Origin of the sequence: Pseudoflavonifractor sp. HCP28S3_F10 (genome assembly GCF_052065415.1) — a bacterium.
GTDB lineage: Bacteria > Bacillota > Clostridia > Oscillospirales > Oscillospiraceae > Pseudoflavonifractor_A.
In genome coordinates this window covers 1-56,125 of record NZ_JBQHUB010000012.1, presented here as the reverse complement: position 1 = coordinate 56,125, position 56,125 = coordinate 1, and the positions used below count along the sequence as shown (strand labels likewise).

Below are 56,125 nucleotides of genomic sequence, written 5' to 3'. Positions count from 1 at the left end.
GCTCGGCCTGAGAGGCGGTCTCCACGCCCTCAGCGATGAGCCGTTTCCCCAGACCGTGAAAGAGCTGGATAAGGGTGCGTACCATAAGGCCGGCCTGGGGATCGTCTGGCAGGGGCGCGATCAGGCTGCGGTCCAGCTTGATGTACTCAAAGGGAAGACCCAGCACACAGGAGAGGTTGGAGTACCCGGTGCCGAAATCATCCATAAAGAACCGGACGCCGTAATCGGTCAGGGAGGAGACGATGGCCTCCGCCCGTTTGGTATCCTCCAGAAACACCTGCTCCGTGATCTCAATCTTCAGCCGGCCGGGCGGGACCTGAAAACGGTCCAGCGCGGCGCGGACCCGGTGAATCAGGCCGGGATCCCGGAACTGGCGGGGGGAGAGATTGATGGAAACGTACTGAAGGGGACCTGCCCGCCCGGCACCCAGGAAGCGGCAGACCTCCTCCAGAACGATCCAGCTCAGCTCGTCGATCAGGCCGGTCTCCTCCGCCAGGGGAATGAACTCGCCGGGGGAGATGGGGGCGCCGTCATAGTCGGTCAGGCGAAGAAGGGCTTCGGCCGAGCAGAAGTGGCGGCCGTGGAGGCAATAGACCGGCTGATACCAGATCTGGAACCGGCGCTGCCGGATGGAGCTCCGCATCAGGTCCACCAGGTGCTGCCGCCGCCGGAACCGGGCTTCCACATCGGGGTCAAAACGGACGAGAGGACGGTTTTCCTGCCGGGCCAGACGGGCGGCGTATTCCAGAAAGTCGATGAGCTGGGCGGGGGTCTGCCGGCTGCCGCCGGTGTATACGACGTCGGCCAGATTCACGGAAAGGGTAAGAGACAGTCCGCCCAGCTGCCAGGGCTCCCGGAACCGCCGCTCCAGGATATCCAGCCGCCGGCAGGCCTCACGTTCATCCTGAGCGGGGCCGAGCAGGACGAACTCCACATTGTTGAACCGGAAGGCGGTAAAGGAGGGAAAGACGCCATCCAGATACCGGGCCGTCTCATAGAGCAGTGCGTCTCCGGCAGGATAGCCGTATTTCTGGTTGACCTGGGCAAACTGGGCCAGCGAGATCAGAATGAGCTGGAGGGGCTGGCGGCCGCCGGAACGCAGTGTGAGCTCGCGAAAAAAAGACGCCCGGTTCCGGATGCCGGTCAAACTGTCCAGCTCTACGCTGCGGGTGTGGAAACTGATGAATACGATCAGGTTGGCCTGGGCCAGCAGAGTGCCGTTGAGCAGCAGTCCGGGATAGAGCCGCTGGAACACGGTCATAAGCACCAAAAGAGGGGGCAGTACGTGCATCACGCGGACCATGGGGCGGGAGACGCTGGACCGGTTGCGCAGATAGCAGAGCACCAGCATGACCAGCTCCACGCCCAGAATGCAGTAGCCCATGGCGTTGAGGGGCCCCCGGTGGTAGCCGCCGGCCTCGTCAAAGAAAAAGAGAACGCCGCTGCGCAGGTTCCAGAGAGTGAGCAGGGCAAACCCGGCGGTGAGGGCGATGATGGCAGCCAGCGCCCGGTGCAGGCAGCGCTTGTCATATACATGCTCCAGCAGCAATGCAAAGAGAAAGCCGGCGATCAGGGAGCATACGGAGACGCACAGCAGAAAATACAGGCTGTTGAGGAGCCAGCTCAGCCACAGCGGGAGCAGGTCCGGGACTGCGATGGCATAGACGCACAGAGCGTTGAGCAGGATGGAGCCGCCGGAGGCGCAGAGACAGAGAAGATAAAGGCTGCGGCGGTGCGTGGGGAAGCGACCGCGCTCATTGTAGTAGAGAAACAGGATCACAATGGTGATAAAAGAGAGGAATTCCGCCGTGAGAGACCACCGGATCATGGAAAAATCCCTTCTTTCTCAAAAATGACCGGACAAGTGGTTACAAAATTTTAATTTATAACACAATTATATCATACCATAACACTATGCGCAATTTATTTCAAACAAGAATCAAAGAAGGAAACGGCCTTCATTTTGACCATATTACGGCGGCCATCCTTCCCGTCCCCTGATCGAACGGCCGGACAATTCGGGAGATCCATAAAAACAGCAGCACACCTAAGCGCAGCACACAAGCGGAATGGTCTCCTTGTGCTGCCGCATATGATAACCCTGAAAAGCACGCGAAGGCGGCAATGAAGGAGGTTTCTGTTTTATGAAGGTCATTTGTGGTTTCCCTGCCCAGGGGCCCACGCTGCAGGAGCAGCTGATCCGTCTGCTGCGCGGGCGGAAGAGAGAGGACGAAAAAGAATGGACGGGCAGAAAATAGGCCTCTACCTCCGCCTGTCAAGGGATGACGAGCGGGCAGGTGAGTCCATGAGCATCGAAAACCAACGAAGCGGCCTGATGCAATACGTACACAGACGCGGCTGGCAGGCAGCTGAGATCTATTCGGACGACGGCTACTCCGGGACCAATTTCGACCGCCCGGGCTTCCGCAGACTGCTGGATGACATTGCCGCAGGAAAGATCGATACCGTCATTACCAAGGACCTGTCCCGGCTGGGCCGTGACCAGATCGGGACAGCCTATTATTACCAGATCTATTTTCCGCAGCACCAGGTGCGCTATATCTCTGTGGCTGAAGGGTTTGACACTGCGGAACCGGGCGCGGCCGGGGCGCTTTTTCCCTTCCTCACGGCGGCCAATGATTTCTACACGGCGGATATCTCCAGAAAGGTCCGCGCCGCCCTGACGACACGGAAGCGGGAGGGGAAATTCATCGGCGCCTCGCCGCCCCTGGGCTACCGGAAGGACCCGGAGGAGAAAGGGCACCTGATCGTGGAGCTGGAGGGGGCTGAGGTGGTCCGCCGGATCTTTCGGATGTATCTGGCCGGTGGCTCCGTCATGGGGGTGGCAAAGGCGCTGACCGAGCAGGGCGTACCCACGCCTTCCCAGCGTAAGGGCGGCGGTATCACAGGCAGCCGCTTTCCCGGCGTATGGAGCGATACCATGGTGCGGCGCATCCTGACCAACCCCACATACGCGGGACATCTGACCCAGAACCGGCGGGAAAAGGTCAACTACAAGCTCTCGCGGCGGGTCACGCTCCCCGAGGAAGCATGGATCATCATCCCCAATACCCACGAGCCGCTGGTCTCCCAGGATACCTTTGACCGGGTCCGGGAGATGCTGGCCGTACGGAGCTATACGCACAGCGGCCGGGGCGGTCACCTGCTGACCGGGCTGGCCTTTTGCGCCGACTGCGGCTCTCCCATGACCTACGTCAGGGAGAGCGAAACGAGGACCTGCATGGTCTGCCAAGGCTACCGGAAGGGAGGAAGGCTCCACCTGTGTACCGCCCACCGCATCCGGGAGGACGCCGTGATCGGAGCGATCCAAAGGGAACTCAGGGCGTTGGCCGGGCAGTTGGATGAAAGGGAAATCCAAAAGGCGCTCCAAAATGAGGACGCCGCGGATGGTGCGGAGCGGCGGCAGCGGGCTGCCCGGCAGAAGCTGGAACGGCTGAACGCAGTCCTGGAGCAGCTCTATCAGGACAGGGAAGCCGGAGTGCTGCTGGAGGGGGAGTTCCGGACACTGCTGGCACGGAACCGGGAGGAGCGTGCAGGATGGGAGGGGATATTGGAAGAGGCACGGCAGCACATGGAGCAGGAGAGTACACACAGGGACTTTGCAGAGCAGATCCATCAGTTCCTGACCTTTGACACCCTGGACCGGGCGGCTGTAACCTCCCTGCTGGCCCGTGTCCTCATCCACGCCGATCAGACCGTCGAATTGGAGTTCCGCTTTTGCAGGCCGGAGGGACAGGAAACTGTCTGACGGCCTGCTTTTTATGCGCTGTCAGTCCTCCGGAAGGAGGCAGACCTGACGCACCCCGTATCCGATCCCCACATCCGCCGGGGTGGACTTTGAGGCGGCGCGCCGCCTGGGGGTGCGTGCCATCTGGGCCCTCTCCCTGCCGGGAAAGACCGCGCCGGTGACCGCAGGCCGTGCCATCCGCACCGCCATCTATAATATCCTCAATGAATTGGGAGTGTGAGTATGGAAGCATGTAATATCGGCTTTGCCTTCTGCGGCTCTTTTTGTACTTACAGCCGGGCCATGGAGGCCCTGGAAGAGGTGGCACGAAGATATGAGCACGTGATCCCCATCGTCTCGGAGCGGAGCGCCGCCACCGATACCCGCTTTGGCAACGCCCATGACTTTATGCGGGAGATGGAGCGCATCTGCGACCGCCGGGTCATCGATTCCATTGTCAAGGCTGAGCCCATCGGCCCCCAGAAACTGCTGGATGTGCTGGTGATCTGCCCCTGCACCGGAAATACACTGGCCAAGCTGGCCTCGGGCATCACCGACTCCTCAGTGACCATGGCGGCCAAGGCCCACCTGCGCAACGGGCGGCCCGTGGTGGTGGCGCTGTCCACCAACGACGGTCTGGCGGCCTCCGCCAGGCACATCGGGACGCTGCTGGAAAAGAAAAACGTCTACTTCGTGCCCTTCCGGCAGGACGATCCGGAACGCAAACCTACCTCGCTGATGGCCGATTTCAGCCGGGTGCCGGCGGCCATCGAGGCGGCCCGCCGGGGAGAACAGCTCCAGCCGGTGCTGCTGGGGAGCTGACAGGGAGAGGAGTCCCCGCGCCGTGAGTGTGGGGACTCCTTCCACTTGCTATTTTCAGACGGGCGTGGTAGGATATCACCGGGAAAATCGCGAAAAGAGTGCGACCCAAAGGAGAAGGATGGACCGATGATCGATTTTCGTGAACCGACGCTGGCGGACAAGCCGTGGGTGGACGGACTGCTGGCACAGGCGGATTATAAGGGATGTGAATATAATTTCACCAATCTGTATACCTGGCGGAAGGCCTTCCATTACCGGATCGCCCGGGTGGAGGGCTTCCTGGCGGTCCATCTGTGCGGCGCCCTGGGGTGCAGCTGCCTCTATCCCGCCGGAGCCGGGGATGTGCGGCCGGTGATCCGGGAACTGGCCCGGGACGCCGGGGCACGGGGGGAGACATTGCGCCTGGTGTGCCTGACGCCACGGCAGATGGACGAGCTGGAGGGGCTCTTCCCGGGCCGCTTCGCCTTTCAGCCTGACCGGGACGGGTACGATTATCTCTACGACATCCACCGGCTGGCCGACCTGCCGGGCAAGAAGATGCACAATAAGCGAAACCACATCAGCGCTCTGGAACGGGAATTCCCGGACTGGCGCTATGAGGAGCTGACCCCCGCGCTGCTGCCCGAGTGCCTGGAGATGGACCGGGAGTGGTACCGCCGCAGCCGGGAGCGGGAGGGCAGGCAGGAGGAAGCGGATCTGGGCAATGAGGGCATAGCCCTGCGGGAGGCGATGGAGCACTTTGAGGCGCTGGGACTGGAGGGCGGACTGATCCGCATCTGCGGCGAGGTAGTGGCCTTCACCATGGGCGACCGGCTGAATTCCACGATTTACGATGTGCATTTTGAGAAAGCCTACAATGAGCTGCGGGGGGCCTATCCCCTCATCAACCGGGAGTTTGCCCGGCGGGTCCGGGAGAAGTACCCTGAAATTTGCTGTCTGAATCGGGAAGACGATATGGGTGTCCCCGGTCTGCGGAAGGCAAAAGAGTCCTATTATCCCGACGAAATGGTTGAAAAACACAGTGCAATTCTTCAAAATGGACCTGAATTGCAATATATTAGCGAGCTAATGCAATAAAACGGTAGCGCAGGAAAGAACGAATAATCCACAAAATGTCTCTTGACTGCGGACATTATTTACGGTAAAATATACAAACCATTAATATACCCTCGGTAGACAGGGGTCGATACGGCTTTATGGTGTCCGAAAAGGCCGCCGGCGCGGCCGCCGGGCGGTGCGTCGTCCCTTATTTGCCGGGGGTAAGTATGTGAATGGCCCAAAAAGAAAGTCATAGGAAGTGAGATCATGGCGAAATATGTGGTAAAGCGCGTCCTGATGGCGCTGCTGACCATCCTTCTGGTGGCGTGCATCACCTTTTTCCTGATGCATGCGATCCCCGGCAACCCCTGGCTCAGCGACAAGTCTCCCTCTCCGGAGGTCATCGCGGCCCTCAACGCCAAGCATGGACTGGACAAGCCCCTCCATATCCAGCTGGGCATATACCTGAAGAACCTTCTGCATCTGGACATGGGCACCTCCATCAAGATGCAGAAGAACTATCCCGTCATCAATATCATTAAGGAGATGTTCCCGGTCTCGGCCAAGATCGGTATCATTGCCCTGCTCTGGGCGGTGGCTGTGGGCGTCCCATTGGGGTGTATCGCGGCCTATAACCGTGGCAAGCCGGTGGACAGCGCCCTGCGTATCGTCTGCACGGTGGGTATCTCCATGCCCTCCTTCGTGACGGCCACGCTGCTGCTCTTTACCCTGTGCGGCGGCCTGGCCCAGGTGTTCCCCACCATGTTCGACGGGTCGTGGCAGAGTTATGTGCTGCCCTGCTTCTCCCTGGGCTTTTATCCCATGTGTTATATCTCCCGACAGAGCCGGGCGGCCATGCTGGACGCCATCAACCAGGAGTACATCAAGACGGCCCGGGCCAAGGGCCTCAAGACCAATAAGATCATCTTCAAGCATGCTCTGCGCAACGCCCTGATCCCGGTCATCACTTATCTGGGCCCCCAGGTGGCCTTCACCCTGTCCGGCGGCTTCGTGGTGGAGAAGGTGTTCAACATCCCCGGCCTGGGCCGCTACTTTGTCCAGGCCATCCCCAACCGGGACTATCCGGTGATTATGGGCACCACCATCTTCCTGGCCACCTTCATCGTTCTGATGAACCTGGTGGTGGACCTGCTGTATAAGCTGGTGGATCCCCGCATCAACCTGGCGAAGGGAGGCAAGTAAGGATCATGGCAGACAAGTACAAGCATATGGGCTCGCTCCAGATCAACGACGAATATATCATGGGACTGGGCGACGCTGACTTTGCCCCCGCCGGCAGGGAGGAAAAGGCCAACTTCATTGCCGAGCGCAAGAGCATCTCCTACTGGGCCGACGCCTGGCGCCGCCTGCGCAAAAACACGGTGGCCATGGTGGCCGCCGCGGTGCTGATCCTTATTTTCCTGTTCGCCTTCGTGGGTCCCGTCATCGTGCCCTACAGCTATGACGAGTTCAACGCCGGCGCCGAGAACCTGCATCCCTGGCACTATTCGCTGGAGGATCAGGCCCGCCTGGCCGAGGCCACCCAGACCCTGGATCCGGATGAGGCGGTGGAGCAGGCCCGGGCCGAGGCCGAAAAGGCCGGCAAGAAGCTCACCCCCATTGAAGAGGCCAAGATCCGCGCCAAGGCCAAGGCCTCCGGCCAGATCACCGATGAGGAGGGCAACGTCCTCTCCGGTGACGAGCTCAACGCCTATATGATCAAGAAGCTGGGCATCAAGGCCAAGCTGGGCGGCTACTCCAACAAGGAGCTGGAGCGTATGGCCAACGGCGAGAAGGTCTTTCCCCATCTTTTCGGCACCGACCGCAACGGCCGTGACCTGATGGTGCGCACCATGGTGGGCACCCGGGTGTCCATGATCGTGGGCGTGTTCGCCGCGCTGCTGGTGCTGGTCATCGGCGCCGTGTACGGCTCCATCTCCGGCTACTGCGGCGGCAAGGTGGACGCGGTGATGCAGCGTATCGTGGAGGTCATCTATTCCATCCCCGAAGTGCTGGTCATCCTGCTCATCTCCATGGTCATGAATGAGACTCTCAAGGGTTTCGTCAACGCCAACCGCGGCAATGTGCTGGCCGAACTGGTCAACCTGCTGGGCTCCAACCTGATCGGCATGTTCATCGCCTTCGGCCTGCTGTACTGGGTCACCATGAGCCGCATCATCCGCGGCCAGATCATCCAGCTCAAGGAGCAGGAGTATGTCACCGCCGCCCGTGCCCTGGGCGCTTCCGGCGGACGGATCATCAAGCGTCACCTGCTGCCCAACTGCATGGGCCAGATCGTGGTCACCACCTGCCTGCAGATCCCCTCGGCCATCTTCCTGGAGTCCTTCCTGTCCTTCCTGGGCGTGGGCGTCTCCGCCCCCCTGGCCAGCCTTGGCTCCATGGCCTCCGACGCGCTGGGCGGCCTGTATACCTATCCGTACCGCCTGTTCTTCCCCGCCATCATCCTCAGCGTAATGATCCTGTCCTTCAACCTGTTTGGCGACGGCCTGCGCGACGCGCTGGATCCCCGCCTGAAAAAGTAAGAAAGGAGGAGACGATATCATGGCAAATAATGAGAACATTGTGAACAATGAGCCGGAGAAGCGGAGCGGCAAGCTCCTGGAAGTCAAGGACCTCCATGTCTCCTTCTTCACCCCCGCCGGTGAGGTCAAGGCCGTGGGCGGCATCAGCTATGACCTGAACTACGGCGAGGTCATGGGCATCGTGGGCGAGTCCGGCTCGGGCAAGAGCGTGGAGGCATACTCCATCATCGGCCTGCTCCAGTCTCCCGGCAAGGTCATCGGCGGCTCCATCACCTTCGAGGGCCAGGATGTGCTGGCCTTCTCCAAGGAGGAGATGACCGCCTTCCGCGGCAACAAGGTCTCCATGATCTTCCAGAACCCCATGACCTGCCTCAACCCGGTCTACACCATCGGCAACCAGCTTATCGAGGCCCTGCGGGCCCACGACAAGAAGATCACCAAGGAACAGGCCGCAAAGCGGGCCATGGAGATGCTGGAGCTGGTGGGCATCAACAACGTGCAGAAGCGGATGAAGCAGTATCCCCATGAGTTCTCCGGCGGCATGCGCCAGCGCGTGATGATCGCCATGGGTCTCATCTGCCATCCCCAGCTGCTCATTGCCGACGAGCCTACCACCGCCCTGGACGTGACCATTCAGGCCCAGATCCTGGAGCTGATGAAAGACCTGCAGAAAAAGACCCACATGGGCATCATCTTCATTACCCACAACCTGGGCGTGGTGGCCGAGATCTGCGACAAAGTCAGCGTCATGTACGCCGGCAAGATGGTGGAGCAGGGCAAGGTGGACGATATTTTCTACCATCCCGCGCACCCCTATACCCTGGGCCTGCTGCGTTCCATGCCCCGGGTGGACGCCGAGAGCCACGAGCGCCTGATCCCCATCGAGGGTACGCCTGTGGATATGCTCAACCCGCCGGAGGGATGTCCTTTCGCGCCCCGGTGCGAGAACTGCATGAAGATCTGCCTCCAGAAAATGCCGCCCTATGTGGAGCTGGGCGAGGGCCATCGCTCCGCCTGCTGGCTGCGGGTACAGGAGCAGCTGAAGAACAAGGGAGAGGAGGGAGCGAACAATGGCTGAGAAGGAGATCCTGCTGGAAGTACAGAACCTGAAGAAGTACTTCCACGTCAAGGGGACCAAGGGACCCGGCGTCCAGGCCGTGGAGAACGTGTCCCTCTATATCGAAAAGGGCGAGACCCTGGGCCTGGTGGGCGAGTCCGGCTGCGGCAAGACCACCCTGGGCCGCACCATCCTCCGGCTCCATGAGCCCACCTCCGGTAAGATTATCTACGGGGGCGAAACCATCTTCGAGGGGGAGGACCCCTGGCAGCGCAAGACCGTTGAGGTCAAGGAGAAGGACGGTTCCACCGTGGAGAAGGAGGAGATGGTCCATGTCAGCGTGCCCAAGCCCCGGGCGGTGAATATGCTGCCCTACCGCCGGAAGATGCAGATCATCTTTCAGGACCCCTCCGCCAGCCTGGACCCCCGCATGACGGTGGGCGAGATCATCGGCGAGGCGCTGGACATCCACAAGCTTTACTCCAGCAAGGCCGAGCGCACCGAGCGCATCAAGGAACTGCTGAGCATGGTGGGACTCAACACCGAGCACGCCAACCGCTATCCACACGAGTTCTCCGGCGGCCAGCAGCAGCGCGTGGGCATTGCCCGTGCCCTGGCGGTCAAGCCCGAGTTCATCGTGTGCGACGAGCCCATCTCCGCCCTGGACGTGTCCATCCAGTCCCAGGTGGTCAACATGCTGGAGGACATGCAGAGCGATATGGGCCTGACGTACCTGTTTATCGCCCATGACCTGAGCGTGGTGCGCCACATTTCCAACCGCATCGGCGTCATGTATCTGGGCAGCCTGGTGGAGCTGGCCGAGAGCTATGAGCTCAACCGGCACCCCCTCCACCCCTACACCCAGACCCTGCTCTCCGCCGTGCCCGTGCCTGACCCCGAGATCAGCCGCGGCCGGAAGCGCATCGTGCTCCAGGGCGATATCCCTTCGCCCATGAATCCGCCCTCCGGCTGCCGGTTCCACACCCGCTGTCCGTATGCCACGGAGCAGTGCAGCCGGTGCGCACCCGAGTTCCGCGAGGTGGAGACCGGCCACTGGGTGGCCTGCCATCTGGTGGACAAGCTCGGATGATTTAGCACAGCAGTGCAAAAAAGAAAGAAAAAGGCGGGCAATATTCCGGTTTTTCCAATAAATTGTTCTCTGATTTCAGTTAACAATTTTGAAACAATTACTTTACAGTATTGCCGTCACATGATATAATCAACTATACTTCAGCTTCAGGAGCCCCATGGGGCTCCTGGCTGTCCTGCACTGCAGGACAGCTGAGCGTCCTGTGTATCGCGCTGAGACCAGCGTGGAGATACAAAGAATTTTATTGGAGGTACAGCAAATGAAGAAGAGCAAGCTTCTGGCTCTGGCTCTGGCTGGCGCCATGATGGCGACCCTGCTCGCCGGCTGCGGCAACACCAATGCGTCCCAGCCTTCCGCGCCCCAGGGCAGCAGCGCGCCCGAGGCCAGCACCCCCGCTGCCAGCGAAGGGTTCAACCTCTCCCTGTGCATCGCGTCCGAGCCTCAGACCATCGACCCCACCCTGAACAGCTCCGTTGACGGCGCCATCATGGTCCAGCACATGTTCGAGGGCCTGATGAAGTGGGGCGACACCGGTACCAACGTGGCCGGCAACGTCAACGCCGCCGAGCTGGTCAATGGCCAGGCCGAGTCCTATGAGAAGACGGACAACGGCGATGGCACCGTCACCTACACCTTCAAGCTGCGCAGCGACATCAAGTGGTCCGACGGCAAGGACGTCACCGCCGGCGACTTTGAGTATGCCTGGAAGCGCCTGGTTGACCCCAAGACCGCCTCTGACTATGAGAACATGGCCGGCATGATCGCGGGCTATCAGGACATTCACGACGGCAACGCCGAACCCGACACCCTGGCTGTCAAGGCCGTGGACGACAAGACCCTGGAGGTCACCCTGTCCTACGACTGCCCCTATTTCCTGGAGGTCACCGCTTTCCCCGCCCTGCTGCCCATCCGTGAGGATATGATCGCTGCCGCCGGCGACGAGTGGACCTTCGATCCCGCCACCTACATCGGCAACGGCGCCTACAAGATGGTGGAGTGGAAGCACAACTCCCAGATCGTCATGGAGAAGAACCCCGAGTACTATGACTATGACAAGCTGGGTCCCGACACCATCACCTTCAAGCTGATGGACGACCAGAACGCCATGCTGGCCGCCTATAACTCCGGCGAGCTGCAGTTCATCAACGACATGCCCGTGGACGAGATCCCCACTCTGCTTGCCGACGGCAAGATGGAGATCGTGGACTACATCGGCACCTACTATGTCTGCTACCAGACCCAGAAGGCTCCCTTCGACGACTGGCGTGTCCGCAAGGCCTTCACCCTGGCCATCGACTCCAAGTACATCGTGGAGAAGGTGACCCAGACCGGTCAGGTCCCCGCCACCGGCTTTGTGCCCGCCGGCGTGTATGACGTCGAGGGCGCCACCGGCGACGACTTCCGCACCGTGGGCGGCGACTACTGGAACGCTCCCGTGGACGACGCCACCTACCAGGCCAACCTGAAGGAGGCCAACCGCCTGCTGGACGAGGCCGGCTATGAGGACCGCTCCACCTTCCCCGTGGTGACCTACCTCTACAACACCTCCGACAACCACAAGGCCGTGGGCGAGGCCCTGCAGTCTCAGTGGAAGAACGGCCTGGGCGTTGAGGTCAAGCTGGAGAACCAGGACTGGTCCGTGTTCCTGCAGACCCGTAAGGACGGCGACTACCAGATCGCCCGCAACGGCTGGATCGCTGACTACAACGATCCCATGTCCTTCCTGGATATGTGGCTGACCGGCGGCGGCAACAACGACGCCCAGTATGTCAATGCCAACTACGATGCCGCCATCAAGAAGGCCATGTCCACCTCCGATCCCGCCGAGCGTATGGCCGCCATGCATGAGGCCGAGGATATCATCATCGGTCAGGACTGGGCCCTGGGTCCCATCTACTTCTACACTGAGAAGTTTATGATGGACAGCGAGATCAACGGCGCTTATTATACCCCCTTGGGTTTCTACTTCTTCATGTACACCACCCGCGGCTAAGCCACGTACTGCATAAGGGAAAAGAGGCAGAGCATTTGCTCTGCCTCTTTTTTCACGATTTGCGCCGCTGAAGTGGAGGAATTGAGGAATATGGGCACGATGCACAAGTCATGGAACCATTTCTGCTCTGGGTTGGTCATATTCATAAATATGCAGAAAAGGCTTGCATTTTTATGAATATGGTGTATAATCAAACCATACCTCAGCCAGACAACGGGCGGAACAGGAAAGACCGCCCGCGGAAGAATCGATTAGGAGACGATGAATATGAAAAAGATCTTTGCTCTGGGCATGGCCGCTGCCCTGTCCCTGACGCTGCTGGCCGGCTGCGGCAGCGGTACCGCCGCTCAGCCCAGCTCCCCTGCCGCCAGCGCTCCCGCTGGCTCCGCGGTTTCCACGGTGGAGGCCGGTAAGCTGCATATGTCCACCAACGCCGCCTTCCCTCCCTATGAGATGGTGGCGGACGACGGCTCTTTTGAGGGCATCGACGTAGAGGTGGCCGGCGCCATCGCCGAGAAGCTGGGCCTGGAGCTGGTAGTGGATGACATGGACTTTGACGCCGCCCTCCTGGCCGCTCAGAACGGCCAGAGCGACATCGTCATGGCCGGTGTTTCCGTTACTGACGAGCGCAAGCAGGTCATGGAGTTTTCCGATACCTACACCACCGCCGTTCAGGTCATCATTGTGCCCGAGGGCAGCGACGTGACCGTGGACAATCTGGGCGAGAAGATGATCGGCACCCAGCGGGGTACCACCGGCTACATCTACTGTTCCGACGACTACGGTGAGGACCATGTCACCGCCTATGACAACGGCGCCACCGCCGTGCAGGCCCTGCTGGGCGGCCAGGTGGACTGTGTGGTCATCGACAGCGCTCCCGCCCAGGAGTTTGTGAAGGCCAACCCCGGCCTGACCATCCTGGACACCGAGTATGTCACCGAAGAGTATGCTATCGGCATGGCCAAGGGCAACACTGAGCTGCTGGATGCCGTCAACGGCGCGCTGAAGACCCTTATCGATGACGGTACGGTGCAGTCCATCATCGACAAGTACATTACCGCCGAATAATAAAAACAGGAAAAGGGGCGGCCCCAGCGGCCGCCTTTTTTTCCGGTAAGAGAGGAGGAAGCATATGGCGGCGCTCTACGAACAACTGGTGGGCAGCACCGATCTGAGCTTCTGGGAAAATACATTCGTGAAGTTCTACACCGCTTTCATCTATGGCGACCGCTGGAAGCTCTACCTCCAGGGCGTCGTGACCACTCTGGAACTGACGGTCATCGCCCTGATCTTCGGCGTTATTCTGGGTGTGCTGGTGGCGGTGGTCCGCACCTCCCACGATCAGCAGCGGGTAGGCAGACGCAACCCGGTCCTGGGTCTGGTGAACGCCCTGTGCCAGGTGTATACCACCGTGATCCGGGGCACCCCCATGCTGGTGCAGCTGCTGATCTGGGGCTTCGTGATCTTCAAGTCCAGCCGAAACCGCTTCCTGGTGGGCGTTATCGGCCTGGGCATCAACTCGGGCGCCTATGTGGCGGAGATCGTCCGGGGCGGACTGATGAGCGTGGACGCGGGCCAGAACGAGGCGGGCCGCTCCCTGGGCCTGAACTATCTGGACACCATGCGCTTTATCATCATTCCCCAGGCCTTCAAGAACATTCTACCCGCCCTGGGCAACGAGTTCATCACCCTCTTCAAGGATACCTCCCTGGTCTCCGCCATCGGCTCGGCGGAGCTGCTCTATTACGCCCAGGCTGTGGGCACCAAGACCTATGAGGTTATGTTCCCCTATCTTGGAGCTGCTGTGATCTATCTGGTCTTTGTGATCCTGCTCACCTGGCTCCAGGGCAAGCTGGAAAGGAGGCTGCGTCAAAGTGATCGACGTTAAACACCTCTCCAAGTCCTTCGGCGACCATCTGGTGCTGGATGACATTTCGGAGCATATTGCACCGGGCGAAAAGGTGGTCATCATCGGGCCTTCCGGCTCCGGCAAGTCCACCTTCCTGCGCTGCCTCAACCTGCTGGAGACCCCCACGTCCGGTACGATCACCTTTAACGGTACCGAGATCACCGATCCCAAGGTGGACATCGACGCGGTGCGCCGCCAGATGGGCATGGTGTTCCAGCACTTCAACCTTTTCCCCAATATGACCATTCGGAAGAACATCACTCTGGCCCCGGTGCGCACCGGCCTGATGAAACAGGCCGAGGCCGACGAGGAGGCCATCCGTCTGCTCAAGCGGGTGGACCTGCTGGACAAGGCTGACGCCTATCCCGCGCAGCTCTCCGGCGGCCAGAAGCAGCGTATCGCCATCGTCCGCGCCCTGGCCATGAAGCCCAAGGTCATGCTCTTCGACGAGCCTACCTCCGCCCTGGACCCCGAGATGGTGGGCGAGGTGCTCCAGGTCATGAAGGAGCTGGCGGAGGAGGGGATGACCATGGCGGTGGTCACCCACGAGATGGGTTTTGCCCGGGAGGTGGGCACCCGCGTCCTCTTCATGGACGGCGGCCACATCCTGGAGCAGAACGAGCCCCACGCCTTTTTTGCAAACCCCAAGGAACAGCGCACCATCGATTTCCTCTCCAAGGTGCTGTAAGCAAATCGTGTTTTGGCCGCCCGGCGTTCCGCCGGGCGGCTTTTTTATGCAAAAAAATTCCGTTCCGTGACCACGGAACGGAATTTTTAAAGAAAAGATCACTCGGCGGAGATCATGTAGTAATAGACGGGCTGACCGCCGGAGAGCAGGGTGATCTCGGCATTGGGGCAGGCAGCCTGGAAGAGGCCCAGGGCCTTCTGGGCGTCCTCCTCCGACACATCCACGCCGTAGAAGATGCTGATGAACTCGGCCTGCTGGGAGGCGTCGGACCGGGCCAGCCGCTCCAGCAGGGCGGATAAATCCTGGTCGGTGCCGAAGAGCTGGTGCTCCACCAGGGCCAGGTAATCGCCCTGCTTGATGGCAAAGCCATCAAAGTCCGAATCCCGGGCGGCATAGGTGATCTCGCTGGTGGATACCCGGCCCAGAGCCTCGGTCATGGCGGCAATGTTCTCCTCCTCGCCGGCCTCGGGGTCCATCACCAGCAGGGCGGAAATGCCCTGAGGCACGGTCTTGCTGGGCAGGACCACCACCTTTTTACCCTCGGCCAGGGGAACGCACTGCTCAGCCGCCATGATGATGTTCTTGTTGTTGGGCAGCACAAAGACGATCTCGGCGGGGGTCTTGTCAATCTCACGCATGATGTCCTCGGTAGAGGGGTTCATGGTCTGACCGCCGGAGATGATCCCGTCGACCCCCAGGTCGTGGAACACAGCGGCAAGCCCCTCGCCGGCGCAGACCGTGACCACGCCGTACTTCTTTTCGGGAGCGGCCACTTTGCGCGCCTCCTCATGTCCGCCCTCCAGCTCAGCCTCCACGGCGTCCAGATCGTCGGTGCTCTGGACGTGCCGTCCGGCGGCCAGATCGTCGGCCTGGGTGCGCATGTTCTCGATCTTGGCCAGCTCCAGGGTTCCGTACTTCTGGGCCTCGGTCAGAGCCTCGCCGGGGATGTTGGTGTGAACGTGGACTTTGAAGGAATCGTCGCTTTCGCCGATGACCAGACTGTCGCCGATGCTGTTGAGATAGGCCTGGAAGGGCACCAGATTGACGTCCTCGCTGGCCTTGCGGACGATGAACACCGTGTCAAAGGCAAAGGTGATCTCCTCCTGGCTCATCATGGCGAAGTCCGCCTTGTCCTTGGGGGCGTCGGCCTCCCCACCGGTTTCCTCAGGCATGGCCACGCCCCGCAGCTCGTCCAGCATACCCTGGAGGATGACCAGGAAGCCCTTGCCTCCGGCATCCACTACGCCGGCCTTCTTCAGGACCGGGTTCTGATTCACGGTGTCGGCCAGAGCCACCTCACCTTCGCGGATGGCGGCCTCCAGCACTGCCTCGGGAGCAGGATTCTCCCGGGCGGCAGCGGCGGCCTGGGCGGCAGCCAGGCGGGAAACGGTGAGGATGGTGCCCTCGGCGGGCTTCATTACCGCCTTGTAGGCGGCGGCCACGCCGAAGTCCAGCGCGATGGCCAGATCCCGGCCGTCGATGGTCTCCTTCTCCTTTACAGCCTTGGCAAAGCCCCGGAAGAGCAGGGAGAGGATGACGCCGGAATTGCCGCGGGCCCCCCGCAGCAGGGCGTTGGCGTTGGCGCCGGCGGCCTCGCCCACAGTGGGGTACTTCTTCTTGCGCAGCTCGGCGGCGGCGGTACTGATGGTCAGTCCCATATTGGTGCCGGTGTCACCGTCGGGCACCGGGAATACGTTGAGCTCGTTGATGTGCTGCTTCTGGCTGTTGATGGAGGCCGACGCGTGGATGATCATCTGTGCAAACAGCGCCCCGTCAATGGTTTCTCTCATGTCCGTGTTCCTTCCTTTCGATGGGGGTGATCAGCCGATGACCATGGAGTCGATGCAGACGTCCACGTTCTTGACTTCCACACCGGTGGTGCGGCTGACGATATAGCGGACCTCGCTCATGATGGAGCGGCTCACCGCCATCAGGTTGACGCCGTTGTCCACGATAATATGCAGCTCGATGGAGACGCTGGAATCGTCGTTATAAGTGACCTTCACGCCCTTGGACATGGACTCCCGACGGAGCAGGTGGACCAGCCCGTCGGTCTTGGAGCGGATGGCCATGCCCTTCACTCCGTAGCAATTGGTGGCCGCGGCGCCGGTGATATTGGTAAACACCTCGCTGCTGATGCGGATCTCACCCTTTTCGGTCTGCAGCTTCATAAAGGACCCTTCCTTTCTATCCGAGAATTGGCACCCGCGTAAAAATACGCGGCAGATTTCTTTCCATTCGTTTCTTTATTATATTCTATTTCCCTGCAAACTACAAGGGAAAAAGTTTACTGCGGTATGGCAGATAAGCATTGTAATTTGGCCGGAAAGCGTGTAAACTAAAACTATCATTTGGACAAGGAGGCGACGGGATATGAAAATCGCCCGTTTTGTGCTGAAGATCGTGGCTCTCTCGCTGACGATTGCCGCCGGGGTCTGCTGTATCATCGCATACTGGGACAAGATCGCGGCCTTCTTTGGCTGCGCCAAGGAGAAGCTGTCCGCGGGGAAGGCCTGCTGCTGCCACTCGGAGTTTGACGATTACGCGGACTGGGACGATTAAGGACATGTGCTCCGGGGACGATTCCGCCCCTGGATCAAGATCAAAAAATTGCCGGGCTGCCTGGGGAGATCCCCGGGCGGCCCGGCTTTTTTCCACTCCGAACGGGCCGTCCGGGCAGGAATATGGGAACGTGGAACAATGCCCTCAGCGGATCAGATCCAGCTTGAAGGCAATGCGAAGCTGGAGCTGGGTCTCCACGTCGGATATGGAGAGGTCCAGCAGCCGTTCGATCTGGGCGATGCGGTAGACCACCGTGTTATAGTGGCTGTGGAGAAGCTGGGCGGTCTTCTGGGTGTTGCAGCCCTGCTCCAGATAGATCCGCAGCGTGTCCAGCAGAGCGGTGCGGTGGGCGCTGTCATACTCTTTCAGCGGCCGGAGAAAACGGTCCTTGTACTGCTGTATGGCGTCATCCTCCGGCAGGAGGGCCAGCAGGTAGAGGACCCCCAGGGTCTCGTAGGTAATGGCCTGGCGGCGGATGCCGCATTTCCGGCTGATGGCGCTGATCTTTCTGGCCTGCTGGTAGGCCAGAGGAAGGTCCTGCACCGGGTAGGAGTCGCTGATGCAGAAGCTCATGTCGCCCTTGTCCATGATGTAGTTGAGCTTTTCCATAAGGAGAGAGAGCTCGTGCAGGGAAAAATCGCCGGTGGGGCCGTCCTCGATGACCAGGATCAGCTTGCCCTCCAGCACTGTGAACATGATGTTGGAGTTGAGATTGCGGATGATGTGGCGGATGATGCTCACATCCTCCTCTGCAAAGGCGTCGGAGTTGTGCGGGGTGTTCAGGTTGACGATGGCGGCCCGGTAGCGGCGGTCCACGCTGACGGTGTAACCGTCGGTCTGGGCAGAGAGGCAGATGTTGATGGCGTCCCCCAGACGGCCGAAGAGCCAGTTTTCCACAAATTGGCGCTTGTACTTCCGGCGGACCTTCTTGACCGCGATGGCATTTTTCATCTCAGCGGCCAGAATGTGGCTGACCCGGCCGATGACCCGCTGGTCTTCCTGGTCCAGCGGGGTGTAATACTCCGGAATGATGATGCGAATGCCGCTGTGGCCGCCGATGTCAAAAAAGTGGACGGGGATCTCCACCGGCTTGCCCTCCCGCAGGAAGAAAAGGGTGGGGAGGTTGGCCCGCTTGTAGAGCTGGCGGATCACATCCTCCTGCAGTCCGCCCAGCAGTTCCCGGCTCTGCTGGGTGGAGACCAGCTCGTTTTCCGAATCAAAGACCAGCACGGGGTTGGAGATGGCCTTTTCCAGGGCGGCCAGACTGGTCTCCGGGTCCTCGGACCTCATAAAGGCGTCCAGCAGAAGCTCCATTTTGTTCTGCATGCGCTGGAAGGATTGGGTCTCCCGGCGGAAGATCTCCTCCATGCTCTCCTGGACGATGCTGGCAAAAACGGCGGTCATGGGCAGCTCCACCAGCGGGAAGTCCAATTCCACGGCCCGCTGGACGAAACGGTCGGGCAGTCCCTGACGAAAACGGAGGGGCTTGAGGCAGAGGACGGCCGCGCCTGCCGCCTGAAGCTGGGGAAGCTGCTCCTCCAGCAGCTCCTCCCGGTCGCGGAAGAGATAGCCCGAGCTGATCACACACTCGCCGGCTTTGGCCCAATCAGCCATATTGGCGATCTCCACCACATTGGCCCGGGTGATGGGCACATCAAGCCTGCTGCCGGAGAGAAGGCGGGCACCCGACATGGAGCCCAGGCCCAGCAGATCCTTCAGCGTAAAGGACGCGGCGGCGACCGGTGGTGAGTATGACATATCTCCTGTCCCTCCTGTCAAAATAGGCTGAAAATATTATAGTCTATTTTCGCTGAAAAGCAATATAATGAATTCTGGTTTTTGTGCATATTTTGGGAGCAGTTCACAAAATGAGCCGTTTAAAATTGGTAGGAAACCACATTGTTATGTCATTTTTCACTAGCTATAATGGGTAAAGTCAAGAGGAACCTGACAAAATGGACAAATTGAAAAGGAGGATGGATGTGAAAGAAATTACCTATACGGTGAAAAGCGAGCTGGGGATGCACGCACGCCCCGCCGGGATGTTCGCCAAGCTGACCAAGCAGTGTCACTCCATCATCGAGATTTCAAAGGGAGAGAAAAAGGCCAGTGCCAACCGCATCCTGGCCGTTATGGGAATGGGGATCAAAACAGGAGACACCATTACCATCACGGCGGAGGGCGAGGATGAGCAGGAGGTCTCCCAGCAGATCCGGCAGATCTGCGAGGAAAATCTGTAACGAAATTTTGGAGGCCCCCCTCTAAGCGGATATTGTTTTTTAGGAGGAAAAATCATGAGAAGACTGGGACGTATTTTTCGGGCGGACGGGAAGACCGTGATCGCGGCCATGGATCACGGCATGGGCCTGAACGTGAATCCTGCCCTGGATAAGACCGGCGAGATCCTGGAGGCCATCGTGGCCGGCGGCGCCGACGCCGTACTGACCACCTTTGGTATTGCCAATCAATATCAGGACATCCTGAAGAATGTGGGCCTGATCCTGCGGTGCGACGGCGGCTATTCCGCCATCCCCAGCAGCGCCAACGGCTATCCCCGGATGCTCTTCTCGGTGGAGGACGCCCTCCGCGTAGGCGCCGACGCGGTGGCCTGCAACGGTTTCCCCGGCACGCCCACAGAGCAGGACTGCATGAAGAACGTGGCCGATCTGGCCGCCCAGGGCAGGGCCTGGGGCATGCCCGTCATGGCCGAGATGCTGCCCGGCGGCTTTGGCAGTGACGTGCCCAAGACGGTGGAGAACGTCCGCCTGGCAGCCCGCACCGGCTGCGAGTACGGCGCCAGCATCATCAAGACTACCTTTGCAGGTACCCCTGAGGAGTTCCGTCAGGTCATCGACGCCTCTTATCAGCCCGTGGTGGTGCTGGGCGGCGAAAAGACGAGCCAGCTCTCCGACCTGTTCGTCTGCATCGAGCAGGCCATGTCCGCGGGGGCCAGCGGCGTGGCCATCGGCCGCAATATCTGGAAGCACCCTGATCCCGAGGCCGTGACCCGCGCCCTGGTGGACCTGGTCCACAACGGCAAGAAGGCTTCCGACATCCAGGGCCTGTAAGGAACCGTTTTCAGAGGAGGTTTTCCACATGATTCCCGAAAAAATGAAAGCCATCATTATCACCGAGCCCCGCAAGGCCGAGGTGAGGGAGATCACCACCCCCACGCCTGCCGCGGGCGAGGTGCTGGTGCGTATTGAGAAGTGTCTCATCTGCACCTGGGAGCAGCGGATCTTTGCCGGCGGAGACGTGGCGCTGCCCTTTGTCCCCGGCCATGAGGTCTCGGGCACCGTGGCCGCCATCGGGGCGGACACCATCACCGACCTGAAAGTGGGTCAGCGGGTAGTGGTCAAGACATATGACAGCTGCGGACAGTGCGAGCAGTGCTACCGGGGCCACGACAACGAGTGTACCGGCAAGTCCAAGGGCCGCACCTTCGACGGCATCCCCGGCACCGGCGGCTTTGCCCAGTATCTGGCCATTGCCTCCAACCGGGTATACGCCCTTCCCGACGAGAACGCCGATCTGGCCACCGCCGCCTTTGCCGAGCCTCTGGCCTGCTGCCTGGGCAGTCTGGACCAGGCCGAGGTGGAGTTCGGCGAGGACGTGGTCATCGTGGGCGGCGGCATCATGGGCCAGCTCCACAATGTGCTGTGCAAGAAGCGGGGCGCCCGCACCATCCTGGTGGAGCCCGACGAGGCCCGCCGGAACAAGGCCAGGGAGATGGGCGCCGACGTGGTGATCGACCCCATGAGCTGCGATCCCATTGAGACCATCAAATCGCTGACCGGCGGCCGGGGCGCCCATGTGTGCTTCTACACGGTCAATGTCCTCTCGCTGGCCCAGGATTATCTGGAGTGCCTGGCCAAGCGGGGACGTATGGTCTACTATGGCTCCTTCCATCCCAGCGGACCCATCCAGATCGACCCCAACAAGATCCACTACAGCGAGAAGCGCATCACAGGCTCCTACAGCCCCACCGCCAAGAACTTCTGGACCGCTTCCCGGCTGCTGGGCTATCACCTCATCGAGGTGGCACCCTTCATCACGGAGCGCTATGACCTGAGCGAGTGCCAGAAGGCCTTCGAGCGGGCCGCCAGCCCCGAGACCTACCGTGTGCTCATCGATCTGAGCGGAGACTGAACGCCGTGGGCAACGCCCAGAGGAAAGGAACGGAAACACTGTGATCAATCTGATTCTGATTAGCCATGGAGCCTTTGCCGCCGGTATGCGGGAGGCCGCCGAAATGATCCTGGGCGCCCAGGAAAAGCTGGCTGTGTTCGGCCTGTACCCCGGCGATACGGTGGATACCTTCGCCGAAAAGCTGGAGCAGGCCATCGACGAGTTCGGAGAAGCGGACAACACCCTGATCCTGGCCGACCTGTCCAGCGGGACCCCCTCCAATACCGCGATGCTGATGGTGATGAAGCGGGGCGTGCACGCCCTGTCCGGTTATAATCTTCCGGCGCTGCTGGAGATCCTTACCCTCCGGGAGGAGATGAACGTGCAGGAGCTCATCTCCGCGGGGATCGAGGCAGGCCGGGAGGGCTTCATCAGTGCGGACGACGTGATCAAAGAAAGGAGCGCATCGGAATGAGTGTAGTATTCTACCGCATCGACGACCGACTGATCCACGGCCAGGTGATGACCGGCTGGTCCAAGGTGTACAAGGCCAACCGCATCTTCGTTGTGGACGATAAGGTGGCTAAGGACGCCTTTATGTGCCAGGTCATGAAGATGGCGGTCCCCAAGGGCTGCGATGTCTCCATCCTCACGGTGGAGCAGGCTGTGGATGCCATCAAAAATGATCCCCCCGAGATGCGTACCATCGTACTTGCCAAGACGCCTGACGTCATGGAGAAGCTGCTCAACAGCGGCGTGGAGATGAAGGAGCTGAACCTGGGCGGCATGGGCTATGTGGCCGGCCGTAAGATGATCCTGCGCAATATCCAGGTCTCCCCGGAGGAGCTGGAGCAGCTCAAGGCCATTGCCGCCAGGGGTATCCGGGTATTCTGCCAGATCGTGCCCGACGGCAAGTGCATCGAGATCGACAAGGTGAAGCTGTAAGAAGACGGCCCAAGGCCGGCAGGAGAGAGCCGGCCGCAGAGCGCACTCCTCATCCCGGGCATGTATCCCCGCTCCTGCCGGGAGCTGGCGAAGGGCAGGCGCCCGACGCTTTTATATACATTCCAATGGTCGATGAGACAAATAAGAGGAGGTAAATCATTATGAGTTGGATCCAAGCACTACTCGTCGGTATCCTGTACTACCTGTCCGACGCGCCGTGGTTCTTCGGCGAGGGCTACTACGTACTGCAGCGTCCCGTGGTGGCCGGCTTCCTGACCGGCCTGGTCATGGGACGGCCCGTTGAGGGCGCGGTCATCGGCGCGACTATTAACCTCATCTACCTGGGCCATCTGAATGTGGGCGGCTCCATGCCCTCCGACATGGCCATCGCCGGTTACATCGGCACCGCCTTGGCGCTGGCGACCAACGTGAGCACCGAGGTGGCCCTGGCCATCGCCGTGCCTCTGGGCCTGTTCGGCACCATCTGGTGGGTCGGCAAGATGACCATTGACTCCTTCTTTGTCCACTGGGCTGACAGCTTCGCCGCCAAGGGCGACGAGAAGGGCGTCATGCTCATGAACTGGCTGCCCAGCGCGGTCATGATGCTGGTATTCAAAGTGATCGTGGCTCTGGTCATCCTGATGGCCGGCGTGCCTCTGATGGAGACCTTCCTGGCGGCCGTTGAGGGCACGAATGTCATCAACGCCTTCTCTGTGGTAGGCGGTCTGCTGCCCGCCCTGGGCATTGGCCTCAACCTGCGCGCCATCCTCAAGATGGACACGCTGCCCTTCCTGCTGATCGGCTTCCTGCTGGTGGCCTATTTCAACCTGAGCATCGTCGGCGTGGCCCTGTTCGGCCTGGCTTTTGCCGCTGTGTACCTCATTTACAACAACAAGGAGGAGGATGTCGGCTATGACGGATAACACTGTGAACACGGAGAAAAAGATCAAGCTCACCAAGAAGGACGTCTCCCATTCCTACTGGCTGTGGCAGTTCTTCTCCCATGCCAACTACAACTACGAGCGTATGCAGGGCGGCGCCTTCGCCCACTGCATGGCTCCCGCTCTGGCAAAGCTCTATCCCAAGAAGGAAGACAAGATCGCGGCTCTTCAGCGCCATCTGGTCTTCTTCAATACCAACCCCAACTTCGGCACTCTGATCCATGGCGCGGTCCTGGCCATGGAGGAGGAGAAGGCCAACGGTGCTGAGATCAGCGATGACGCCATCAACTCGGTCAAGACCGGCCTGATGGGCCCCATGGCGGGCATCGGCGACGCGCTGGACCAGGGCGTGATCATCCCCCTGATCGTGGCTTTGGGCATCAGCCTGGCTGCCGCGGGCAACGTCTTCGGCTCCCTGCTCGTGCTGTTCGGCCTTCCGCTGGTCCTGATCCTGATCGCCCGCTATTTCTGGATGAAGGGCTATCAGTTGGGCAGCAACGCGGTCACCGCTGTGCTGGCCGGCGGCAAAATGAAGCGCCTGATCAGCGCGGCCGGTATCCTGGGCTGCACTGTCATGGGCGGCCTCATCTCCTCCTACGTGTCCTTCAGCCTGAAGATCAACTTTAACATCGGCGACTCCGCGTTTGATCTTCAGTCCTCCATCTTTGACGCGATCATGCCCAATCTGCTGCCCCTGGCGGTTACGCTGGGCGTCTTTGCCCTGCTGAGCAAGAAAAAGTTCTCCTCGCTGCAGATCATGCTCGGCATTGTCGTGATCGGCTTTGTTGGCGGCCTGATCGGTATTTTCTAAGCACCCGAACGGATCCGTGCCGGGCGGCGTTCCGCGCCGCCCGGTCCTTTTTATACTGGTTTTCGATAAAACAGCTGGACCGTTTTATCGGGCCGCAAGATGCGGTCCGGCGGCAAAGTCGCTGAAAACATCGTCAATACTTTTTTGTGCCGCCTTTGGCAGCACGGTGCTTGACACCGTCATAAAAACATTTAAAAATGGTTTTATGAAAGAAGAGTATTACCACCGCGAATTTGGAGCGTGATAGTATGACAACACTCAACGGTCAGGGAGTGAGCCGGGGCACTGCTTTGGGAAAAGTGGCCTTTTACCGCCGGTCCGGCCAGGAGATCGAGCCCTCCGCCATCTCGGATGTTCCGGCGGAGCTGGAGCGGTTTGAGAAAGTCTGCGGCCAGGCTGCGGAGGAGCTGGAGCAGCTCTATGCGGAGACGCTGTCCACCCTGGGGGAGGAGAATGCCCTTCTCTTTCAGATCCATGAGATGATGCTGGAGGATCCGGATTTTACTGACGCCGTCCGGGCACGCATCGAGGGAGAATGTCTCTGCGCCGAGTATGCCGTGGACGCCGCCGCCAAGGAGGCGGCCGCCGCATTTGCCGCCATGGATGACGAGTACATGCAGGCCCGCTCCGCCGATGTACTGGACGTGGGCCGCCGGCTGGTCCGCATCCTGACCCATACCGACGAGGAGGCTCTCTTCGGCAGCGAGCCTGTGGTGGTGGCGGCCGATGACCTGGCCCCCAGTGAGACGGCGCGGCTGGACCGGAGCAAGGTGCTGGCCTTCCTTACATCAGGCGGATCGGCCAACTCCCACACTGCCATCTTTGCCCGCACCATGGGCATACCGGCGGTGGTGGGGCTGGGAGAAGCACTGGGCCCGGAGCTGGACGGCCGTGAGGCGGCAGTGGACGGCGAGCGCGGACTGGTGGCGTTGGACCCGGACGAGGCCGTCCGAATGGAATTTGCCGCCCTGAAGGCGGACGAGGATGCCGGTCGGGCGCGGACCGGGCGCTACCGGGGCAAGGCCAGCGTCACCCGGGACGGCCGGCGGGTGGAACTGTGCGCCAACGTGGGCGGGCCCCAGGATGTGGCCCTTGCCCTGGAGGGAGACGCCGAGGGCATCGGACTTTTCCGCAGTGAGTTCCTCTATCTTCAGAGCCGGGATTACCCCGATGAAGAGACGCAATTTGCGGCCTACCGGGATGTGCTGGAGCGGATGGAGGGGAAACGGGTGGTCATCCGTACCCTGGATATCGGCGCAGACAAACAGGCGGACTACTTCCGGCTCCCCCGGGAGGAGAATCCCGCCATGGGTATGCGGGCCATCCGTATCTGCCTCACCCGGCCGGAGGTGTTCCGCACCCAGCTGCGGGCTTTATACCGGGCGTCGGCATACGGCAGGCTGGCCATCATGTTCCCCATGATCACCCATGTGTCCGAGGTGCGGCAGATCAAAACCATCGCCGAAGAGGTCCGGCAGGAACTGAAGGAAGAAGGCGTCCCCTTTGACGGGGACGTGGAGCTGGGCATCATGATCGAGACTCCCGCCGCCGCCCTCCTCAGCGGGGACCTGGCCCGGGAGGTGGACTTCTTCAGTGTGGGGACCAACGACCTGACCCAGTATACCCTGGCCCTGGACCGGCAGAACAGCAGTGTGGCGCAGTTTGACGACCCCGCCCATGAGGCAGTGCTCAAGCTCATTGCCATGGCGGCGGAGAATGCACACCGGGCGGGCATCTGGATCGGCATCTGCGGAGAACTGGGCGCCGACCCGGCCCTGACCGGGACCTTCCTCCGGATGGGGATCGACGAGCTCTCCATGAGCCCCGCCGCCATCCTCCCCACCCGGGAGCGGGTGTGCGGACTGGAGCTGGGAGAGGCAGCGGAACAGAAATAAGAAAAGAGGTCCGCTTCCCACAGGAAGCGGACCTCTTTTTGACCCGGCGGGGCAATCGTGCTATAATCAAAGAAGTTCAAAAGGAGCAAATGCTCCTTAGAAGGCGCGTGATACGCGCCGTGCCCCGGAACGATGAATAGCGCCCGGCCGGGCGAAAAGGAGATACCGACATGCACAACGAACTGACCCAAAAGGACCTGCAGCTCATGCGGGAGGAGCTGGACTACCGCCGCATCCAGCTGCGCCCCCAGCTGCTGGAGGCAGTGAAGGAGGCCCGGGCCTTCGGCGACCTGAGCGAGAATTTTGAATACAAGGCGGCCAAGCAGGAAAAAAACAAGAACGAGAGCCGCATCCGCTACCTGGAGAACATGATCCGCACGGCGGTGGTCATCTCGGACCAGGCGGCGGAGGACGCGGTGGGGCTCTACGACCGGGTCACCGTGTATGTGGAGGAGGACGATGAGACCGAGACCTATCAGATCGTCACCACCATGCGGCAGGACGCCCTTCACGGGCTCATCAGCCGGGAGTCCCCGGTGGGGAAGGCGGTGCTGGGAAAGAAGGTGGGCGACCGGGTCCACATCCAGGTGGATGCGGATTACGGCTACGATGTGGTCATCCGGGCCATCGAAAAGGCAAAGGACGACGGCTCCATTCCCCTGAACAAGTTTTAAACAGGAAAAGGCCCCGCTCACGCGAGCGGGGTCTTTTTGACGGCGCGTCACTTTTTCTGCATGGCCTTGCGGATGAGTTCCTGGCCCTCGGGGGAGCGAAGGGTGTCCAGAACCGTTTTGCGCAGCAGCTCCTGTACGGCTTTGCTGGCCAGCAGAGAGTCCAGCATGGCCCCCTGCTGAGGCTCGGCGGAGGGCTTGGGGCGCTTGGGCTTGGGCGCGGGGATGGGTACATACTCGCCGTCGTCGGCGGGTACGGCGTCCATCCAGTCCTCCTGGCGGGTGCGGTCGCTGCTCTCGCCCCGGAGATAGAAGAGGGAGACGCCGAAGTGAGCGGCGATCTTCTCCTGCTGTTCCTTGGTGGGGGTGGCCCGGCCGGTCTCAAATTTTTCAATGGCGCCCTTGGGGAAGCCCAGGGACAGGGAGAGGGCGGGACGGCTCAGATTGGCCTCGGTACGGAGGGATTCGATGCGCTGTGCCAGTGTTACCATGGAAAAAACCTCCTTGAAGTTTGGCGGGCGCGGGCCCGGCATAGCAAAAAACCGCCCCTGGGGCGGCAAAACGGCGGGTCCGGTCTGAAAACGGGAAAAAGCCCGCCCGCAAAAGGAAAAGCCCTGAGGCTTTTTACCTCAGGGCCTATTCCGAGCTGGAGCAGGTGACGAGGCTCGAACTCGCTACCTCCACCTTGGCAAGGTGGCGCTCTACCAGATGAGCTACACCTGCAAGCAACATAGATATTATATGAAAAAAGGAACCGCTTGTCAAGAGGAAAATACGGCGATACGGTACCTGCGTCCCTCTGCTGGATCCGCTTTCGGGTCCGCGCCCGGGCCGGATCGAAGCCCGGCGCAGCGGGTCCGGTTTGGAAGCAATAAAACCCCGTTTGCAAAAGGAAAAGCCCTGAGGTTTTTACCTCAGGGCTTATTCCGAACTGGAGCAGGTGACGAGGCTCGAACTCGCTACCTCCACCTTGGCAAGGTGGCGCTCTACCAGATGAGCTACACCTGCAAGCGACGAATGATATTATAGCGGCAGAAGGACGAGATGTCAAGAGGGATTTTACGAATTATGCAAAAAACGCGGAGAGGCGTGGGAGCGCCTCCCCGCGTACTGTGCCGGATGTGTACGGTCAGCCGGCTTCTTTGCCACTGTCCGAACAGACGGGGATCTCATCCCGGTCCCAGACATATCCCATGGCCTCGGCGTCACTGTCGGTCAGAAGAAATCCGTCGGCGGCGGAGGCATCCACGTGCCGGTGCTGGCCGGAGGGAAGGGCGCAGACATTCCAGAAATGGGCGCGGCCGTCCCGGAATCCCCGGACCACCGTGCTGTCCAGCCCGGCGGTCTGACAGAGCAGCTGGAAGGCCAGGGCTACGCCCTCGCTGTCGGCCCGGTTCTCCAGTAGCGCGGCGTAGGCAGTGGGACCCTCACCGGCGGGGGCGGGGCTGACCCGCTGGCGGAGCAGGTCAAAGATCTCCTGGAGGGCTTCAGGGCCGGCCTGGCCCAAGAGGGAGGCAGAGAGCTGGTCGGCCTGCTGGAGAAGCAGCTGGCTCATACGGCGCAGCTCCTCCGCCGGGGCAGGGTAGGTAAGCAGGATCTCCACGATACGCTCCCGTCCCCGGTCGGGGTAGAGGGAGATGGTGTACTCCGGCATGCCCAGGGCGGCAGCGGGCGTGTCATAGTAGGCCTGTCGGATCAGGGCGGAGATATAGTCCTCATCCTCGGTAAAATAGGATACCTGGAGCACGGCCTCCGGCGCAAAGCGGGTCAGCTTTTCCTGCAGGACCCGGCGGACGGCGCTGCTGCCGGTGACCGTCTTGATGCTCTGGATCTGTTCCAGGGTGCGGCGGTAGGTGATATGGATATTGGCCTCGTAATACTGCACCACACGGGTGCAGTCATGCTCGATGAAATCCACGGCGTAGGCACCGACAGGGGCGTCCCGGGCCACCTCCAGGCAGGCGCTGTTCAGGTCTGCCTCCACGTCCCTGGGGTAGTTGGTCAGGCGGATGGCGCCGTGCTCCACCCCCTGATTGACGAAGTAGAGCACGTCGTTGACCAGATCCTGATAGGTCTCGGCCTTGAGCACGTTGGAGTTGTCGGCGGCCGCCGGGTGCTCGGGGTGGGCGGTGACCACCATGTAGCTGCGTTCCAGCATGGAAGAGCAGCCGCTGAGCAGCACAGTGCCCGCCAGCAGCAGAGATGTAAGCTTTCCCTTTCCGGGCATGGGCGGCCCTCCTTTCTGAAGGGGGTGTACAGGGGCCTACAGGCCCAGATCCTCGCCTACGATAACGACCTCGGCATATGGGATGCCATTGGGACGACGCCACAGCACGGTAAGGCCGCGGCAGATCCGCTCGGGACTGTCGCAGTCGTAGCAGCGGTCGGCGTTGACGGCGCAGGGGGTCTTTCGGTTGAGCCGTTTGGCGTTTTTGGGGGCGGCGATGTTGCGGGAGCGCCACAGGGCCTGGTCGTAATCGGGGGCGATCTTGTTGACGCCGATGACCAGATAGAGCTCTTTATGGCCATACAGGGTGGCGGCCACCCGGTTGCCGGTGCCGTCGATGTTGATGAGCTCGCCGGTCTCGGCCGCGCCGTTGACCGAGCAGAGGTAGACCTCCGCGCCGGCGGCCTGGTCCAATGTGCCGCCGCTCCAGTGGGAATAGAAGGTATTATGGCCGGAGAGCCGCTCCATCAGGCCCAGCTCTTGGATGGTCACGGAACCGCCCATGCCGATGGTGCGGCCGTCCAGCTTGCCGTCCAGGTAGTCGGCGGCCTCCCGGGCGCTGTCGAAATACACCGTATGGAAGCCGTTCTTTTCCAGATTTTTACGCAGCTTGTTAATGTCTGCCATGGCGCTTCCTCCTTAATTAAAGGTCGTTTTGCTTATACTCCCGGAACCCGTCGCCCAGGACCTCATGGGCCTCGCATACGATGAGAAAGGCGGCGGGGTCGATCTCCTTCACCATGCGCTTGAGTGGCACGATCTGCCGCTGTTTGAAGGCGCACAGCAGCACACGCTTGGCCTCTCCCGACCAGGCTCCCTCGCCGTGGAGCACCGTGACGCCCCGGTCCAGCTCCTGAAAGATGGCGTGGGAGATCTCGTCCGGCCTGGAGCTGATGATATAGGCCACTTTGGCGTTGTCCAGGCCGTAGAGCACGCTGTCCATGACGATGGTGGAGATATACAGTGCCACCAGGCCGTAGAGAGCGCTGGACAGGTCGTGGAAGGCGGCGGCCACCGCCACAATGACCACCAGGTCAATGACCAGAAGCAGCTTGCCCATGGGCAGCCAGGCCAGCTTGAGCTTGAGGAGCCGGGCGATCAGGTCGGTACCGCCGGTGGTGGCCCCCTGAAGAAAGACAATGCCCAGAGAGACCCCCATGAGCACGCCGCCGAAGATGCAGGCCAGCAGAGGGTCCATCGGCGGGAACGTATAAAGAGCGGCGGTCAGGTCGATAAAAATGGAGGATACCGCCATGGCGAAGAGCGAGGTCACCAGCAGGCGGCCGCCGATAAATTTCCACCCCAGCAGAAAGAGGGGGATGTTGAGCAGGATGACCACCACGCCGATGGGGGCCCAAGGGAGAAAATGATTGATGATCTGGCCCACGCCGGTGATACCGCCAAAGCCGATCTGGTTGGGCTCATAGCACCAGCAGAAGCCCAGGGCATAGATGACCGAGGCCAGAGTGATCCACAGATAGGGGAGGGCTTTTTCTTTTAAAAGACGGCTCATACAAACCTCACATCACAAATCATATGGGGTACAGGCGTTTTCTCTATTGTAAGCCACGCCTTGCCTCCGTGTCAACCGAGGGGGCCGGGTGGGGCGGGGCGGAAAAGCCCCGGAACGGACCGCAGGCCGCTCCGGGGCACTGGTTTACAACAGGCTCATCTGCTCCTCACCCCGGTCCTCCTCCTTCAGGAGCATGCCGGCCACGGGCAGGCTGCGGGCACGGTAGCGGGCCGCGTTGACAATGGAGGTCTCAGACAGGGGGAGCACCTTCTCCAGACGGTACCTGGGCTTGAGAGTCATCACGCCCACGCCCTGGGTGGAGCGGGTGGTCTTGGGGGAGAGGGCGGCGGTGTGGAACACCACGCACCGTCCCTCGGTGGAGATGGCGGCCAGCTCCAGATCCTCCCGGATGTGGAGAGCGGCGGCCAGGGGGGACTTGTCGCTGTAGGCGCCGGTGAGGCGCTTGCGGCGGGTCTGGGTCTGGTAGGCCGAGAGCTCCACCCGGGCGGCCTTGCCGTTTTCAAAGAAGAAGAGCAGGTGGCCGCTGTAGTCGCTGGTGACGCAGGCCCACACGGCGTTCTCCCCCGGGTCCATGCCCAGGCGGGTGGGGAGATACTCGCCCAGCACGCTGGCCTTGGTGTCCCCAAAGTCGCTGAGCCGGGTCTTGTAGCACTGCTGGCGGTCGGTAAAGACCAGCAGCTCGTCCCGGTTGGAGGACTCCCACTGGAGGAAGGGACCGTCCCCTTCCTTATATTTCTGCTCGCCGCTCATGCGCAGGGACTGGGGGGTGATCTTCTTCAAGTATCCCTCCCGGGAGAGGAATACATGCACCGGATAGTCGGGGATATCCTCCTCCGGGTCGGCCGCGGCGGCGGCCTGGAACTCGTAGACGATCTCAGTCCGGCGGGGGACGGCGTACTTTTTCTTCACGCCCTGGAGCTCGGTAGTGATGACCTTCTTGATCCGGGCGGGGCTGGAGACCAGGTCCCGCAGGTCGGCGATCTCCTCCTCCAGGGAGGCGGTCTCCTCCACCCGCTTGAGGATGTACTCCTTATTGATGTTGCGCAGCTTGATGTCGGCCACGTACTCGGCCTGGGTCTGGTCGATGCCGAAGCCGATCATCAGGTTGGGGATGACCTCGGCGTCCTCCTCGGTCTCCCGGATGATTTTGATGGCCCGGTCGATGTCCAGCAGGATCTTTTTCAGGCCCTTGAGGAGATGGAGCTTCTCCTCCTTCTTCTTCATCACATAATAAGTGCGGCGGCGGACGCCGTCCATACGCCAGGCGGTCCACTCCTCCAGAATCTCGCCCACCCCCATCACCCGGGGCATGCCGCCGATCAGGATGTTGAAGTTGCAGGAATAGGCGTCCTGCAGGGGGGTGGAGCGGAAGAGACGGGCCATCAGCTTGTCCGGATCGGCCCCCCGCTTCAGGTCGATGGTGAGCTTGAGGCCGTTCAGGTCGGTCTCATCCCGCATGTCGGCGATCTCCTTGACTTTGCCGGCCTTGACCAGCTCGGCCACCTTGTCCATCACGGCCTCCACCGTGGTGGAATAGGGGATCTCATAGATCTCAATAAGGTTTTCCGGCTTGAGGTAGCGCCACTTGGCCCGCACCTGCACCGAGCCCCGGCCGGTGGAGTAGATCTGCCGGAGGGCGGTCTCGTCGTAGAGAAGCTGCCCGCCGGTGGGGAAGTCGGGGGCCTTCAAAATGGGCAGCAGGTCCACGCCGGGGTTTTTCAGGTAGGCCACGGCGGCGTCGCACACCTCGGCCAGGTTGAAGCCGCACAGGTTGGAGGCCATGCCCACCGCGATGCCCTGGTTGGCGCTGACCAGGATGTTGGGGAAGGTGGTGGGCAGCAGGGCGGGCTCCTTCATGGAGCCGTCGTAGTTGTCCACAAAATCCACCGCATCCTGGTCGATGTCCCGGAAGAGCTCGGCGCAGATGGGGTCCAGCCGGGCCTCGGTGTACCGGCTGGCGGCCCAGGCCATGTCACGGGAGTAGACCTTGCCGAAGTTGCCCTTGGAGTCCACCAGGGGGTGGAGCAGGGCGCCGTAGCCCCGGGAGAGGCGGACCATGGTGTCGTAGATGGCCGCATCGCCGTGGGGGTTGAGCTTCATGGTCTGGCCCACGATGTTGGCGCTCTTGGTGCGAGCGCCCCCCAGCAGCTTCATCTGGTACATGGTGTACAGGAGCTTGCGGTGGGAGGGCTTGAAGCCGTCGATCTCCGGGATGGCCCGGGAGACGATGACGCTCATGGCGTAGGGCATGTAGTTGAGCTCCAGCGTCTCGGTAATGGGCTGCTCCAGCACCTCGGCCCGCAGGCCCATGACGTTGGGGTTGTTTACTTTTTTCGCCCCGGTGTCCGGGGCCTTCTTTTTGGGCATTGGGATCAGTCCTTGTCCTGTGAGTTATATGATATACCGATATTACGGATTGAGATCGCCGGGCAGGCCGATGACGCCGGCAGTAAACAGGCTGTCATCCAGAAGAGGGGCCATGGCGGGATCGGCCAGCATGGTCTGGTAGAGCTGCCCGCGCTCGGTGCTCCATACGTCAGAGGTACTCAGACCTGCCCAGCGGCAGTAGCCGGCCAGATAGTCCTCATAGGCATCCTTCCAGGAGGAGTAGGTCCTGTCCAGCTTTTTTGCGGCGGGCTCCACCAGTTCCAGCGCCTCGGGGTAGGTCACATACCCGGCCAGATAGCCCCACTGGGCCAGGTGGCTCACCCGGAACAGGTCCCAGGCGTCGTTCCCCTCCGCCAGGGCGGCGGCGGCAGCCATCAGGGATTCCCGGCCGGTGATCCCCCAGTCCTCGGACAGGATCCGGCGGCCGAAGTCGGGGCCGGTGGACTCCAGCCGGTTGGAGATGGCGCCGCCCACGGGACCGGCGCCGAACCGGGTCTTGCCGCCGAAGAGGTGGGCCTCCCCGGGGTTATTCTCATAGTTGAGCAGCGCGCCCATGGCCAGGGCCCAGTCCTCCAGGTTGGAATCCCCGGCAGCGGACTTGTCCTCGGTAATGACCACGTGCTGCTGCGCCTTATTCCACTCCACCTTCTGACCGAAGAACTCGGCAATGTAGCGGATGGGGATATAGGTGCGGTTATTTTCGGCATAGGGGGCCACGTCCATCTGGAAGGGCGCGCCGTTGCGCAGGGCGGCGGTGGAATCCAGGGTCATGACGAAGGCGTCCGCCGCGCGCCGGACCGTGATCTGCCGGGCCTGGGCGTCGTATTCCACCGTGGCGCCCATCAGCCCGGCCAGGCGGCGGAGGGGGACCATGGTGCGCCAGTTCCGGGTCTGGGCGGTGGTGGTGTCCAGATAGTCGGCGCTGATACGGACCGGGCGGGGGTGGACCAGGTCGCCGTCCAGGGTGACGAAGAGAAGGGATCTGGCATACGCCAGACGGTCGGCGGGGACGGTCTTCACCAGTTCGCAGTCATAGATGGCGTCCGGCGTGAACTGTTCATAGGGAAGCAGGTATTCAATGGCCCCCGCGTACCAGCGCAGGCCGCCCTCCAGCCCGGCGGTGATGTCCCGGGCGGCCAGGGACATCCTGGCATTCCACAGATAGCACAGATACCTGGCCTCCTCCTGGTCTCCGGCGTAGGAGGCGGCAAATTCAAAGTTGCTGGAGCCGCTGAAGGACTTCCCCTGCGCCGCGGCGTTGAGGGCCAGCTTTACGTCGATGAGGCCCAGCTCGAACCGCACGCCGGGATCTTTGGATTTTGCCAGCTCCTGGTAGCGGTTGTAGATCAGCGCGTCGGAGTTGCGGGTGATCTCCGTATGGCCTGCCGCCGCGTACTCCTGAAGGGAGAGGATCTTTTCCCGTGTCTCCCCGGTGTAAGCGGTGCTGTTTTCAAACACGGCATACTCCTCCGCGGGACACCAGCTGGGATGGGTGAGTGCGGCGGCCAGGGCAGGGACAGCAAGGAAAAAGAGCAGCGCAGACACAAGCAGAGTACATGTGAGTTTTTTCATGATAAGTCCTCCTTTGCCGCGCGGCGGTTTACGAGATATCCGCCAGGTCAAGATATTTATAACCATCTTCCGCAATATGGTCCTTGCGGCCCTGAAGGTTGTCCCCCAGCAGCAGGTCAAAGACCTGGGCGGTACGCTCCACGTCCTCGGGCATGACCTTGATAAGACGGCGGGTGTCGGGGCTCATGGTGGTCAGCCACATCATCTCCGGGTCGTTCTCGCCCAGACCCTTGGAGCGGTTGATGGTGCATTTTTTGCCCGAGAGCTCCCCGTTTACGATGTCATTCTTCTCCTTGTCGGAGTAGGCGAACCAGGTCTTTTCCTTATACGTGATCTCATAGAGGGGAGACTCGGCGATGTAGACGTATCCCCGCTGGATCAGGGTGGGCACCAGGCGGTAGAGCATGGTGAGGATAAGGGTGCGGATCTGGAAGCCATCCACATCGGCGTCGGTGCAGATGACAATCTTGTTCCAGCGCAGGTTCATCAGATCAAAGGCGGACACGTCCTTGGCGTGCTTGTCCTGCACCTCGCACCCGCAGCCCAGGACCTTGAGCAGGTCGGTGATGATCTCGCTCTTGAAGATGCGGGCGTAGTCGGCCTTGAGGCAGTTGAGGATCTTGCCCCGGACGGGCATGATGCCCTGGAACTCCGCGTCCCGGCTGAGCTTGACGCTGCCCAAGGCCGAGTCGCCCTCCACGATGTAGAGCTCCCGGCGCTCGGTGTCCCTGGTGCGGCAGTCCACGAATTTCTGCACCCGGTTGGCAATGTCCACGCTGCCTGAGAGCTTCTTTTTGATGTTGAGCCGGGCCTTTTCGGCGCTCTCCCGGGAGCGCTTGTTGATAAGGACCTGCTCGGCGATCTTTTCGGCGTCCAGGGGATTCTCAATGAAATAGACCTCCAGCTGGGCCTTGAGGAACTCGGCCATGGCGTCCTGGACGAATTTGTTGTTGATGGCCTTCTTGGTCTGGTTCTCGTAGCTGGTCTGGGTGGAGAAATTGTTGCTCACCAGCACCAGACAGTCCTCGATATCGGCCCAGGTTACCTTGCTCTCGTTCTTCTGGTACTTGCCCTGCTGGCGGAGCCAGGCGTCCACGCCCGAGACGAAGGCGCTCTTCACCGCCTTCTCCGGTGAGCCGCCGTGCTCCAGCCAGGAGGAGTTGTGGTAATGCTCGATGACCTGCACCGTGTTGGAAAAGCAGAAGGAGACGCTGAGCTTGACCTTGTACTCCGGCTTGTCGGCCCGGTCCCGGCCGCGGCGCTCAGTCTGCCAGAACACCGGCTGGGTCAGGGCATTCTCCCCGGAGAGCTCCTTTACGTAATCGATGATGCCGTTTTCATATTTGAATTCGGTGGTCTCGAACTTCCCGCCCAGCTGGTTGCGGAAGCGGAAGGTGATGCCCGCGTTGACCACGGCCTGCCGCTTCATCACGTCCAGATAGTATTCCACCGGGATGTTGATGTCGGTAAAGACCTCCAGATCGGGTTTCCAGCGGAAGCAGGAGCCGGTCTTTTTCCGGTCGGTGGGCTCTTTCTTCAGACCGCCGATGTTCTGGCCCTTTTCAAAATGGAGGGTGTATTTGAAGCCGTCCCGGTGGATTACCGCGTCAAAGTACTCGCTGGCGTACTGGGTGGCACAGGAGCCCAGACCGTTGAGACCCAGGGAGTACTCGTAGTTGTCGCCGGAGCCGTTGTCATACTTGCCGCCGGCATAGAGCTCGCAGAATACCAGCTCCCAGTTGAACTTCTGCTCCCGCTCGTTCCAGTCCACCGGGCACCCCCGGCCGAAGTCCTCCACCTCGATGGAGCAGTCGGCGTAGCGGGTGACGGTGATGAGACTGCCGTGGCCCTCCCGGGCCTCGTCAATGGCGTTGGACAGAATCTCAAAGACGGCGTGCTCGCAGCCGTCCAGTCCGTCGGAGCCGAAAATAACACCGGGCCGCTTGCGTACCCGGTCGGCGCCCTTCAGGGCGGAAATAGATTCGTTGCCATAGGTCTTCGCGCTGGTCTTTGCCATGGGCCTCTCCTCACTGTTTCCAAATCAATAGCGGATAATTTTACATATTATCATAATGCGTACTGAACAAAGCTGTAAGCCTTGAAGGCCAAGACTTGCAAGGCCAATCAGCTTTGTTCGGGTGCAAGGTTTTTGGGCGAGACCGCCCAAAAACCTTGCACGTCCCGGTGAAGCGCTGCGGCGCTTCATCGGAAATACGCATTGTAACAATGCCTGAATTCGATCAAAAGGGCCGAGAATGGCCCTTTTGATCGAATTGTGCGGCTGCTGCCGCACGAATAAACCGCAAAGCGGTTTATTCAGCAGACATTATCATACCCATTTTCGGGGGGAGTGTCAAGAAAAGGAGCAGGCACGAGGGGTAAAACGCAACGAGGACCGCCGCGCCCTCCCGGGTACGGCGGTCCTCCACGGCAGCCTTGCCGCGCCCGGAAGATTTCCCGGATGCGGCCAGAGCCGTTGAACGGGACAGGCCACGGCTCCTTTCGCCTTTCGCCAGAGGGCGCGCGCGCCCGGCACCGGCTTAAAAGGAGATGTGTGTGGAAGGCATGCTCCTCACTGCCTGTCCGGGAGTAGTATAACCGGTGCGGCCAAGTCCCATGTACGGAAAAGAATGGTATAAAAAGGTGCATATCGGGCTAAACTGGACATACACTGGAAGGGAAAGGCACTGAGGAAAGGAGCGGGAACCATGACAAAAGCCGAGAGACGCCGGCAGAGGACCCGATTGGAGGAGGAGCGGCAGACCTTGACGTCGGAACTGGCCCGGACCCGGACCCGGATCGCCCAGGCCTATTCCGGCTTTAACAGCGCCCGGGATCCGGATCTGGTGGAATCCTTTATCTATGAGATCAATTCCCTTCAGGCGCGGTATACTTATTTGCTGCGGCAGATAAAAAAGCTGGAGGAACAGCGGGAAGAGGCGCCGGAGCGGTCGGGACGGTGGCTGCCGCTTCCGGGAATGGGCCGTCCGCTGTCCGCCTACCGATGAAAAAAGAGCCAGGGGACTGACAGACCGCCCCTGCCTGACAGGGGCAGGGGGAGGAGATAACCATGGAATGGCTGATCCGGAATCTGCCCCTGGTAACAGCCGGCCTCATCCTGCTCATCGCGCTGCTGGCCATGCGCAGGACTGTGCGGTGGTGCCTCCGGCTGGCCGCACGGACCGGCGTGGGGCTGGCGGTGCTGGCTCTGCTGAGCCAATGGGGCGGCGTCCTGGGGATCCGGCTGGGTGTGAATCTGATCAACGCGCTGGTACTGGGACTGCTGGGGGCGCCGGGCTTCGGACTGTTGCTGATGATGAACTGGGTGCTGGCAGCGTAAGAACGCCCGCCGCCGGAACAAGGGGTAAACAAAGAGCGGACCGCCGCATGCGGTCCGCTCTTTTCGCGGGGATGGTCAGGCGTCCTTCCGGTCCCGGAAGAGCTTGAATACCTGGATACACAGGGTGGGCAGGAAGGCCAGCCCCACGATCTGGGCGATGTGGGTCCCGTCCAGAGGCGTGGCCTGGAAGAGCGTATTGAGGCCGGGAATAAAGAGCACCGCGGCCAGCAGCAGCACACCGCAGCCAAAGGCAGCCAGGGAGAAGGGGTTGGAGGTGAACTTCAGCCGGAAGATGGATTCCCGTCCACGGCAGTTGAAGCCGTGGAAGAGCCGGGCCAGGGTCAGAGTGGCGAAGGCCATGGTGGAGGCCGCCGCCGCACCGCCGTAGGACCGGCCCAGATAGAAGGCGGTCATGACAGGGACGGCGATGAGCAGGCCCTGGCCCAGGATGCGGGTGAGGAGGGGCCGGTCCAGGATGGGGGCGTTGGGGTCCCGGGGCTTCTGCCTGAGAAGGCCCCTGCGGGCGGGCTCCATGCCGATGGCAATGGCGGGCAGGGAGTCGGTGAGCAGGTTGATGAAGAGCAGATGGACCGGCGCGAAGGGCACGGTGAGGCCGGCGATGGAGGCGTACACCACGCAGAAAATGGCGGCCATGTTGCCCGAGAGCAGGAACTTGATGGCGTTTTTGATGTTGGCGTACACATTGCGGCCGTTGACCACCGCCCGCACGATGGTGGCGAAGTTGTCATCGGCCAGGATCATGGAGGCGGCGTCCTTGGAGACCTCCGTGCCCGTGATGCCCATGGCCACACCGATGTCGGCGGCCTTGAGGGCGGGGGCGTCGTTGACGCCGTCGCCGGTCATGGAGACGATGCTGCCCCGGCGCTGCCAGGCCGAGACGATGCGGATCTTATGCTCCGGTGACACCCGGGCATAGACCGACACCCTGGGGAGCACCGCGTCCAGCTCTTCATCGCTCATGGCGTCCAGCTCCACGCCGGAGAGGGCCATGTCGCCGTCGTTGAAAATGCCGATCTGCCGGGCGATGGCGGAGGCGGTGACCTTGTGGTCGCCGGTGATCATGATGGTGCGGATGCCGGCGGTCTTGGCGTCGGCCACCGCCTGGACGGACTCGGGCCTGGGCGGGTCGATCATGGACACCAGACCCACGAAGGTGTAGCCGTACTCGTCCTCCAGCGTCAGGTCCCGGACACTGTCCAGCTCCCGCCGGGCGAAGGCCAGCACCCGCAGCCCCTCGTTGGAGAGCTGTTCGTTGACGGCCATGATCTCCGCCTTGCGCTCCTCGGTCATGGGAACGGCTCCGCCGGAGGTGAGCAGAGAGGTGGAGCGGTCCAGCAGCGTGTCGATAGCGCCCTTGGTCAGCAGAGTGGGCACGCCGTCCAACAGGTGAAGGGTGCTCATCAGCTTGCGGTCGGAGTCGAAGGCCAGTTCCCGCAGGCGGGGATGGTGGCTGCGGTAGAGGACCTCCTCCACATCGAAGGCCTCACCCAGCTGGATCAGTGCCACCTCGGTGGGGTCGCCGATGGAGGTGTTGTGCTCGGGGTCAAAGGTGGCGTCGCTGGCCAGAAGGCCGATCTTCAGCAGCAGGCGCTGGGGCTCGTTGGCCAGTTCCAGCTCGGAGCCGTCCAGCAGCTTCCCGTCGGCATAGATCTTCTGGACCGTCATGCGGTTCTGGGTCAGGGTGCCCGTCTTGTCTGAGCAGATTACCGACACGGCGCCCAGGCTCTCCACTGCCTTCAGGTCCTTCATGATGGCGTTCTGTTTGGCCATCTTCTGGGTGCCCATGGCCAGCACAATGGTGACGATGGAGCTGAGGGCCTCGGGAATGGCGGCCACTGCCAGGGCCACGGCGAACATCAGGGAGTCCAGAATGGTCATGTGGGTGCGGAACACCGACAGGGCGAACACCGCCGCGCAGATGACCATGATGACCGCCGCCAGCTTGCCGGAGAAGTCGTCCAGGCTCTTTTGCAGGGGAGTCTTGCGCTGCTGGGTCTGGTTCATCAGGGCGGCGATCTTGCCCAGCTCGGTGTCCATGCCGGTGGCGGTGACGGCCACGGTGGCCCGGCCGTAGCTTACCAGGGAGCCGGAAAAGACCATGTTCTTCTGGTCGCCCAGCGCCACTTTTTCACTGGCAATGACCTCGTCGGTCTTGTTCACACCCTCGCTCTCGCCGGTGAGGGAGCTCTCGTTGACCTGGAGGGAGAAGTTCTCAATGACGCGGCCGTCGGCCACCACCAGGTCGCCGGCCTCCAGCAGGATGATATCGCCGGGGACCACCTGGGCCGAGGGAACCTCCACCCGGACGCCGCCCCGCATGACCTTGGCGGTGGGGGAGGACATGGCCTTCAGGCTTTCCAGGGATTTTTCTGCCTTCAGGTACTGAACGGTGCCCAGAATGGCGTTCATGATGAGAACGGCAAAGATGACGATGGTGCTCTCCACATTCTCCGACAGGGCGGAAATGACGGCAGCAATGATAAGGATGACCACCAGCAGGTCCTTGAACTGCTCCAGGAAGACCTGGACCACGCTCTTCTTCTTGCCCTCGCTGAGCTTATTGGGGCCGAACTGCCCGGCCCGGCGTTCCGCCTCCTGGGGGGAGAGACCGGCGGAAGAGGTCTGCTGCAGCTTCAGCGTCTCTTCCGCGGTGCGGTTGAAATAGGTTTCCGGCATAAAAGCGCACTCCTTTTCTCTGTATGTGGCTGTGATAAGGCCCTTGACCGGGGGAGGGACCGGCCGCCCACGGGCACAAAAAAAGACTTTTCGACAGCTGCGCACAGCGACAGCCGCCAAAAAGTCTTGTTACCGCAAGGCGCATACCGCCAGGCTCCCGGGCCGGAGAGCCGTGATGTTGACGGTACGCCCGGACGCCGGGGAGGCGGCCGGAACTACTCCCTTTTTCACGTGCAGCCACTATATCATACCCAGCCCGGGAAGTCAATCCGATTTGAGAAAAAACGCGGCCGGGATAAAATGATGCCGCTTGTTCATAAAATATTAAAAATAATGTTGTAGGATACCTCTATCAAACCGAATCCAAGGAGCATTACCGTGAAAAAGTGTAATAGATGGAAAAAAGCCTCATGCGCGGCGCTGTGTGCGGTATGCCTGACGCTGGGGGCCGCGGTTCCGGCCTCCGCCAGTACCGCCTTTGAAGATGTGGACGCCAAAGCGTGGTACGCCCCCGCGGTGGAAAAGACCGTGAGCGCGGGATTGCTCTCGGGCACCGGAACGACCACCTTCAGTCCCGGCTGGGCCGTGACCAGAGCCATGGCGGTGACGGTGCTGTGGCGGCTGGCCGGTTCCCCCGCGGCAGGCCAATGTACCTTTACCGACGTGGAGGAGGGAACATGGTATGCTCAGGCAGTGGCCTGGGCGGAGGAGAAGGGCATCGCCTCCGGCAACGGAAAGGGCCTGTTCCAGCCTGAGAGCTATGTGACCCGGGAGCAGCTGGCTGTATTTCTGTACAAGTATGCCCAGATCCAGGAGCTTGATACGGCGGAGGGAAAGATCGACCTGTACAGCGACGCCAAAGAAATCTCCGCCTGGGCCAGGGACGGCATGGAGCACGCCCTGGGCGCCGGCATCCTCCAGGGCAGCGGAAGTAAGCTCATGCCCCAAAAGACGGCCACCCGGGCGGAACTGGCCGTGATGCTGGTGCGGCTGACCACCCCGGCGATGGGATAACAGGGAAGACATTAAGAATTTTTAAACCCCCGGCACGGAAGATTGACAAATAGAGATACAGCGGCTATGCTCTTGGTAACGTGGCCAGGCAGCTGTGGAAAAGGAGTGGGAGACCGATGGAAGAAATGCAGAACGTATTGATGTCCTACCTGCGGGTGACACAGCATATGTCTCAGCAGTTCCGGGCCCATTTCGGGCGCCTGAATCTGACGTTCCCGCAGGCACTGGTGCTCAATGTGCTGGGGGAAGAGGGCCCGGTCCCCATAAGCATGCTGGCGGAACGGACGGGCAGCGCCAACAGTACGGTCTCCGGCATCGTGGACCGGCTGGAGAAGCTGGGCCTGGCCAAGCGGGAACGCTCGGAGAATGACCGGCGGGTCATCTATGTCTCGGCCACCGAGAAATACCGTGCGCTGCGGGAAAAGGCGGCTACCGATGTGAGCGGCTATTTCAATTCGCTTCTGGATACAATGGCTCCGGAAGACAAGGCCATGGTGGCCGAGGCGTTCCAGAAGCTGGACGCAGTGTTGACCGCTGCCGGCGGGCAGGACAGGTGAGAGGGCGCTTTGCGCCGGGTGGACAGATTCCGGCGGGAGAGCGTCCCGATGTTGTGGAGCAATATGATATGGTCGGGTGAGGTGGAACAGGGATATGCGTAAGCGGGGATATGGATATGGGTATACCGGCTATCATGGCCGCTCCAGGTCCCGCCTGGTCTTGAAGGCCGTGATCGGCGTGCTGGCGGTAGTGCTGGCCCTGATGCTGGCTCTCTTTTTCCTGCAGGAGGACCGCCTGGTCTTTTCACCCGGCGGCCTGCGGCTGGATGTGCCTTTTCTGAAGGACGGAGACGCCCCTTCGCCGCCTCCGGAGGCAACGGAGCCGCTGGTTATCGTCTCCGCTACGCCCGCGCCAACCCCGACGCCTGCACCGGAGCCCGCAGAGCCGCTGCGGGCGGTGATGCTGCCCCGCAGTGCTCTCAGCGACGGTAGCGCGGCAGCCAGAGCGGCTGAAGCAGGGGCCAACGCGGTGGTGTTTGATATGAAGGCGGACGATGGCACGCTGGGTTATGTCTCAGATCTGGAACTGGCCAAGCGGGTGGGGGCCTCTGCCTCGGACCCGGCCCTGAACGAGACCATCCGGACCCTGAACCAGCAGGAGCTCCATACGGTGGCACGGGTCTCCTGTTTCAGAGATAACAAGGCACCCTATACGGCGCCTGCCCTGGGGGTCAAGACCAACAGCGGCTATAACTGGAGGGACAGCGGCGACCTGCGGTGGATGAGTCCCACCAGCGAGGAGGCCAGAGCCTATGTGGCCGGCATATGCACGGAACTGGCCCGGTTGGGCTTTGACGAGATCCTGCTGGATAACAGCGGTTACCCCACAGCGGGAAAGCTGGGATATATCAAAAAAGGCCCGGCCTATGACGAGAGCCAATTCGAGAGCGTGATCAGTGCGTTTTACCGTCAGATAAAGGCGGCGCTGGCCGACTATCCGGAGGTGACGCTGTCCATCCGGACCGATGGGACCGTTCTGACGGAGGGAAGCGGCCCGCTCAGCGGACAGAGTGTGACAGGGATGCTGGAGAGCGCCGGACGGATCTGGGCCGACCTGGGGGAGACTCCGGCAGAGACCGCCGTCCGGACCCTGACTGCAGCCGGGGCGGAGCGGGCCGAAGAGATGCTGGTCCCCATAATTTCATCCCCGGGGAGCGACGGCAATTGGGCCATGCTGGCACAACAGACCGGATAAAAGGAGCAAAAAGTTACAGAAAATACAGGACGCGCTCTGGTTTTGCGGAGTGCGTACCTTTTTGGAATACAGTTCAAAAAAGAACCACTTCATATGTGAGGAGAGATATAAGTGATGATCAGAGTAAAAAACAGGGGGATCGGGAACCAGGATTTGCAGTACAAAAGGAAAAAATAAACCATGAAGTATGCAAAATAGACAAAAATAGGACACTAAATTTTACGCTTTTATGCGGGCATGCAGGGCAGGGCGCTGAAACTTACTAAAACGGACGATTTAGTCAAAAATTTAACAAAAAACTGAAGGATACTTTCTAGTTTACTTTCAAAAAATTGGGGAAGGCGAAGTGGCGGGAGACAAAAAATGAACTTGCTTTTTATCGGGTTTTCAAGTATCATTTTGAATGGAATCAGCAAAATTCCTATGCGGCAATCCCAACGAAAGGCGGTGAAATAATGTCTCTGGAAGGAATCAAGCAGGTGACAGAAACCGAGGAAATGACCCAGCAGCGTAAGGCGGAAGCCATGGCGCAGGCCAAAAAGACCGTATCCGACGCCCGTCAGGCAGGGGAGGAGGCGCTGGCCGCCGCCCGGGCCGAAGCCGAGGCTCAGGTCAAGGGCTTTATGAAAGAAGCTGAGAAGAAGGCTTCAAAACACAGCGAAAAGGTCATTGAAGAGACCAGGCGCTCCTGTGATGCGCTTCGTCAGTCGGCGGAAGGCCGGATGGCGGACGCGGCGGCGCTTATTGTCAGAAGGGTTGTGAATGTCTGATGTCCATTGTCAAAATGAAGCGGGTACGCCTCTTTGGCATGCGCTCAGACAGGGAAGAGGTTCTGCGGGTGCTTCAGCACGCGGGCTGTGTGGAGATCGACGAGCCCACGGATAAGCTGGAGGACCCGGACTGGGCCGGCGTCTCCCGGCCGGACGACCGGGCGCTCAGCGCCGCCAGGGAGGCCAGCGCCTCCGCGCTGGCCGCGCTGGAGCTGCTCAAGAAGTACGCCCCTGAAAAGGGCGGACTGCTCAAGAGCCGTCCGGTGGTGGAGGAACGGGAGTTCTTCGACGACGGGGCCTACGCCGCCGCGCTGGAGACCGCCCGCAAGCTCAATGAGACCGAGCGGCGGGTCCACGCCCTCTATGCCGAGCAGAGCAAGCTCCGGGGACAGAAGCTGTCCCTGGCGCCGTGGCTGAATCTGGACATCCCGCTGGAGACCGAGTCCACCCGGGATGTGATCATCCGGTTCGGCACCGTCCCCGGCGCGGTGGACATCGCCGAGCTGCGGGGCGCCCTGGACGCGGCCACCGACCTGTCAGAGCTGACTGAGGTCAGCGCCGACAACGAGGCCCACTACCTCTTCTTCGTCTGCCACCGCAGCGCCGAGGAGGAAACGGAAAACGTACTCAAGGAATTCGGCTTCACCCGCTCCGCCCTGCGGGGATGGACGGGCACCGCCGCCGAGAATGACCGGCGGCTGGACGCCGAGATCGCCCGGCTGGACCGGGAGGCCGAGGAGGCCAAGAAGGAGCTGTCTACTTACGGCGGCGAGCGGCTGGCCCTCCAGCGCTGTGCCGACCGGGCGGCCCAGGAGGTGAGCCGGGAGGAGGCCAAGTGCCGCCTGCTGGACACCCAGGCCACCTTCTTCCTGGAGGGCTGGGTGCCCGCCGAGGAAGTGGGGACCCTGGAGAAGAGCCTGGAGCCTTTCCTGTGCGCCTGGGAGACTGAGGACCCCGCCCCTGAGGATTATCCCCAGGTCCCCGTCAAGCTCAAGAATAATGGTTTTACCCGTCCCCTGAACATGGTGACCGATATGTACGCCCTGCCGGCGTATGACGGTGTGGACCCCAACCCGCTGATGGCGCCGTTCTTTATTTTCTTCTACGGCTTCATGATGGCGGATATGGGCTACGGCCTGCTGATGATGCTGGTGTCCTACATCGTGATGAAAAAGACCAGGCCCAAGGGTCCCACCATGCGGCATATGATCCCCCTGCTGGGCCTGTGCGGCGTGAGTACTTTCATCATGGGCGCGCTGACCGGAGGTTTCTTCGGAGACCTGATCCCCCAGCTGGTCATGCTGACCACCGGGAAAGAGATCGCCCTGCCCTCCCTCTTCTCCCCCCTGGACGACGCGCTGGCCGTGCTCATCGGCTCGCTGGCCATCGGCCTGATACAGATCTTCACCGGTATGGGTGTGAACATGTACCGCAAGATCAAGAAGGGCGAGGTCATGGACGCCCTGTGCAACGAGGGCGCATGGTACTGCGTGTTCATCCTCTTCGCCGTGGGCGCGGTGCTGGGCCAGATCAAGACGGCCCTCATCGCCATTCTGGTGTTGCTGGTGCTGACCCAGGGCTACGGCAAGAAGGGTATCGTGGGCAAGGTGATGGGCATCGGCGGCTCGCTGTACAACAATATCACGGGCTACTTCAGCGACATCCTGTCTTACTCCCGCCTGATGGCCCTGATGCTGGCCGGCGCGGTCATCGCGCAGGTGTTCAACACCCTGGGCGCCATCACCGGAAATATCGTTACATTTTTCCTGATCTCCATGGTGGGCAACGCGCTGAACTTTGCCCTGAACCTGCTGGGCTGCTATGTCCACGACATGCGCCTGCAGTGCCTGGAGTATTTCGGCCGGTTCTATGAGGACGGCGGCAAGCCCTTCCGCCCTCTGGATATCGATACCAAATACGTAGACGTTGTCAAGAGTAAATAAAAGGAGGATTTCACTATGTTTCTCGAGAATATCGGCGGTCTCGCCATTGCCATGCTGGGCTCCGGCCTGGCGGTCGGTCTTTCCTGCGTTGGTTCCGCTAAGGGCACCGGCATCGCCGGCGAGGCCGGCACCGGCCTGCTGAGCGAGGACCCCTCCAAGTCCGGTAAGGTCATGGTCCTGCAGCTGCTCCCCGGTACCCAGGGCCTGTACGGCCTGGTGGTCTGGTTCTTCGCCCTGATCCAGATGGGCATGATGGACGGCACCGCCGCCAACCTGACCCTGGTGGAGGGCTTCCGCTATTTCGCCGCCTGTATGCCCATGGCCTTCGGCGGCCTGCTGTCCGCCATCGCCCAGGGCCGCGTGGCTGCCGGCTCCATCAACATCCTGGCCAAGAAGCCCGACGACTGGTCCAAGGGCCTGATCCTCTGCGGTATCGTCGAGTTCTACGCCATCCTCTCCCTGCTGGCCTCCATGCTGATGCTGCTGTGGATCTAAGACACAACGGCCAGACCGAGACAGGAAAGGCGGTTACACAACTATGAACGGAATCGAAAAAATCACCAGCCGCATCAACGCCGACGTCCAGCGTGAGATCGATGAGATCAACGCCCAGGCGGCCGCCGAGGCGGCGGAGATCGCCGCTCAGTATGCCCGCCGGGCGGAGCAGGAGTCCCAGGATATCGTTGCCCGGGGCCGCCTGGCCGCCGCGGAGCGGGAGGAGCGGCTGGCCAGCGTGGCCCAGCTGGAGGCCCGCAAGCTGATCCTGGCCGCCAAGCAGGAGGTGCTGGAAAAGACCTTCGACAAGGCGCTGGAGGATCTGCTCAACCTGCCAGAGAAGGAATACACCGAGCTGCTGGCCAAGCTCATCGCCCAGGCCAGCCAGAGCGGCTGCGAGGAAGTGGTCTTCTCCCAAAAGGACCGCCCCCGCTATGGCAAGACCGCCGTCACCCGGGCCAACGAGCTGCTGGGCGACAAGGGCCGTCTGACCCTCTCCGCCCAGTGCCGGCCCATCCGGGGCGGCTTCATCCTCAGCGACGGAGATGTGGAAGTCAACTGCACCTTCGAGACTCTGGTCCGCCTGCAGCGCCGGGAGCTGGACAGCCAGGTGGCCAAGGTCCTCTTTGACGAAAAGGCATAACTCCGCTCCGCGGATTGGAAAGGAGGAAGTGTCTTGCACAAAAAGCTGAAAGACACGGATTATCTCGGCATTTCCACTCGGGTGCGGGCCATGGAGAACCGGCTGCTCACCCGGGAACGCATGGAGCGGATGATCGAGGCCCGTACCAGTGAGGAGGCCGCCAAGGTCCTCACCGAGTGCGGCTACGGGGAGCTGTCCAACGTGACGGCCTCCGGCCTGGACGAGGTCCTTGCCCAGGCCAGGGACGCGGTGTACAAGGATATGCGTTCCTCCGTGCCCGACCACAACCTGATCGATGTGTTCCAGATGAAATACGACTACCACAACGCCAAGGTGTTGCTGAAGGCCGAGGCCATGGGCCTGGAGGAGAGCCGCCTGCTTTCCAGCGGCGGCCGGTATCCGGCGGCCAAGCTGGCCGAGGATATGCACCGGGGCGACCTGCGGGACTGCAGCGACACCTTCCGCGCCGCGGTGACCCAGGCCAAGGAGACCCTGTCCGCCACCGGCGACCCCCAGCTGGCCGACTTCCAGCTGGACCGGGCCTATTTCCGCGAGATGGCCCAGGCCGCCGCCGACAGCGGCAGCGAGTTCCTCCAGGGTTACGTGAAGCTGCTGGCCGACGCGGCCAACCTGCGCTCCTCGGTCCGTGCCCACCGCATGGGCAAGGGAGGCGACTTCCTGGCCCTGGCCCTGGTGCCCGGGGGCAATGTGGATGAGCGCTCCATCCTCTCGGCCAAGGGCGGCGACCTGACCGGGCTCTTCCGGGGCGGCCGGCTGGCGGCCGCGGCCGAGCTGGGCGCGGCGCTGCTCAGCGGGGGAGGAGGCTCCTTCACCGCCTTTGAGCGCGCCTGCGACAACGCCGTCACCGATTACCTGAGCCAGGCCCGGCGCATCGCCTTCGGCGAGCACCCGGTCATCGGCTACCTCTACGCCCGGGAGGCGGAAGTCACCGCCATCCGGACCATCCTGTCCGGCCGCATGGCCGGGCTGAGCGCGGAGACCATCCGGGAAAGGCTGCGTGAATCCTATGTATAAAATTGCAGTCCTGGGTGATAAGGACAGCGTCCTGGGCTTCAAGGCCCTGGGCCTGGACGTGTTCCCTGCCGACGATGTGGATGAGGCCCGCAGGATCCTCCACACCCTGGCCAAGGAGAACTACGCCGTGATCTATCTGACCGAGCAGTACGCCGAGCGTATGGAGGCCGAAGTGGCCCGGTACAAGGACGCTCTCACCCCCGCCATCATCCTCATTCCCGGCACCGAGGGCAGCCTTGGCATCGGCATGGCCAATGTCAAGAGCGCCGTGGAGCGGGCCGTGGGCGCGGATATCCTCTAAGGCGCCCACCCCTTTTCCACCGAGATCTATTGCGAATATCACCCGAAAGAAGGTATAAAAGCCTATGGGCAAAATTGTTAAGGTTTCCGGCCCGCTGGTGGTCGCCACCGGATTGGCGGACGCCAATATGGCCGACGTGGTCCGCGTGGGTGAGCAGCGGCTCATCGGCGAGATCCTGAACATGAACGGCGACTCCGCGTCCATTCAGGTCTACGAGGAGACCTCCGGACTGGGCCCCGGCGCCGAGGTGGTGACCACCGGCTCTCCTCTGTCTGTGGAGCTGGGCCCCGGTATCATCGAGAACATCTACGACGGTATCCAGCGCCCGCTGGAGGAGATCATGAAAAAGACCGGGGGCAACAACCTGCCCCGCGGCGTGGAGGTCCCCGCCCTGGACCGCGAGAAGAAGTGGGCCTTCCAGCCTGTGGCCAAGGCCGGCGACAAGGTTGTGGGCGGCGACGTGCTGGGCACCGTTCAGGAGACCAGCGTGGTGCTCCACAAGATCATGGTGCCCCCCAAGATGAGCGGCACCCTGGAGTCTGTGGCTCCCGCCGGCGACTACACCGTGGAGCAGGTCATCGCCGTGCTCAAGAACGACAAGGGCGAGCGCGTGGAGCTGACCATGGTCCAGAAGTGGCCCGTCCGTGTGGGCCGTCCCTATAAGCACAAGTATCCCCCCAAGACCCCCCTGCTCTCCGGCCAGCGCATCGTGGACGCCATGTTCCCCGTGGCCAAGGGCGGCACCGCGGCCATCCCCGGCCCCTTCGGCTCGGGCAAGACCGTTATGCAGCACCAGTTGGCCAAGTGGTCCGACGTGGACATCGTCATCTACATCGGCTGCGGCGAGCGCGGCAATGAGATGACCGACGTTCTGCGGGAGTTTCCCGAGCTGGTGGACCCCCGTACCGGCGAGTCCCTGATGAAGCGTACCGTGCTCATCGCCAACACCTCCGATATGCCCGTGGCCGCCCGTGAGGCCTCTATCTACACCGGCATCACCATCGCCGAGTACTTCCGCGACATGGGCTACGACGTGGCCGTCATCGCCGACTCTACCTCCCGCTGGGCCGAGGCTCTGCGCGAGATGTCCGGCCGTCTGGAAGAGATGCCCGGCGAAGAAGGCTACCCCGCCTACCTGTCCTCCCGTCTGGCCCAGTTCTACGAGCGCGCCGGCATGGTGGAGTGCCTGGGCTCCGACGAGAGCCGCCGGGGCTCCCTGACCGCCGTGGGCGCCGTTTCCCCTCCGGGCGGCGACCTCAGTGAGCCCGTGTCTCAGGCCACCATGCGTATCGTCAAGGTGTTCTGGGCGCTGGACTCCTCCCTGGCCTACCGCCGTCACTTCCCCGCCATCAACTGGCTCAACTCCTACTCCCTGTATCTGGACACCCTGAAGCCCTGGTACGACGAGCATCTGGGCAAGCAGTTCATGGTCAACCGCGACAAGTCCATGTCCATCCTCCAGGAGGAGTCCAGCCTGAACGAGATCGTCCAGCTGGTGGGCAAGGATTCCCTGTCCCCCGGCGACCAGCTGACCCTGGAGACCGCCAAGATGCTGCGGGAGGACTTCCTCCAGCAGAACGGCTTCATGGAGATCGACTGGTACTCCAGCTATGAGCGCCAGGACAAGATGCTGGCCATGATTCTGGACTATGACAAGAGCTGCCGCGCCGCCATTGAGAAGGGCGCCAAGACCGCCGATCTGTTCAACATTCCCTTCCGTGAGCAGATGGGCCGCGCCAAGAGCATCCCCGACGACAAGTATGTGGAGGTGTTCGCGCAGATGAGCCGCGACATGCAGGAGCAGATCGAGGCCGCCGTGGCCAAGGGAGGTGCTGAGGTATGATCCGTGAATACAAGACGATCCAGGAGATCAACGGCCCCCTGATGGTGGTCCGCCGGGTCCAGGGCGTCACCTATGACGAGCTGGCCGAGATCGAGCTGCCCGACGGCTCCGTCCGCCGCTGCAAGGTGCTGGAGGTCAACGGCGACAACGCCGTGGTCCAGCTCTTCGAGTCCTCCGCCGGACTGAACCTGAAGGAGTCCAAGGTCCGCTTCCTGGGCCATCCTCTGGAGCTGGCGGTGTCCGGCGACATGCTGGGCCGCGTCTTTAACGGCATGGGCCAGCCCATTGACGGCGGCCCCGAGATCATGGCCGAGGAGCACCGTGACATCAACGGCCTGCCCATGAACCCCGCCGCCCGCGACTACCCCAACGAGTTCATCCAGACCGGTATCTCCACCATCGACGGTCTGAACACCCTGGTCCGCGGCCAGAAGCTGCCCATCTTCTCCGGCTCCGGCCTGCCCCACAACAACCTGGCCGCCCAGATCGCCCGCCAGGCCAAGGTGCTGGGGGACGAGGCCTCCAACTTCGCCGTGGTCTTTGCCGCCATCGGCATCACCTTCGAGGAGTCCAACTTCTTCGTGGAGGAGTTCAAGCGCACCGGCGCCATCGACCGCACGGTCCTGTTCACCAACCTGGCCAACGACCCCGCCGTCGAGCGTATTGCCACCCCCCGTATGGCCCTGACCGCCGCCGAGTACCTGGCCTTTGAGAAGGGCATGCACGTGCTGGTCATCCTTACCGATATCACCAACTACGCCGAGGCCCTGCGCGAGGTCTCCGCGGCCAAGAAGGAAGTCCCTGGCCGCCGCGGCTACCCTGGCTACCTGTACACCGACCTGGCTACCATGTACGAGCGGGCCGGCCGTCAGCTGGGCAAGCCCGGTTCCATCACCCTGATCCCCATCCTGACCATGCCGGAAAACGACAAGACCCACCCCATCCCCGACCTGACCGGCTACATCACCGAGGGTCAGATTATCCTGAGCCAGGAGCTGTTCCGCAAGGGCGTCAATCCCCCTGTGGACGTGCTGCCCTCCCTGTCCCGTCTGAAGGACAAGGGCGTGGGCGTGGGCAAGACCCGCGAGGATCACGCCGGTACCATGAACCAGCTCTTCGCCGCCTACGCCACCGGTAAGGAGAACAAGGAGCTCATGTCCATCCTGGGCGAGGCCGCCCTTTCTCCCACCGACCTGCAGTACGCCAAATTTGCCGACGAGTTTGAGAAGCGCTATGTCTCCCAGGGCCCCGATGAGAACCGCGGCATCCTGGAGACCCTGGACCTGGGCTGGGAGCTGCTGAGCATCCTGCCCAAGGCCGAGCTCAAGCGTATCAAGCCGGAATATATCGAGAAATACCTCCCGAAAAAGGAGGGGTAAGCTATGCCGGCGATGAACGTAAACCCCACCCGGCAGGAGCTCACCCGGCTCAAGGGCCGGCTGAGGACCTCCATCCGGGGCCACAAGCTGCTCAAGGACAAGCGGGATGAGCTGATGAAGCAGTTCATGGACGTGGTACGGGAGAACCGGGCCCTCCGCAAGAAGGTGGAGGACGGCCTGATGCAGGCCTACGGCTCCTTTACCGTGGCCTCCGCCCTCATGTCCGGCGAGATGCTGGAGCAGTCCCTGCTGTACCCCAAGCAGTCTGTGGAGCTGGACATGACCTTCCAGAATGTCATGTCGGTCAATGTCCCTGTCTATGAGTTCAAGACCAAGAGCCAGGACCCCGGCGAGGTCTATCCCTATGGCTTCGCCACTACATCCGGCGAGCTGGACGACGCCGTGGACAACATGGCCTCCGTGTTCCAGGATATGCTCAAGCTGGCCCAGATCGAAAAGACCTCCCAGCTGCTGGCGGAGGAGATCGAAAAGACCCGCCGCCGCGTCAACGCCCTGGAGTACGTGAAGATCCCCCAGATGGAGGAAGCCATCAAGTATATCACCATGAAGCTGGATGAGAACGAGCGCGCTTCCACCATCCGCCTGATGAAGGTGAAGGACATGATCCTCAAGGAGAACCTGGAGGAGAAGCGGGCCGAGACGGCCAGGGCCGTGGAGGCCTTCGGCGGTCATCCCGAGGACCCGGAGAACATCTGATATCTGCGTTAAAAACCGGTATCCGCACAGCGGATACCGGTTTTTCTTTAAAAGGTGTCCCTGCATAGTTTGACGGGAGATTGGAACAATAGAGCCAAAGGAGGATGTGCCGCTATGGACATGACAAATCAGGAATATAACAAGTATGTGCAGCGCAAGGCCAAGCCCTCGCCGCTGTGGAAGGATATGGCCTGGGCCTTCGTGGTGGGCGGCGCCATCTGTACCGCGGGGCAGGGGCTGCGGAATTTCTACCTGGCATGGGGACTGGAGGAGGATCCGGCCTCCTGCGCGGTGTCGGTGACGCTGATCTTCATCGCCGCGCTGCTCACCGGTCTGGGCGTGTTTGACAACATTGCCAAGCACGCCGGGGCCGGCACCCTGGTGCCCATCACCGGCTTTGCCAATGCCATGGTCTCTCCTGCACTGGAATTCAAGAGCGAAGGCTTTGTCACCGGGACCGCCGCCAAGCTATTTACGGTGGCGGGACCGGTGCTGGTGTTCGGCATCAGTGCCAGTGTGGTCTACGGGCTGCTTCTGGTGCTGTTCGGGATAGCCTGAGAAAGACTTAACAAATGGGGCAGCGCTGTGTAAAATATGCGGTGCTTGCCCGGAGGGTGGATCGTTCCTTGAAAATGATGGGCTGGATAAGGCAACAGGCTGAGACGCCTGTACTTATCCAGCCCTTTTATTGTTTTCGAAGAAATGAAAGACCGCCGGAGGACCTGCGGCGGTGAGGCCGGAAGCAGCACCGGTATCGCCGCCGCTGCGGGAGCAGACGTCATCTGGTTTGCGATGCCCATCACTGAGCTGGTGACGGCGGTTGGGTTCTGACAAAAGATTAAAATTTTAAAAATACAACAAAAAGACTTGACAAATAGGAGATGGTATAGTACAATATAGCCAGAAAGAAAGGAGCGAGAGTCCGATGTACTAACAAGGACAGAACCCTTTCCGCGTATGACCTGAAGGCATAGAAAGAGGCATACGCATCAGCGCAGAACGATCCAGGCCGGAAGATCCAGACGAAGCAAGTTCCAGACCAGCTCACATGTGTGAGAACGAGCGCAGGAGCCCCCGACGCGAAGCATCGCAGAAGGAAGACTTGGCGCAACATGAGTTTCTGGGTAACTGCATCCGCGAGGAAAACTTCAGCAACAGGATCCAGCGCAAATCCGTAGAAAGCAAGAGGTTGAAACATGGTAGAAATCCAGAATCAGAAGTAGCCCCCCAGCCGCAGAGGACGGCTGGGGGGTTGTGCTTTTCTGAAACCATGTGAAAAGACCGCGGCTCCGGTATAATGCCGGAGCCGCGGAACACGTTCAGCGAATAAAATTGGTCTTATATGCTCGCTCAGTGACAGGGGGGAGGACACCGCTGTCCCGGCCAAGCCGGATGCATTTCAGGAGCCAGGCCATATTGCGGCCCAGGTTGCGCATGGACTGGAGACCCTCCAGGTCCTGCTGCACCTCCTCCGGGGAGTTGCCGTGGACCATGTTCCAATAAGAGGAGGAGACCACCGGCATTTCGGCGATGGTAAAATACTTGCTGAGCACATCCAGAGAGGCGGTGGTGCCTGCCCGGCGGGCGGAGGCCACCGCGGCGGCGGGCTTGTGGCGAAAGGCTGCGCTGCCGGCGTAGAACATCCGGTCCAGGGCAGAGAGAATGCGGCCGCTGGGATGGGCGTAGTACACGGGAGTGCCGAAGACGAAGCCGTCGGCCCGGGCAGCCCTGGCGATCAGGTCGTTGACGCAGTCATCGGAGAAAATACAGGCGTTGTCCAGCTCGGCGCATTTGCGGCAGGCGGTGCAATCCCGCAGGGAACCGGCGCCCAGGGAGACGATCTCGGCAGAAATACCTTCGGCCTCCAGGGTAGAAGCCACCTCGCTGAGGGCGGTGAAGGTGCAGCCATTTGGGCGGGGGCTGCCGTTGATAAGCAGAACATTCATAAAAAAGACCTCCTGACCAGAATAAATTTGCCATCCCCGCTATCCAGGGGGAGGAAATGAAACACACCAGATTTGAGAATATGCGGCTTCCCGGCTTTCCTGTTATACCTTGCTCAGATCATAGGGAGTGGTCTGATACACATAGTAATTGAGCCAGTTGGTATAGAGCAGCTGGCCGGCGCTGCGCCAGCGGACAATGGGAGGACGGGTGGGATCGTCATCCGGGAAGTAGTTGGCGGGCACGGCGATGTCCAGACCCTTGTCCACATCACGCCAGTATTCCCGGGCCAGGGTATCGGGATCGTACTCAGGATGGCCCATGATATAGAAACGACGGCTGTCCTCGGTTTTGACCGCAAAGACACCGGCCTCGTCCGACATGGCGATCAGCTCCAGCTCGGGGCGCTGGCGGATATCATCGGCCCAGACCTCGGTATAGCGGGAATTGGGGGCAAAAAAGACATCGTCAAAACCGCGGAACAGGGGGGAACTGGGCTTGAGGACTTTGTGCTCATAGACGCCGAAGAGCTTTTTAGGCAGGCTGCGCTTCTCAATGCCGTGGTGATAATAGAGACCGGCCTGAGCGCCCCAGCAAATATGGAGGGTGGAGTGGACGTGGGTCCGGGTCCATTCCATGATCTGGCACAGCTCGTCCCAGTAGTCCACCTGGTCAAATTCCATGTTCTCCACGGGAGCGCCGGTAATGATCATACCGTCGAATTTGCGGTCCTTGACCCGGTCAAAGGTGGTGTAGAAGGAGTCCAGATGATTCTCATCGGTGTGACGGGATATGTAGCTGCTTGTCTGGAGCAATTCCACCTGGATCTGGAGCGGCGTGTTGGAGAGCTTTCGGAGGATCTGGGTCTCGGTGACGATCTTGGTGGGCATCAGGTTGAGGATAAGAACGCTCAAAGGACGGATATCCTGGTGCATGGCCCGGTATTCGGTCATAACAAAGATATTTTCACTCTCCAGCACCGCACGGGCGGGCAGGGAATCCGGAATGCGAATGGGCATGGCCATACCTCCAAGTAAATCATAGAGTTTTTATATGAGATAGCCTATCACATTTAAAAGAAGGGCGCAACCGCTGTTTTGAATCAAAAAGAGACGTCCACGAAAAAAACGTCGAAAAAAAGAAAAAAGGTGTTGACAAAAGGGGCGGGAGTTGGTATTATATCTGAGCGCCTCACGAGGGGGCACCTGGAAGATGGGACACAGCGGCGGAAAGCAGGAGCGGTTCTGAAAAAAGGTGTTGACAAGTGGGAGCGGATGTGCTAAACTGAATGAGTTCGCACGGAAGCGGCGGTTGGATGAGAGAGCTTCGGAAAAGCGGTTCTGAGGGCTGAAAAGCCCCGGAAAAGCCTGAAAAAAGTTCTTGACAAACAAAACTGAGTGTGATAAAATAGTCGAGCACTTGACCGAGAGGTCGAAGCGTGTACCTTGTAAATTAAACAACGTGAAAGAAACACGAAGCACCAGAAGGACAAGTTGTCCTTCGCAAGCGCAAGTTTGTGAAGGGGCAGCTGATTAATTTCTTTGAAGCTATGAATTAGGCTTCAATAAAGTGATTTGAACTCTTCGGAGTTTAGATACCATTTTATTGAGAGTTTGATCCTGGCTCAGGATGAACGCTGGCGGCGTGCTTAACACATGCAAGTCGAACGGAGCGCTCATGACGGAGTTTT

At 61.1% G+C, this 56,125-nt stretch carries 51 protein-coding genes, 2 tRNA genes and 1 rRNA gene (1 of these 54 cut by a window edge); 38 read left to right on the top strand and 16 right to left on the bottom strand.

Features of this window, described 5'->3' with window-relative positions; translation table 11 throughout:
- Positions 1-1,828: the 5' portion of a putative bifunctional diguanylate cyclase/phosphodiesterase gene (locus ACTNBZ_RS07125; protein WP_441208978.1), read on the bottom strand. It extends 119 nt beyond the left edge of the window; the window shows 1,828 of its 1,947 coding nt (coding positions 1-1,828); it begins with the start codon at positions 1,826-1,828; its stop codon lies beyond the left edge, outside the window.
- 411 nt (positions 1,829-2,239) lie between these two features.
- Between ACTNBZ_RS07125 and ACTNBZ_RS07120 the strand changes: the two genes are divergently transcribed.
- From ACTNBZ_RS07120 to ACTNBZ_RS07070, 11 genes are all read left to right on the top strand, one after another.
- A complete protein-coding gene (locus ACTNBZ_RS07120; RefSeq protein WP_441208977.1) occupies positions 2,240-3,769 on the top strand; it encodes a recombinase family protein in 1,530 nt (509 codons plus the stop codon).
- A 222-nt stretch (positions 3,770-3,991) separates the two neighbouring features.
- Positions 3,992-4,570 carry a dipicolinate synthase subunit B gene (locus ACTNBZ_RS07115; protein WP_441208976.1) on the top strand — a complete coding sequence of 193 codons (579 nt, stop codon included), beginning with the start codon at positions 3,992-3,994 and terminating at the stop codon, positions 4,568-4,570.
- Between the two features lie 126 nt (positions 4,571-4,696).
- On the top strand, positions 4,697-5,647 hold the full coding sequence (locus ACTNBZ_RS07110) for a DUF2156 domain-containing protein (protein ID WP_441208975.1): 951 nt from the start codon (positions 4,697-4,699) through the stop codon (positions 5,645-5,647).
- Positions 5,648-5,875: 228 nt separating this feature from the next.
- Positions 5,876-6,811 carry an ABC transporter permease gene (locus ACTNBZ_RS07105; protein WP_441208974.1) on the top strand — a complete coding sequence of 312 codons (936 nt, stop codon included), beginning with the start codon at positions 5,876-5,878 and terminating at the stop codon, positions 6,809-6,811.
- Between the two features lie 5 nt (positions 6,812-6,816).
- A complete protein-coding gene (locus ACTNBZ_RS07100; protein ID WP_441208973.1) occupies positions 6,817-8,151 on the top strand; it encodes an ABC transporter permease in 1,335 nt (444 codons plus the stop codon).
- A gap of 19 nt (positions 8,152-8,170) precedes the next feature.
- Positions 8,171-9,229, top strand: a complete 1,059-nt coding sequence (locus ACTNBZ_RS07095) for an ABC transporter ATP-binding protein (RefSeq protein ID WP_441208972.1) — start codon at positions 8,171-8,173, stop codon at positions 9,227-9,229.
- On the top strand, positions 9,222-10,298 hold the full coding sequence (locus tag ACTNBZ_RS07090) for an ABC transporter ATP-binding protein (protein WP_441208971.1): 1,077 nt from the start codon (positions 9,222-9,224) through the stop codon (positions 10,296-10,298). Before ACTNBZ_RS07095 ends, ACTNBZ_RS07090 begins: the two co-directional genes overlap by 8 nt.
- 259 nt (positions 10,299-10,557) lie before the next feature.
- Positions 10,558-12,291: a peptide ABC transporter substrate-binding protein gene (locus tag ACTNBZ_RS07085; protein WP_441208970.1), complete on the top strand. Its 1,734-nt coding sequence runs from the start codon at positions 10,558-10,560 to the stop codon at positions 12,289-12,291.
- A 267-nt stretch (positions 12,292-12,558) separates the two neighbouring features.
- Complete coding sequence (locus ACTNBZ_RS07080) at positions 12,559-13,359, top strand: ABC transporter substrate-binding protein (protein WP_441208969.1); 801 nt, start codon at positions 12,559-12,561, stop codon at positions 13,357-13,359.
- A 64-nt stretch (positions 13,360-13,423) separates the two neighbouring features.
- Positions 13,424-14,179: an amino acid ABC transporter permease gene (locus ACTNBZ_RS07075; protein WP_441208968.1), complete on the top strand. Its 756-nt coding sequence runs from the start codon at positions 13,424-13,426 to the stop codon at positions 14,177-14,179.
- Positions 14,166-14,888 (top strand): amino acid ABC transporter ATP-binding protein, encoded by a 723-nt coding sequence (locus ACTNBZ_RS07070; RefSeq protein ID WP_441208967.1) that lies wholly within the window; start codon positions 14,166-14,168, stop codon positions 14,886-14,888. Before ACTNBZ_RS07075 ends, ACTNBZ_RS07070 begins: the two co-directional genes overlap by 14 nt.
- 98 nt (positions 14,889-14,986) lie before the next feature.
- Here ACTNBZ_RS07070 and ACTNBZ_RS07065 read toward each other — a convergent pair whose 3' ends face one another.
- The gene (locus tag ACTNBZ_RS07065) at positions 14,987-16,678 is read right to left on the bottom strand and encodes a DAK2 domain-containing protein (RefSeq protein ID WP_441208966.1); all 1,692 of its coding nucleotides are present in this window, start codon (positions 16,676-16,678) and stop codon (positions 14,987-14,989) included.
- 30 nt (positions 16,679-16,708) lie between these two features.
- Entirely contained in the window at positions 16,709-17,059 is a 351-nt protein-coding gene (locus ACTNBZ_RS07060; RefSeq protein WP_441208965.1) for an Asp23/Gls24 family envelope stress response protein, read from the bottom strand.
- Between the two features lie 202 nt (positions 17,060-17,261).
- Here ACTNBZ_RS07060 and ACTNBZ_RS07055 point away from each other — a divergent pair, with 202 nt between their 5' ends.
- Positions 17,262-17,450, top strand: coding sequence for a hypothetical protein (locus ACTNBZ_RS07055; RefSeq protein WP_441208964.1), 189 nt, complete (start codon positions 17,262-17,264; stop codon positions 17,448-17,450).
- A gap of 144 nt (positions 17,451-17,594) precedes the next feature.
- Here the strand turns inward: ACTNBZ_RS07055 and ACTNBZ_RS07050 are convergent, their stop codons facing one another.
- Positions 17,595-19,208: a PucR family transcriptional regulator gene (locus tag ACTNBZ_RS07050; protein ID WP_441208963.1), complete on the bottom strand. Its 1,614-nt coding sequence runs from the start codon at positions 19,206-19,208 to the stop codon at positions 17,595-17,597.
- A gap of 224 nt (positions 19,209-19,432) precedes the next feature.
- Here ACTNBZ_RS07050 and ACTNBZ_RS07045 point away from each other — a divergent pair, with 224 nt between their 5' ends.
- The 9 genes from ACTNBZ_RS07045 (at position 19,433) to ACTNBZ_RS07005 (ending at position 26,844) form a co-directional block, all read left to right on the top strand.
- The gene (locus ACTNBZ_RS07045) at positions 19,433-19,690 is read left to right on the top strand and encodes an HPr family phosphocarrier protein (protein WP_441208962.1); all 258 of its coding nucleotides are present in this window, start codon (positions 19,433-19,435) and stop codon (positions 19,688-19,690) included.
- Between the two features lie 54 nt (positions 19,691-19,744).
- The gene (locus tag ACTNBZ_RS07040) at positions 19,745-20,518 is read left to right on the top strand and encodes a class I fructose-bisphosphate aldolase (RefSeq protein ID WP_441208961.1); all 774 of its coding nucleotides are present in this window, start codon (positions 19,745-19,747) and stop codon (positions 20,516-20,518) included.
- A 28-nt stretch (positions 20,519-20,546) separates the two neighbouring features.
- Positions 20,547-21,599, top strand: a complete 1,053-nt coding sequence (locus ACTNBZ_RS07035; RefSeq protein WP_441208960.1) for a zinc-dependent alcohol dehydrogenase — start codon at positions 20,547-20,549, stop codon at positions 21,597-21,599.
- A 40-nt stretch (positions 21,600-21,639) separates the two neighbouring features.
- Positions 21,640-22,053, top strand: coding sequence for a PTS sugar transporter subunit IIA (locus tag ACTNBZ_RS07030; RefSeq protein ID WP_441208959.1), 414 nt, complete (start codon positions 21,640-21,642; stop codon positions 22,051-22,053).
- Positions 22,050-22,523: a PTS system mannose/fructose/N-acetylgalactosamine-transporter subunit IIB gene (locus ACTNBZ_RS07025; protein WP_441208958.1), complete on the top strand. Its 474-nt coding sequence runs from the start codon at positions 22,050-22,052 to the stop codon at positions 22,521-22,523. Before ACTNBZ_RS07030 ends, ACTNBZ_RS07025 begins: the two co-directional genes overlap by 4 nt.
- A gap of 161 nt (positions 22,524-22,684) precedes the next feature.
- The gene (locus tag ACTNBZ_RS07020; RefSeq protein ID WP_441208957.1) at positions 22,685-23,446 is read left to right on the top strand and encodes a PTS mannose/fructose/sorbose/N-acetylgalactosamine transporter subunit IIC; all 762 of its coding nucleotides are present in this window, start codon (positions 22,685-22,687) and stop codon (positions 23,444-23,446) included.
- Positions 23,436-24,275, top strand: coding sequence for a PTS system mannose/fructose/sorbose family transporter subunit IID (locus tag ACTNBZ_RS07015; RefSeq protein WP_441208956.1), 840 nt, complete (start codon positions 23,436-23,438; stop codon positions 24,273-24,275). Before ACTNBZ_RS07020 ends, ACTNBZ_RS07015 begins: the two co-directional genes overlap by 11 nt.
- 248 nt (positions 24,276-24,523) lie before the next feature.
- Positions 24,524-26,170 carry a phosphoenolpyruvate--protein phosphotransferase gene (gene ptsP, locus ACTNBZ_RS07010; protein WP_441208955.1) on the top strand — a complete coding sequence of 549 codons (1,647 nt, stop codon included), beginning with the start codon at positions 24,524-24,526 and terminating at the stop codon, positions 26,168-26,170.
- 170 nt (positions 26,171-26,340) lie between these two features.
- Entirely contained in the window at positions 26,341-26,844 is a 504-nt protein-coding gene (locus tag ACTNBZ_RS07005; protein ID WP_441208954.1) for a GreA/GreB family elongation factor, read from the top strand.
- A gap of 47 nt (positions 26,845-26,891) precedes the next feature.
- Here ACTNBZ_RS07005 and ACTNBZ_RS07000 read toward each other — a convergent pair whose 3' ends face one another.
- From ACTNBZ_RS07000 to ACTNBZ_RS06960, 9 genes are all read right to left on the bottom strand, one after another.
- Complete coding sequence (locus ACTNBZ_RS07000; protein ID WP_441208953.1) at positions 26,892-27,332, bottom strand: helix-turn-helix domain-containing protein; 441 nt, start codon at positions 27,330-27,332, stop codon at positions 26,892-26,894.
- A 156-nt stretch (positions 27,333-27,488) separates the two neighbouring features.
- Positions 27,489-27,564 (bottom strand) — tRNA-Gly (locus tag ACTNBZ_RS06995).
- 209 nt (positions 27,565-27,773) lie between these two features.
- Positions 27,774-27,849, bottom strand: a tRNA-Gly gene (locus ACTNBZ_RS06990).
- Positions 27,850-27,970: 121 nt separating this feature from the next.
- A complete protein-coding gene (locus tag ACTNBZ_RS06985; RefSeq protein ID WP_441208952.1) occupies positions 27,971-29,068 on the bottom strand; it encodes a hypothetical protein in 1,098 nt (365 codons plus the stop codon).
- A gap of 36 nt (positions 29,069-29,104) precedes the next feature.
- Positions 29,105-29,695, bottom strand: coding sequence for a lactate utilization protein (locus ACTNBZ_RS06980; RefSeq protein ID WP_441208951.1), 591 nt, complete (start codon positions 29,693-29,695; stop codon positions 29,105-29,107).
- 16 nt (positions 29,696-29,711) lie between these two features.
- Positions 29,712-30,581 (bottom strand): YitT family protein, encoded by an 870-nt coding sequence (locus tag ACTNBZ_RS06975; protein WP_441208950.1) that lies wholly within the window; start codon positions 30,579-30,581, stop codon positions 29,712-29,714.
- Between the two features lie 144 nt (positions 30,582-30,725).
- Positions 30,726-32,969 carry a DNA gyrase subunit A gene (locus tag ACTNBZ_RS06970; protein WP_441208949.1) on the bottom strand — a complete coding sequence of 748 codons (2,244 nt, stop codon included), beginning with the start codon at positions 32,967-32,969 and terminating at the stop codon, positions 30,726-30,728.
- A 42-nt stretch (positions 32,970-33,011) separates the two neighbouring features.
- Positions 33,012-34,562 carry a stalk domain-containing protein gene (locus ACTNBZ_RS06965; protein WP_441208948.1) on the bottom strand — a complete coding sequence of 517 codons (1,551 nt, stop codon included), beginning with the start codon at positions 34,560-34,562 and terminating at the stop codon, positions 33,012-33,014.
- Positions 34,563-34,590: 28 nt separating this feature from the next.
- On the bottom strand, positions 34,591-36,579 hold the full coding sequence (locus tag ACTNBZ_RS06960) for a DNA gyrase/topoisomerase IV subunit B (protein WP_441208947.1): 1,989 nt from the start codon (positions 36,577-36,579) through the stop codon (positions 34,591-34,593).
- Between the two features lie 691 nt (positions 36,580-37,270).
- Here ACTNBZ_RS06960 and ACTNBZ_RS06955 point away from each other — a divergent pair.
- Both ACTNBZ_RS06955 and ACTNBZ_RS06950 read left to right on the top strand, forming a co-directional pair.
- Positions 37,271-37,570: a DUF2508 family protein gene (locus ACTNBZ_RS06955; protein WP_441208946.1), complete on the top strand. Its 300-nt coding sequence runs from the start codon at positions 37,271-37,273 to the stop codon at positions 37,568-37,570.
- 62 nt (positions 37,571-37,632) lie between these two features.
- A complete protein-coding gene (locus ACTNBZ_RS06950; protein ID WP_441208945.1) occupies positions 37,633-37,902 on the top strand; it encodes a pro-sigmaK processing inhibitor BofA family protein in 270 nt (89 codons plus the stop codon).
- Positions 37,903-37,977: 75 nt separating this feature from the next.
- Here ACTNBZ_RS06950 and ACTNBZ_RS06945 read toward each other — a convergent pair whose 3' ends face one another.
- Positions 37,978-40,599, bottom strand: coding sequence for a cation-translocating P-type ATPase (locus tag ACTNBZ_RS06945; RefSeq protein WP_441208944.1), 2,622 nt, complete (start codon positions 40,597-40,599; stop codon positions 37,978-37,980).
- Between the two features lie 378 nt (positions 40,600-40,977).
- On the opposite strand from ACTNBZ_RS06945, the gene ACTNBZ_RS06940 reads away from it, so the two are divergent.
- From ACTNBZ_RS06940 to ACTNBZ_RS06875, 14 genes are all read left to right on the top strand, one after another.
- Positions 40,978-41,613, top strand: a complete 636-nt coding sequence (locus tag ACTNBZ_RS06940) for an S-layer homology domain-containing protein (RefSeq protein ID WP_441208943.1) — start codon at positions 40,978-40,980, stop codon at positions 41,611-41,613.
- A gap of 116 nt (positions 41,614-41,729) precedes the next feature.
- Positions 41,730-42,170, top strand: coding sequence for a MarR family winged helix-turn-helix transcriptional regulator (locus ACTNBZ_RS06935; protein ID WP_441208942.1), 441 nt, complete (start codon positions 41,730-41,732; stop codon positions 42,168-42,170).
- A 94-nt stretch (positions 42,171-42,264) separates the two neighbouring features.
- Positions 42,265-43,365, top strand: a complete 1,101-nt coding sequence (locus ACTNBZ_RS06930; protein ID WP_441208941.1) for a putative glycoside hydrolase — start codon at positions 42,265-42,267, stop codon at positions 43,363-43,365.
- A 455-nt stretch (positions 43,366-43,820) separates the two neighbouring features.
- Positions 43,821-44,135, top strand: coding sequence for a hypothetical protein (locus tag ACTNBZ_RS06925; protein WP_441208940.1), 315 nt, complete (start codon positions 43,821-43,823; stop codon positions 44,133-44,135).
- Positions 44,135-46,078: a V-type ATP synthase subunit I gene (locus tag ACTNBZ_RS06920; protein WP_441208939.1), complete on the top strand. Its 1,944-nt coding sequence runs from the start codon at positions 44,135-44,137 to the stop codon at positions 46,076-46,078. Before ACTNBZ_RS06925 ends, ACTNBZ_RS06920 begins: the two co-directional genes overlap by 1 nt.
- Positions 46,079-46,093: 15 nt before the next feature.
- Complete coding sequence (locus tag ACTNBZ_RS06915) at positions 46,094-46,573, top strand: V-type ATP synthase subunit K (RefSeq protein ID WP_441208938.1); 480 nt, start codon at positions 46,094-46,096, stop codon at positions 46,571-46,573.
- Positions 46,574-46,616: 43 nt separating this feature from the next.
- Positions 46,617-47,216, top strand: coding sequence for a V-type ATP synthase subunit E (locus ACTNBZ_RS06910; protein ID WP_441208937.1), 600 nt, complete (start codon positions 46,617-46,619; stop codon positions 47,214-47,216).
- 33 nt (positions 47,217-47,249) lie between these two features.
- On the top strand, positions 47,250-48,251 hold the full coding sequence (locus tag ACTNBZ_RS06905) for a V-type ATPase subunit (protein WP_441208936.1): 1,002 nt from the start codon (positions 47,250-47,252) through the stop codon (positions 48,249-48,251).
- Positions 48,244-48,552 (top strand): V-type ATP synthase subunit F, encoded by a 309-nt coding sequence (locus ACTNBZ_RS06900; RefSeq protein WP_441208935.1) that lies wholly within the window; start codon positions 48,244-48,246, stop codon positions 48,550-48,552. The genes ACTNBZ_RS06905 and ACTNBZ_RS06900 overlap by 8 nt, the downstream gene beginning before the upstream one ends.
- A gap of 64 nt (positions 48,553-48,616) precedes the next feature.
- The gene (locus ACTNBZ_RS06895) at positions 48,617-50,395 is read left to right on the top strand and encodes a V-type ATP synthase subunit A (protein WP_441208934.1); all 1,779 of its coding nucleotides are present in this window, start codon (positions 48,617-48,619) and stop codon (positions 50,393-50,395) included.
- The gene (locus tag ACTNBZ_RS06890) at positions 50,392-51,774 is read left to right on the top strand and encodes a V-type ATP synthase subunit B (RefSeq protein WP_441208933.1); all 1,383 of its coding nucleotides are present in this window, start codon (positions 50,392-50,394) and stop codon (positions 51,772-51,774) included. Before ACTNBZ_RS06895 ends, ACTNBZ_RS06890 begins: the two co-directional genes overlap by 4 nt.
- A 3-nt stretch (positions 51,775-51,777) precedes the next feature.
- The gene (locus ACTNBZ_RS06885) at positions 51,778-52,491 is read left to right on the top strand and encodes a V-type ATP synthase subunit D (RefSeq protein WP_441208932.1); all 714 of its coding nucleotides are present in this window, start codon (positions 51,778-51,780) and stop codon (positions 52,489-52,491) included.
- 114 nt (positions 52,492-52,605) lie between these two features.
- The gene (gene spoVAC, locus ACTNBZ_RS06880) at positions 52,606-53,049 is read left to right on the top strand and encodes a stage V sporulation protein AC (protein WP_441208931.1); all 444 of its coding nucleotides are present in this window, start codon (positions 52,606-52,608) and stop codon (positions 53,047-53,049) included.
- 144 nt (positions 53,050-53,193) lie between these two features.
- On the top strand, positions 53,194-53,322 hold the full coding sequence (locus ACTNBZ_RS06875) for a hypothetical protein (RefSeq protein ID WP_441208930.1): 129 nt from the start codon (positions 53,194-53,196) through the stop codon (positions 53,320-53,322).
- 488 nt (positions 53,323-53,810) lie between these two features.
- On the opposite strand, the gene ACTNBZ_RS06870 is transcribed toward ACTNBZ_RS06875, so the two are convergent.
- Positions 53,811-54,437: a flavodoxin family protein gene (locus tag ACTNBZ_RS06870; RefSeq protein ID WP_441208929.1), complete on the bottom strand. Its 627-nt coding sequence runs from the start codon at positions 54,435-54,437 to the stop codon at positions 53,811-53,813.
- Between the two features lie 102 nt (positions 54,438-54,539).
- Positions 54,540-55,454, bottom strand: a complete 915-nt coding sequence (gene metA, locus ACTNBZ_RS06865) for a homoserine O-acetyltransferase MetA (protein ID WP_441208928.1) — start codon at positions 55,452-55,454, stop codon at positions 54,540-54,542.
- A gap of 582 nt (positions 55,455-56,036) precedes the next feature.
- Between metA and ACTNBZ_RS06860 the strand changes: the two genes are divergently transcribed.
- Positions 56,037-56,125: ribosomal RNA gene (locus ACTNBZ_RS06860) — 16S ribosomal RNA — on the top strand; the annotation flags it as partial.

What these genes read in the sequence shown, in the direction of transcription:
- ACTNBZ_RS06870 (WP_441208929.1), bottom strand. Translation starts at nt 54,437, where the DNA reads ATGAATGTTCTGCTTATCAACGGCAGCCCCCGCCCAAATGGCTGCACC.
- ACTNBZ_RS07095 (WP_441208972.1), top strand. Translation starts at nt 8,171, where the DNA reads ATGGCAAATAATGAGAACATTGTGAACAATGAGCCGGAGAAGCGGAGC.
- ACTNBZ_RS07100 (WP_441208973.1), top strand. Translation starts at nt 6,817, where the DNA reads ATGGCAGACAAGTACAAGCATATGGGCTCGCTCCAGATCAACGACGAA.
- ACTNBZ_RS07050 (WP_441208963.1), bottom strand. Translation starts at nt 19,208, where the DNA reads ATGTCATACTCACCACCGGTCGCCGCCGCGTCCTTTACGCTGAAGGAT.
- ACTNBZ_RS06955 (WP_441208946.1), top strand. Translation starts at nt 37,271, where the DNA reads ATGACAAAAGCCGAGAGACGCCGGCAGAGGACCCGATTGGAGGAGGAG.
- ACTNBZ_RS07065 (WP_441208966.1), bottom strand. Translation starts at nt 16,678, where the DNA reads ATGAGAGAAACCATTGACGGGGCGCTGTTTGCACAGATGATCATCCAC.
- ACTNBZ_RS07015 (WP_441208956.1), top strand. Translation starts at nt 23,436, where the DNA reads ATGACGGATAACACTGTGAACACGGAGAAAAAGATCAAGCTCACCAAG.
- ACTNBZ_RS06965 (WP_441208948.1), bottom strand. Translation starts at nt 34,562, where the DNA reads ATGAAAAAACTCACATGTACTCTGCTTGTGTCTGCGCTGCTCTTTTTC.
- ACTNBZ_RS07020 (WP_441208957.1), top strand. Translation starts at nt 22,685, where the DNA reads ATGAGTTGGATCCAAGCACTACTCGTCGGTATCCTGTACTACCTGTCC.
- ACTNBZ_RS06890 (WP_441208933.1), top strand. Translation starts at nt 50,392, where the DNA reads ATGATCCGTGAATACAAGACGATCCAGGAGATCAACGGCCCCCTGATG.
- ACTNBZ_RS06980 (WP_441208951.1), bottom strand. Translation starts at nt 29,695, where the DNA reads ATGGCAGACATTAACAAGCTGCGTAAAAATCTGGAAAAGAACGGCTTC.
- ACTNBZ_RS07025 (WP_441208958.1), top strand. Translation starts at nt 22,050, where the DNA reads ATGAGTGTAGTATTCTACCGCATCGACGACCGACTGATCCACGGCCAG.
- ACTNBZ_RS07060 (WP_441208965.1), bottom strand. Translation starts at nt 17,059, where the DNA reads ATGAAGCTGCAGACCGAAAAGGGTGAGATCCGCATCAGCAGCGAGGTG.
- ACTNBZ_RS07035 (WP_441208960.1), top strand. Translation starts at nt 20,547, where the DNA reads ATGATTCCCGAAAAAATGAAAGCCATCATTATCACCGAGCCCCGCAAG.
- ACTNBZ_RS06960 (WP_441208947.1), bottom strand. Translation starts at nt 36,579, where the DNA reads ATGGCAAAGACCAGCGCGAAGACCTATGGCAACGAATCTATTTCCGCC.
- ACTNBZ_RS07105 (WP_441208974.1), top strand. Translation starts at nt 5,876, where the DNA reads ATGGCGAAATATGTGGTAAAGCGCGTCCTGATGGCGCTGCTGACCATC.
- ACTNBZ_RS07055 (WP_441208964.1), top strand. Translation starts at nt 17,262, where the DNA reads ATGAAAATCGCCCGTTTTGTGCTGAAGATCGTGGCTCTCTCGCTGACG.
- ACTNBZ_RS06950 (WP_441208945.1), top strand. Translation starts at nt 37,633, where the DNA reads ATGGAATGGCTGATCCGGAATCTGCCCCTGGTAACAGCCGGCCTCATC.
- ACTNBZ_RS06970 (WP_441208949.1), bottom strand. Translation starts at nt 32,969, where the DNA reads ATGCCCAAAAAGAAGGCCCCGGACACCGGGGCGAAAAAAGTAAACAAC.
- ACTNBZ_RS07115 (WP_441208976.1), top strand. Translation starts at nt 3,992, where the DNA reads ATGGAAGCATGTAATATCGGCTTTGCCTTCTGCGGCTCTTTTTGTACT.
- ACTNBZ_RS07120 (WP_441208977.1), top strand. Translation starts at nt 2,240, where the DNA reads ATGGACGGGCAGAAAATAGGCCTCTACCTCCGCCTGTCAAGGGATGAC.
- ACTNBZ_RS06875 (WP_441208930.1), top strand. Translation starts at nt 53,194, where the DNA reads ATGAAAGACCGCCGGAGGACCTGCGGCGGTGAGGCCGGAAGCAGCACC.
- ACTNBZ_RS06975 (WP_441208950.1), bottom strand. Translation starts at nt 30,581, where the DNA reads ATGAGCCGTCTTTTAAAAGAAAAAGCCCTCCCCTATCTGTGGATCACT.
- ACTNBZ_RS07110 (WP_441208975.1), top strand. Translation starts at nt 4,697, where the DNA reads ATGATCGATTTTCGTGAACCGACGCTGGCGGACAAGCCGTGGGTGGAC.
- ACTNBZ_RS06935 (WP_441208942.1), top strand. Translation starts at nt 41,730, where the DNA reads ATGGAAGAAATGCAGAACGTATTGATGTCCTACCTGCGGGTGACACAG.
- ACTNBZ_RS06945 (WP_441208944.1), bottom strand. Translation starts at nt 40,599, where the DNA reads ATGCCGGAAACCTATTTCAACCGCACCGCGGAAGAGACGCTGAAGCTG.
- ACTNBZ_RS06930 (WP_441208941.1), top strand. Translation starts at nt 42,265, where the DNA reads ATGCGTAAGCGGGGATATGGATATGGGTATACCGGCTATCATGGCCGC.
- ACTNBZ_RS06900 (WP_441208935.1), top strand. Translation starts at nt 48,244, where the DNA reads ATGTATAAAATTGCAGTCCTGGGTGATAAGGACAGCGTCCTGGGCTTC.
- ACTNBZ_RS06895 (WP_441208934.1), top strand. Translation starts at nt 48,617, where the DNA reads ATGGGCAAAATTGTTAAGGTTTCCGGCCCGCTGGTGGTCGCCACCGGA.
- ACTNBZ_RS07040 (WP_441208961.1), top strand. Translation starts at nt 19,745, where the DNA reads ATGAGAAGACTGGGACGTATTTTTCGGGCGGACGGGAAGACCGTGATC.
- ACTNBZ_RS07085 (WP_441208970.1), top strand. Translation starts at nt 10,558, where the DNA reads ATGAAGAAGAGCAAGCTTCTGGCTCTGGCTCTGGCTGGCGCCATGATG.
- ACTNBZ_RS07000 (WP_441208953.1), bottom strand. Translation starts at nt 27,332, where the DNA reads ATGGTAACACTGGCACAGCGCATCGAATCCCTCCGTACCGAGGCCAAT.
- metA (WP_441208928.1), bottom strand. Translation starts at nt 55,454, where the DNA reads ATGCCCATTCGCATTCCGGATTCCCTGCCCGCCCGTGCGGTGCTGGAG.
- ACTNBZ_RS07075 (WP_441208968.1), top strand. Translation starts at nt 13,424, where the DNA reads ATGGCGGCGCTCTACGAACAACTGGTGGGCAGCACCGATCTGAGCTTC.
- ACTNBZ_RS07080 (WP_441208969.1), top strand. Translation starts at nt 12,559, where the DNA reads ATGAAAAAGATCTTTGCTCTGGGCATGGCCGCTGCCCTGTCCCTGACG.
- ACTNBZ_RS07005 (WP_441208954.1), top strand. Translation starts at nt 26,341, where the DNA reads ATGCACAACGAACTGACCCAAAAGGACCTGCAGCTCATGCGGGAGGAG.
- ACTNBZ_RS06885 (WP_441208932.1), top strand. Translation starts at nt 51,778, where the DNA reads ATGCCGGCGATGAACGTAAACCCCACCCGGCAGGAGCTCACCCGGCTC.
- ACTNBZ_RS06920 (WP_441208939.1), top strand. Translation starts at nt 44,135, where the DNA reads ATGTCCATTGTCAAAATGAAGCGGGTACGCCTCTTTGGCATGCGCTCA.
- ACTNBZ_RS06910 (WP_441208937.1), top strand. Translation starts at nt 46,617, where the DNA reads ATGAACGGAATCGAAAAAATCACCAGCCGCATCAACGCCGACGTCCAG.
- ACTNBZ_RS06915 (WP_441208938.1), top strand. Translation starts at nt 46,094, where the DNA reads ATGTTTCTCGAGAATATCGGCGGTCTCGCCATTGCCATGCTGGGCTCC.
- ACTNBZ_RS06985 (WP_441208952.1), bottom strand. Translation starts at nt 29,068, where the DNA reads ATGCCCGGAAAGGGAAAGCTTACATCTCTGCTGCTGGCGGGCACTGTG.
- ACTNBZ_RS07090 (WP_441208971.1), top strand. Translation starts at nt 9,222, where the DNA reads ATGGCTGAGAAGGAGATCCTGCTGGAAGTACAGAACCTGAAGAAGTAC.
- spoVAC (WP_441208931.1), top strand. Translation starts at nt 52,606, where the DNA reads ATGGACATGACAAATCAGGAATATAACAAGTATGTGCAGCGCAAGGCC.
- ptsP (WP_441208955.1), top strand. Translation starts at nt 24,524, where the DNA reads ATGACAACACTCAACGGTCAGGGAGTGAGCCGGGGCACTGCTTTGGGA.
- ACTNBZ_RS06925 (WP_441208940.1), top strand. Translation starts at nt 43,821, where the DNA reads ATGTCTCTGGAAGGAATCAAGCAGGTGACAGAAACCGAGGAAATGACC.